The sequence below is a fragment of the Streptomyces sp. CB03238 genome (assembly GCF_002099185.1).
Lineage (GTDB): Bacteria > Actinomycetota > Actinomycetes > Streptomycetales > Streptomycetaceae > Streptomyces.
Window position 1 is genome coordinate 57672 of the sequence record NZ_NBCN01000006.1, and the last position, 57671, is coordinate 115342.

48 protein-coding genes (2 of these 48 cut by a window edge) are annotated in these 57671 nt (G+C 72.8%); 15 read left to right on the top strand and 33 right to left on the bottom strand.

What is annotated here, in order from left to right:
- The 7 genes from BKD26_RS11575 to BKD26_RS11605 form a co-directional block, all read right to left on the bottom strand.
- On the bottom strand, positions 1-782 hold the 5' portion of the coding sequence (locus BKD26_RS11575) for an ABC transporter substrate-binding protein (RefSeq protein ID WP_084897770.1). 178 nt of this gene lie to the left of the window's left edge; 782 of the gene's 960 nt are visible here — the first part of the coding sequence; it begins with the start codon at positions 780-782; the stop codon falls past the left edge of the window.
- Complete coding sequence (locus BKD26_RS11580) at positions 775-2679, bottom strand: ABC transporter permease subunit (protein ID WP_084897771.1); 1905 nt, start codon at positions 2677-2679, stop codon at positions 775-777. The genes BKD26_RS11575 and BKD26_RS11580 overlap by 8 nt, the downstream gene beginning before the upstream one ends.
- Entirely contained in the window at positions 2676-3836 is a 1161-nt protein-coding gene (locus BKD26_RS11585; RefSeq protein WP_107417839.1) for a glycine betaine/L-proline ABC transporter ATP-binding protein, read from the bottom strand. Before BKD26_RS11585 ends, BKD26_RS11580 begins: the two co-directional genes overlap by 4 nt.
- Positions 3837-3865: 29 nt before the next feature.
- Complete coding sequence (locus tag BKD26_RS11590; protein ID WP_084897773.1) at positions 3866-5389, bottom strand: GMC oxidoreductase; 1524 nt, start codon at positions 5387-5389, stop codon at positions 3866-3868.
- Positions 5390-5405: 16 nt separating this feature from the next.
- On the bottom strand, positions 5406-6902 hold the full coding sequence (locus BKD26_RS11595) for an aldehyde dehydrogenase family protein (protein ID WP_084897774.1): 1497 nt from the start codon (positions 6900-6902) through the stop codon (positions 5406-5408).
- A gap of 135 nt (positions 6903-7037) precedes the next feature.
- Positions 7038-7571 (bottom strand): hypothetical protein, encoded by a 534-nt coding sequence (locus BKD26_RS11600; RefSeq protein WP_241518608.1) that lies wholly within the window; start codon positions 7569-7571, stop codon positions 7038-7040.
- Positions 7568-7822, bottom strand: coding sequence for a helix-turn-helix transcriptional regulator (locus BKD26_RS11605; protein ID WP_073753688.1), 255 nt, complete (start codon positions 7820-7822; stop codon positions 7568-7570). Before BKD26_RS11605 ends, BKD26_RS11600 begins: the two co-directional genes overlap by 4 nt.
- Before the next feature lie 106 nt (positions 7823-7928).
- Between BKD26_RS11605 and BKD26_RS11610 the strand changes: the two genes are divergently transcribed.
- Positions 7929-9080, top strand: a complete 1152-nt coding sequence (locus BKD26_RS11610) for an acyltransferase (RefSeq protein ID WP_084897775.1) — start codon at positions 7929-7931, stop codon at positions 9078-9080.
- A 141-nt stretch (positions 9081-9221) separates the two neighbouring features.
- Here BKD26_RS11610 and BKD26_RS11615 read toward each other — a convergent pair whose 3' ends face one another.
- The 5 genes from BKD26_RS11615 to BKD26_RS11635 all read right to left on the bottom strand — a co-directional run bounded on the left by BKD26_RS11615 (position 9222) and on the right by BKD26_RS11635 (position 15150).
- Positions 9222-10211, bottom strand: coding sequence for a malate dehydrogenase (locus tag BKD26_RS11615; protein WP_084897776.1), 990 nt, complete (start codon positions 10209-10211; stop codon positions 9222-9224).
- Positions 10212-10371: 160 nt separating this feature from the next.
- On the bottom strand, positions 10372-11442 hold the full coding sequence (locus BKD26_RS11620; RefSeq protein WP_084897777.1) for an XRE family transcriptional regulator: 1071 nt from the start codon (positions 11440-11442) through the stop codon (positions 10372-10374).
- Between the two features lie 365 nt (positions 11443-11807).
- Entirely contained in the window at positions 11808-13028 is a 1221-nt protein-coding gene (locus BKD26_RS11625; RefSeq protein ID WP_084897778.1) for an NADP-dependent isocitrate dehydrogenase, read from the bottom strand.
- Positions 13029-13135: 107 nt separating this feature from the next.
- On the bottom strand, positions 13136-14260 hold the full coding sequence (locus BKD26_RS42255) for a DUF3017 domain-containing protein (protein WP_084897779.1): 1125 nt from the start codon (positions 14258-14260) through the stop codon (positions 13136-13138).
- A 23-nt stretch (positions 14261-14283) separates the two neighbouring features.
- Complete coding sequence (locus tag BKD26_RS11635) at positions 14284-15150, bottom strand: bifunctional methylenetetrahydrofolate dehydrogenase/methenyltetrahydrofolate cyclohydrolase (RefSeq protein WP_084897780.1); 867 nt, start codon at positions 15148-15150, stop codon at positions 14284-14286.
- Positions 15151-15374: 224 nt separating this feature from the next.
- Between BKD26_RS11635 and BKD26_RS11640 the strand changes: the two genes are divergently transcribed.
- Positions 15375-15962, top strand: coding sequence for a hypothetical protein (locus BKD26_RS11640; RefSeq protein ID WP_084897781.1), 588 nt, complete (start codon positions 15375-15377; stop codon positions 15960-15962).
- 154 nt (positions 15963-16116) lie between these two features.
- Here the strand turns inward: BKD26_RS11640 and purH are convergent, their stop codons facing one another.
- On the bottom strand, positions 16117-17670 hold the full coding sequence (gene purH / locus BKD26_RS11645; protein ID WP_084897782.1) for a bifunctional phosphoribosylaminoimidazolecarboxamide formyltransferase/IMP cyclohydrolase: 1554 nt from the start codon (positions 17668-17670) through the stop codon (positions 16117-16119).
- Entirely contained in the window at positions 17657-18274 is a 618-nt protein-coding gene (purN, locus tag BKD26_RS11650; protein ID WP_084897783.1) for a phosphoribosylglycinamide formyltransferase, read from the bottom strand. Before purN ends, purH begins: the two co-directional genes overlap by 14 nt.
- A 228-nt stretch (positions 18275-18502) precedes the next feature.
- On the opposite strand from purN, the gene BKD26_RS11655 reads away from it, so the two are divergent.
- Positions 18503-19336, top strand: a complete 834-nt coding sequence (locus BKD26_RS11655; RefSeq protein WP_084897784.1) for a hypothetical protein — start codon at positions 18503-18505, stop codon at positions 19334-19336.
- 10 nt (positions 19337-19346) lie between these two features.
- Here the strand turns inward: BKD26_RS11655 and BKD26_RS11660 are convergent, their stop codons facing one another.
- On the bottom strand, positions 19347-21011 hold the full coding sequence (locus BKD26_RS11660) for a DUF6350 family protein (protein WP_107417824.1): 1665 nt from the start codon (positions 21009-21011) through the stop codon (positions 19347-19349).
- A 116-nt stretch (positions 21012-21127) separates the two neighbouring features.
- Here BKD26_RS11660 and BKD26_RS11665 point away from each other — a divergent pair, with 116 nt between their 5' ends.
- On the top strand, positions 21128-22279 hold the full coding sequence (locus tag BKD26_RS11665; RefSeq protein ID WP_084897786.1) for a helix-turn-helix domain-containing protein: 1152 nt from the start codon (positions 21128-21130) through the stop codon (positions 22277-22279).
- A 188-nt stretch (positions 22280-22467) separates the two neighbouring features.
- On the opposite strand, the gene sucD is transcribed toward BKD26_RS11665, so the two are convergent.
- The 7 genes from sucD to BKD26_RS11700 all read right to left on the bottom strand — a co-directional run bounded on the left by sucD (position 22468) and on the right by BKD26_RS11700 (position 31449).
- The gene (gene sucD, locus BKD26_RS11670; protein WP_084897787.1) at positions 22468-23352 is read right to left on the bottom strand and encodes a succinate--CoA ligase subunit alpha; all 885 of its coding nucleotides are present in this window, start codon (positions 23350-23352) and stop codon (positions 22468-22470) included.
- A gap of 20 nt (positions 23353-23372) precedes the next feature.
- Positions 23373-24551 (bottom strand): ADP-forming succinate--CoA ligase subunit beta, encoded by a 1179-nt coding sequence (gene sucC / locus BKD26_RS11675; RefSeq protein ID WP_073753664.1) that lies wholly within the window; start codon positions 24549-24551, stop codon positions 23373-23375.
- A 262-nt stretch (positions 24552-24813) separates the two neighbouring features.
- Positions 24814-25734, bottom strand: a complete 921-nt coding sequence (locus BKD26_RS11680; protein WP_084897788.1) for a hypothetical protein — start codon at positions 25732-25734, stop codon at positions 24814-24816.
- Positions 25735-25825: 91 nt separating this feature from the next.
- Entirely contained in the window at positions 25826-26704 is an 879-nt protein-coding gene (locus BKD26_RS39070) for a hypothetical protein (RefSeq protein WP_143662640.1), read from the bottom strand.
- Between the two features lie 94 nt (positions 26705-26798).
- Positions 26799-27959 carry a VWA domain-containing protein gene (locus BKD26_RS11690; RefSeq protein WP_084897790.1) on the bottom strand — a complete coding sequence of 387 codons (1161 nt, stop codon included), beginning with the start codon at positions 27957-27959 and terminating at the stop codon, positions 26799-26801.
- Complete coding sequence (locus BKD26_RS11695) at positions 27956-30331, bottom strand: DUF5682 family protein (RefSeq protein ID WP_084898003.1); 2376 nt, start codon at positions 30329-30331, stop codon at positions 27956-27958. The genes BKD26_RS11690 and BKD26_RS11695 overlap by 4 nt, the downstream gene beginning before the upstream one ends.
- Entirely contained in the window at positions 30328-31449 is a 1122-nt protein-coding gene (locus tag BKD26_RS11700; protein ID WP_084897791.1) for an AAA family ATPase, read from the bottom strand. Before BKD26_RS11700 ends, BKD26_RS11695 begins: the two co-directional genes overlap by 4 nt.
- A 255-nt stretch (positions 31450-31704) precedes the next feature.
- Between BKD26_RS11700 and BKD26_RS11705 the strand changes: the two genes are divergently transcribed.
- Both BKD26_RS11705 and BKD26_RS11710 read left to right on the top strand, forming a co-directional pair.
- Positions 31705-33057: an SWIM zinc finger family protein gene (locus BKD26_RS11705; RefSeq protein ID WP_179166509.1), complete on the top strand. Its 1353-nt coding sequence runs from the start codon at positions 31705-31707 to the stop codon at positions 33055-33057.
- A gap of 16 nt (positions 33058-33073) precedes the next feature.
- On the top strand, positions 33074-34696 hold the full coding sequence (locus BKD26_RS11710; protein WP_084897793.1) for a DUF5691 domain-containing protein: 1623 nt from the start codon (positions 33074-33076) through the stop codon (positions 34694-34696).
- A 733-nt stretch (positions 34697-35429) separates the two neighbouring features.
- Here BKD26_RS11710 and BKD26_RS11715 read toward each other — a convergent pair.
- Positions 35430-35843 (bottom strand): cobalamin B12-binding domain-containing protein, encoded by a 414-nt coding sequence (locus tag BKD26_RS11715; protein WP_073753619.1) that lies wholly within the window; start codon positions 35841-35843, stop codon positions 35430-35432.
- 299 nt (positions 35844-36142) lie between these two features.
- Here BKD26_RS11715 and BKD26_RS11720 point away from each other — a divergent pair, with 299 nt between their 5' ends.
- Positions 36143-36958: an alpha/beta fold hydrolase gene (locus tag BKD26_RS11720; RefSeq protein ID WP_241518609.1), complete on the top strand. Its 816-nt coding sequence runs from the start codon at positions 36143-36145 to the stop codon at positions 36956-36958.
- Between the two features lie 229 nt (positions 36959-37187).
- Entirely contained in the window at positions 37188-38591 is a 1404-nt protein-coding gene (locus BKD26_RS11725; protein WP_084897794.1) for a M23 family metallopeptidase, read from the top strand.
- A 13-nt stretch (positions 38592-38604) separates the two neighbouring features.
- Here BKD26_RS11725 and pcrA read toward each other — a convergent pair whose 3' ends face one another.
- Entirely contained in the window at positions 38605-41082 is a 2478-nt protein-coding gene (gene pcrA, locus BKD26_RS11730; protein ID WP_084897795.1) for a DNA helicase PcrA, read from the bottom strand.
- A 339-nt stretch (positions 41083-41421) separates the two neighbouring features.
- On the opposite strand from pcrA, the gene BKD26_RS11735 reads away from it, so the two are divergent.
- A complete protein-coding gene (locus tag BKD26_RS11735; protein ID WP_084897796.1) occupies positions 41422-42612 on the top strand; it encodes a C40 family peptidase in 1191 nt (396 codons plus the stop codon).
- Positions 42613-42646: 34 nt separating this feature from the next.
- A complete protein-coding gene (locus tag BKD26_RS11740; RefSeq protein WP_084898005.1) occupies positions 42647-43930 on the top strand; it encodes a nucleotide disphospho-sugar-binding domain-containing protein in 1284 nt (427 codons plus the stop codon).
- Positions 43931-43937: 7 nt separating this feature from the next.
- Here BKD26_RS11740 and BKD26_RS11745 read toward each other — a convergent pair whose 3' ends face one another.
- A complete protein-coding gene (locus BKD26_RS11745) occupies positions 43938-44291 on the bottom strand; it encodes a hypothetical protein (RefSeq protein WP_084897797.1) in 354 nt (117 codons plus the stop codon).
- A gap of 243 nt (positions 44292-44534) precedes the next feature.
- Between BKD26_RS11745 and BKD26_RS11750 the strand changes: the two genes are divergently transcribed.
- Entirely contained in the window at positions 44535-45578 is a 1044-nt protein-coding gene (locus tag BKD26_RS11750; protein ID WP_084897798.1) for a C40 family peptidase, read from the top strand.
- A gap of 10 nt (positions 45579-45588) precedes the next feature.
- Here the strand turns inward: BKD26_RS11750 and BKD26_RS11755 are convergent, their stop codons facing one another.
- The 3 genes from BKD26_RS11755 to BKD26_RS11765 form a co-directional block, all read right to left on the bottom strand.
- Positions 45589-46932 (bottom strand): alpha/beta hydrolase-fold protein, encoded by a 1344-nt coding sequence (locus BKD26_RS11755; protein WP_084897799.1) that lies wholly within the window; start codon positions 46930-46932, stop codon positions 45589-45591.
- A gap of 92 nt (positions 46933-47024) precedes the next feature.
- Positions 47025-47720, bottom strand: a complete 696-nt coding sequence (locus BKD26_RS11760; RefSeq protein WP_084897800.1) for a response regulator transcription factor — start codon at positions 47718-47720, stop codon at positions 47025-47027.
- A complete protein-coding gene (locus BKD26_RS11765) occupies positions 47717-48991 on the bottom strand; it encodes an ATP-binding protein (protein WP_084897801.1) in 1275 nt (424 codons plus the stop codon). Before BKD26_RS11765 ends, BKD26_RS11760 begins: the two co-directional genes overlap by 4 nt.
- Before the next feature lie 184 nt (positions 48992-49175).
- Between BKD26_RS11765 and BKD26_RS11770 the strand changes: the two genes are divergently transcribed.
- Positions 49176-50483 (top strand): PspC domain-containing protein, encoded by a 1308-nt coding sequence (locus tag BKD26_RS11770; RefSeq protein WP_107417827.1) that lies wholly within the window; start codon positions 49176-49178, stop codon positions 50481-50483.
- The gene (locus BKD26_RS11775) at positions 50470-50775 is read left to right on the top strand and encodes a hypothetical protein (protein ID WP_084897802.1); all 306 of its coding nucleotides are present in this window, start codon (positions 50470-50472) and stop codon (positions 50773-50775) included. The genes BKD26_RS11770 and BKD26_RS11775 overlap by 14 nt, the downstream gene beginning before the upstream one ends.
- Here the strand turns inward: BKD26_RS11775 and BKD26_RS11780 are convergent.
- The 3 genes from BKD26_RS11780 to BKD26_RS11790 all read right to left on the bottom strand — a co-directional run bounded on the left by BKD26_RS11780 (position 50682) and on the right by BKD26_RS11790 (position 53536).
- Positions 50682-51203 carry a DoxX family membrane protein gene (locus tag BKD26_RS11780; protein WP_084897803.1) on the bottom strand — a complete coding sequence of 174 codons (522 nt, stop codon included), beginning with the start codon at positions 51201-51203 and terminating at the stop codon, positions 50682-50684. The genes BKD26_RS11775 and BKD26_RS11780 overlap by 94 nt on opposite strands.
- Positions 51204-51377: 174 nt before the next feature.
- The gene (locus BKD26_RS11785) at positions 51378-52595 is read right to left on the bottom strand and encodes a hypothetical protein (RefSeq protein WP_084897804.1); all 1218 of its coding nucleotides are present in this window, start codon (positions 52593-52595) and stop codon (positions 51378-51380) included.
- Positions 52596-52729: 134 nt separating this feature from the next.
- On the bottom strand, positions 52730-53536 hold the full coding sequence (locus tag BKD26_RS11790) for a class II aldolase/adducin family protein (protein ID WP_084897805.1): 807 nt from the start codon (positions 53534-53536) through the stop codon (positions 52730-52732).
- 53 nt (positions 53537-53589) lie between these two features.
- Between BKD26_RS11790 and BKD26_RS11795 the strand changes: the two genes are divergently transcribed.
- Positions 53590-54054 (top strand): cupin domain-containing protein, encoded by a 465-nt coding sequence (locus tag BKD26_RS11795; RefSeq protein WP_084898006.1) that lies wholly within the window; start codon positions 53590-53592, stop codon positions 54052-54054.
- Positions 54055-54084: 30 nt separating this feature from the next.
- On the opposite strand, the gene guaA is transcribed toward BKD26_RS11795, so the two are convergent.
- The gene (guaA, locus tag BKD26_RS11800) at positions 54085-55668 is read right to left on the bottom strand and encodes a glutamine-hydrolyzing GMP synthase (RefSeq protein ID WP_084897806.1); all 1584 of its coding nucleotides are present in this window, start codon (positions 55666-55668) and stop codon (positions 54085-54087) included.
- Positions 55669-55985: 317 nt separating this feature from the next.
- Here guaA and BKD26_RS11805 point away from each other — a divergent pair, with 317 nt between their 5' ends.
- A complete protein-coding gene (locus BKD26_RS11805; protein ID WP_084897807.1) occupies positions 55986-56273 on the top strand; it encodes a chorismate mutase in 288 nt (95 codons plus the stop codon).
- A 466-nt stretch (positions 56274-56739) separates the two neighbouring features.
- On the opposite strand, the gene BKD26_RS11810 is transcribed toward BKD26_RS11805, so the two are convergent.
- A protein-coding gene (locus tag BKD26_RS11810; protein ID WP_084897808.1) for a peptidase crosses the window boundary here: on the bottom strand, positions 56740-57671 show its 3' portion. 757 nt of this gene lie beyond the right edge of the window; 932 of the gene's 1689 nt are visible here — the last part of the coding sequence; the start codon falls outside the window, past its right edge — the gene reads right to left on this strand; its stop codon occupies positions 56740-56742.

Below are 57671 nucleotides of genomic sequence, written 5' to 3' on the forward strand. Positions count from 1 at the left end.
GCGTTGAGGAACTTCTGGAGCGGGGTGTGCGGGTAGGCGCAGGCGACCTTCTCCGGGTCGGCGTCGCAGCCCTCCTTGTACGCGGGCAGCTTCACCTCCGTCATCGGCACCTTCTCGAACAGCCACTGGGGCTTGTACCAGTACGTCAGGAAGGGCTTCTTCTCCTTGGCGAACTGCTTGATCTGGGTGATCTGCGCCGCCTCGGAGCCCGCGAAGACGACCTTGTAGTCCAGGCCCAGGTTCTTCACCAGGGCCTTGTCGTTGGTGACGTACGACGGGGAGCCGTCCAGCAGTTGGCCCTTGCCGCCGCTCTCCGCGGTCCGCAGCTGGTCGGCGTACTTGTTGAGGTTCTTCCAGTCGGTGACGTCCGGGTGGGCGTCCGCGAAGTACGTCGGTACGAACCAGCCGATGTGGCCGGTCACGCCCAGGTCGCCGCCGCGCGTGATGGTCTTCTTGTCGTTGACGTACCGCTGTTCCTGTTCCGGGTGGCCCCAGTCCTCCAGGAGGGCGTCCACCCGGCCCTGGCTGAGCGCGTCCCAGGCGGGGACCTCGTCGACCTGGACGGTGTCGACGCGGTAGCCCAGCTCGTGTTCGAGCAGGTACTTCGCCACGGCGACGTTGGCCTGGGCTCCCACCCAGGACTGGACGGACAGGGTGACCGTCTTGGTGCCCTGGGCGCCGGCGTACGGGGACGCCTGCTTGGTCATGTCGGCCGCGCCGCAGGCGGTGAGGGGCAGCAGGGTCACGGCGGCGACCAGGGGTGCGGTGATGCGCTTACGCATGTCGGGCCTCCTTTCCGGTCGGCTGGGTGACCCGGTCGAGCATCAGGCCCAGGCAGACGATCGCGGCGCCCGCGACCAGGCCGGTCGCGAGGTCGCCCTGTGCGAGGCCGTAGACGACGTCGTAACCGAGCGCGCCACCGCCGACCAGGCCGCCGATGATGACGACGGCGAGGACGAGGACGACCGCCTGGTTCACGGCCAGCAACAACGCCGGTCGCGCTAACGGCAGCTGCACCTGGCGCAGTTGCTGCCAGCCGGTGGCGCCGAGCGAGCGGGCGGATTCGAGCGCGACCGGGTCGACGCCGCGAAGGCCCTGGGTGGTGATGCGTACGACGGCGGGCAGGGCGTACACCACGGCGGCGGCGACCGCCGGGGCGCGGCCCACGCCGAAGAGGGCGACCACCGGGATCAGGTAGACGAACTGCGGCATGGTCTGGAAGACGTCCAGGACGGGGCGCAGAAGCCGTTCGAAACGAGCGCTGCGCGCCGCCGCGACGGCGACCGCGAAGCCCAGCACCAGTGTGACGGCGACGGCGGCCAGCACCTGCGACAGGGTGTCGAGCGACGCGTCCCACACGCCCAGGACGCCGATGGCGCCCATGGCGGCGACGGCCGTCAGCGCGGTACGCCAGGTGCCGACGAGCAGCGCCAGCGCGCCGACGAGCAGCAGCAGCGCCCACCAGGGCAGCGCCTGGAGGCCGTCCCGTACGGGGTCGAGGACCCACCCGGTGAAGTGCGCGGCCCAGTCGGCGGTGCCGCCGATGACGGGGACGCCCGAGTAGAGGTGGGCGGTCATCCAGTCGACGGCGCGGTTGACGGGCTCGGCGATGTCGACGTGCCACGCCACGGGCCAGGCGAGCCCGCCGCTGACGCGGCCCACGACGGCGGCGGCCAGGACGGCGACGCCGCAGGTGGCCCAGTCGCGGCGGCGTACCGCCCGGGCGCCCGTGGCCGTGCGGTCGAGCACGACCGCGAGGAGCACGATGGGGATGCCGGCGGCGAGTGCCGCGCCCACGTCCACCGATGCCAGCGCCTGGTAGACGCGGTCACCGAGGCCGCCGGCGCCGATGACGGAGGCGATGACCGCCATCGACAGGGCCATCATGATCGACTGGTTGACGCCGAGGAGCAGTTCCTTGCGCGCCAGCGGCAGCCGCGCGGTGAGCAGCCGCTGCCTGCCGGTCGCGCCGAGGGAGGCGGAGGCTTCGAGGACGCCGGGGTCGGCGCCGCGCAGGCCGAGGGCGGTGAGGCGGGCCATGGGCGGGGCGGCGTAGACGACGGTGGCGAGGACGGCGGCGGGGACGCCGATGCCGAAGACCAGCACGACGGGAAGCAGGTACGCGAAGGCGGGCAGCACCTGCATGGTGTCGAGGACGGGCCGCAGCGCCCGGTACGTACGGTCGGAGAGCCCGGCGGCGAGGCCGAGGAGCGCGCCGAGCGCGACGGACGCGGCGACGGCGACGACCATGAGGGCGAGGGTCTGCATGGTGGGCACCCACATGCCGAGCAGCCCGCACACGGCGAACGCGGCGACGGTGGTCAGGCCGAGGCGCAGGCCCGCGACGCGCCAGGCGACGATCCCGGCGACGGCGGTCACGCCGGCCCAGCCGGCGGCGAGGAGCACCAGGTAGACGCCGCGCACGGCGAGGACGACGGCGTTGCTGATGTGCCCGAAGAAGTAGAGGAACAGCGGGTGGCTGTCGCGGTTGTCGACGATCCAGTCGCTGGCGGTGCCGAGCGGTCCGGACAGGTCGACGGAGAGCGAGGTGGGCCAGGTGCCGCCGCCGGCGAGGAGGAGGCCGAGCGGCAGGAGGACGAGGGCGGCGGCCAGCGGCCAGTAGCGGCGGAGGGCGGCGGGCGGTCGTAGCCGTACGGGGGCGGTGAAGGTCGCGGTCATGCCGCCGCCTTCCCCGCGGCGGCGGCCTCCCCCGTGACGGCCGCCTCCCCGGCGGGCTGCGCGTCCCGGGCAGCCGACGCCGCCCCGGTGCCGGGCGCCGGGACGCCCGCGACGACCGAGAGCAGGCCCTCGTGGTCCACGACGCCCACCCATCGGCCGGCGTCGACGACGCGTACGGGGCCGCCGGTGCGGGCGACCGCCTCGATGGCCTCGGAGACGGTGGCGCCGGGCGCGACGGCCGGACCGGAGTCGGCGTCGTCGGCGCAGGGCGGGCGCATGGCGGTGCGTACCGTCATCACCTGCTCGCGCGGCACGTCGCGCACGAAGTCGCGTACGTAGTCGTCGGCGGGCGAGCCGACGATCTCCTCGGGCGTACCGAGCTGCACGATCCGGCCGTCGCGCATGAGGGCGATGCGGTCGCCGAGGCGCAGGGCCTCGTTGAGGTCATGGGTGATGAAGATCATCGTGCGGCCCTCCTCACGGTGGAGCCGGATGACCTCCTCCTGCATGTCGCGCCGGATCAGCGGGTCGAGGGCGCTGAACGGCTCGTCGAACAGGAGCACTTCGGGGTCGACGGCGAGGGCGCGGGCGAGGCCCACGCGCTGCTGCTGGCCGCCGGAGAGCTGGCCGGGCTTGCGGTCCTCCAGGCCTTCCAGGCCGACTTTGGTGACGACCTCGGCGGCCTTGGCGCGCCGTTCGGCGCGGCCCATGCCCTGGATTTCGAGGCCGTACGCCACGTTGTCGAGGACCGAGCGGTGCGGCAGCAGGCCGAAGTGCTGGAAGACCATGGCGGCGCGGTGGCGGCGCAGGTCACGCAGCCGGGACCGGTCCATGGAGAGAATGTCCTCGCCGTCGATGGCGACGGTGCCGGAGGTCGGCTCGATGAGCCGGGTCAGGCAGCGTACGAGGGTGGACTTGCCGGAGCCGGACAGGCCCATGACGACGAACACCTCGCCCTTGCGGACGTCGAAGGAGACGTCGCGGACGGCGGCGGTGCAGCCGGTGCGCTCGCGCAGTTCGGTGGCGGGGAGGTCCGCGAGCTCGGCGGAGCGGGGTACGCGGTCGGCCTTGGGGCCGAAGACCTTCCACAGGCCGTTGACGGAGAAGACGGGGGTGTCCGTGGCGGTGGCAGGGGTGTTCGTGAGGGGGGTGTTCATGGCGGGGGTCTTCGTGACAGGGGCCGTACTCATCGGGCGTCACCTCGCAGCAGGTCGGCGGCCTTCTCCCCGACCATCAGCACGCCGATCATCGGGTTGACGGCGGGCATGGTGGGGAATACGGACGCGTCGGCGATCCGGATGCCGTCGAGTCCACGGATCCTCAGGTCGGGCCCGACGACGGCCTGTTCGTCGTCGACGGCGCCCATGCGGCAGGTGCCGGCCGGGTGGTAGACGGTGTGGGCGACCTTGCGGGCGTACTCGCTGAGTTCCTCGTCGCCGGTGATCTCGGGGCCGGGGCAGACCTCGCGCTTGAGCCAGCCGGCGAGCGGCTCGGCCTTGGCGATCTCGCGGGCGATGCGGATGCCGTCGACGAGGGTGCGGCCGTCGTAGTCGTCCTCGTCGGTGAAGTACCGGAAGTCGAGGGCGGGCTTGACCTCGGGGTCGGCGCTGGTCAGGTAGAGGCGCCCGCGGCTGCGCGGCTTGGGGATGTTGGGCGTCATCGACACGCCGTGCGCGGGGCGCTGGTAGCCGAGCCGCTCGGGGTTGTCGGTGAACGGGATCTGGTAGAAGTGGAACATCAGGTCGGGCCCGCGCGACTCGGGGTCGCGGCGTACGAAGAGTCCCGCGTCGCTGTCCATGGCGGAGTTCTCGGGGATCGGCCCGTCCGTCTCCCAGACGATGACCGACTCGGGGTGGTCGAGGAGGTTCTCGCCGACGCCCGGCAGGTCGTGGACGACGGGGATGCCGAGCTTTTCGAGGTCCTGGCGGGGCCCGATGCCGGAGTGGAGCAGCAGCCGGGGCGTGTCGACGGCGCCCGCGCAGACGAGGACTTCGTGGCGCGCGGTGATGAGCTGCTCGGTGCCGTCCTTCGTACGGACGTGGACGCCGGTCGCCGTCGTGCCGTCGAGCTCCAGCTTGTACGCCCAGGTCTCCAGCATCAGGTGGAGGTTGGGGCGCGTGTCCATGATGGGGTGGAGGTAGGCGACCGAGGCGGACGAGCGCTTGTTGTTCTCCGGGTGGTAGGCGAGGTCGAAGAACCCGACGCCCTCGTGGAACGGCTTCTTGTTGAAGCCCTCCACGCGCGGGACGCCGAGCGCGGCCTGGGCGGCGTCGACGAAGTCGCGGGCGATGGCGTTCCGGTCGTTCTCGTCGACGGGGACGATGTTGTTGAGGAGCTTGTCGTAGTACGGGTCCATGGCGGCGGCGTTCCAGCCGTCGGCCCCGGCCTCCTGCCACTCGTCCCAGTCGGACGGCAGCGGCTTGAAGGAGATGAGCGTGTTGTGCGAGGAGCAGCCGCCGAGGACGCGGGCGCGGCTGTGCCGGATGTGGGAGTTGCCGCGTGGCTGCTCGGTGGTGGGGTAGTCGTAGTCGAGGTCGCCGCCGAGCAGGCCCATCCAGCGGCGCAGGGTGAGGACGTCGGGGCGGTCGACGTCGGACGGGCCGCCTTCGATGACGGCGACGGTGACGCCGGGGTCCGCGGTGAGGCGGTGGGCGATGACGGAGCCGGCGGTGCCGCCGCCGACGATGACGTAGTCGTACGTAGTGTTCACAGGGTTCTCCCGCTCGTCAGCCCGCGAACCAGCGCACGGGGCGCGGGGCGAGGTTCTGGTAGACGTGCTTGGTCTCGCGGTATTCGGCGAGCCCGGCCGGGCCCAGCTCGCGGCCGATGCCGCTCTTGCCGAAGCCGCCCCACTCCGCTTGCGGCAGGTAGGGGTGGAAGTCGTTGATCCAGACGGTGCCGTGGCGCAGCCGTCCGGCGACGCGCCGGGCGCGGCCGGGGTCGGCGGACCAGACGCCGCCGGCCAGGCCGTACTCGGTGTCGTTGGCGAGGGCGACGGCCTCGTCCTCGGTGCGGAAGGTCTCGACGGTGAGGACCGGGCCGAAGACCTCTTCGCGCACGACGCGCATCTCGCGGTGGCAGCGGTCGAGGACGGTGGGGCGGTAGAAGTAGCCGTCGCCGTACGCGGGGCCGGTGGGGCGTGTGCCGCCGGCGCGGAGGACGGCGCCTTCGGCGAGGGCGGAGGCGACGTACTCCTCGGTGCGGGCGAGCTGCTGCGCGGAGACGAGGGGGCCGCACTCGACGCCCTTGTCGGTGCCGCGGCCGATACGGATCTTGTCGGCGCGGTGGGCGAGTTCGGCGACGAACCGCTCGCGCAGCGACTCCTCGACGATGAGGCGGGAGCCGGCCGAGCAGACCTGGCCGCTGTGGATGAAGGCGGCGTTGAGGGCCTGGTCGACGGCGGTGTCGAAGCCCTCGTCGGTGGCGCAGGCGTCGGCGAAGACGACGTTGGGGTTCTTGCCGCCGAGTTCGAGGGCGACCTTCTTGACGCTGTCGGCGGCGGCGCGCATCACCTTCGTACCGCTGACGAGTCCGCCGGTGAAGGACACCAGGTCGACGTCGGGGTGTTCGGACATGCGGGCGCCGACGGGGTCGCCGGGGCCGGTGACGAGGTTGGCGACGCCGTCCGGGAGTCCGGCCTCGGTGAGGAGCCGGATGAGGGCGACGGTGGTGAGCGGGGTGATCTCGCTCGGCTTGATGACGAACGTGTTGCCCGCCGCCAACGCCGGGGCGATCTTCCAACTGGCCTGGAGGAGGGGGTAGTTCCACGGTGTGATCAGCGCGCACACACCGACGGGCTCGTGGACGACGACGCTGTGGATGTCGGGGGATCCGGCGTCGACGACCCGGCCGCCGCTCTCGTTCATGACGAGGTCGGCGAAGTAGCGGAAGGCGTCGGTGACGCAGTCGACGTCGACGCGCCCTTCCTCCAGGGTCTTTCCGGCGTCGCGGCTCTCCAGCAGGCCGATCGTCTCGCGGTCGCGCTGGAGCAGGTCGGCGACGCGGCGCAGCAGCGCGGCCCGTTCGGCGACGGGGGTGCGGGGCCAGGCGCCCTGGTCGAACGCGGTGCGTGCGGCGGCGATCGCGGCGTCGGTGTCCTCGGCCCCGCCTTCGGCGACGACCGCGAGGGTCGTGGCGTCGGCGGGGTCGAGGATCTCGCGCGTGGCGCCGGTGGCGGCTGCTCGCCACTCTCCGCCCACGTGGATGGTCTGTTGGTCCGACACGTCGCGTTTGCCTTCCGTTCCCGGTTCATTCGTCACCGACGGTGGTCGGCGACCGGGGTCCCTGCCCGGGGGAACGGAAAGCATGCGCGAAAGTGGGTTTGCTCACTCCCCGCCGGGGTAGCGGGGCGGTCGCACTCAGTCGCCGTGGACGGTTTCGAGGACCTGGTCGGGGGCGTCGTCCTGGACCCGCAGGCAGGCCACCCACGCGGGCAGCATCCAGTGCGTGACCAGCAGGGCGAACAGCACCGGGAACAGCACGCCACCGTCGTAGCGGACCCCGCCGAGCCAGGCGGCGAGCCCCGTCCCGGCCGCCCCGGCGAACAGCAGCCCGAGGGTGATCCGGTGGGCGATGGCCCGGACCCGGTCCCGCTCGTGAAGCTGGCGCTCGTCCAGCATGTGGCCGCGCAGCTCCAGCAGTCCGCGCGTGGCGCCGTTGATGGCCCCCATGGCGACGCACCAGGGCAGGACCAGCGCCAGCAGGGCGAACGGCATCCACAGCGGGCCGAGGTGGACGCTGCCGAGCCAGAGCGCCACTGAGGCGGCGGTGAGCCCGATGTGCGCCGCGACCCAGGCGCGGCGGCGTGCGGCCGTGCGGCCCAGGGCCTGCATGTCGCGCCGGTTCATGATCGCGTACATCCGCCGGTCGTGGCGCGTCGCGGTGATGGTCACTGCTTCCTCCCGTTGTCCCCGTAAAGCTCCGTGGTGAGCGGCTGGAACGGCTCCAGGGAGAACAGTGCCTCCACCGGCAGCCCGAAGTAGCGGGCCGCCTTCAACGCCAGGTCAAGGCTCGGGTTGTACTGCCCCCGTTCGATGTAGCCGATGGTCTGGTAGTGGACGCCCAGGGCGTCGGCGAGTGCCTGGCGCGACACCTTCCGCTCCGCCCTGACCACGGCCAGCCTGTTGTGTACCTGCTCGCTCATGTATAAGAAGTACTACATCTCATAGCGCTTTCGCAATGATCCGAATGGATGACCGGTTCGGGCGTCGCTCCCGGCCAGGCGGTCCCGGCCGACCTAGGGTGCGTCCATGCGCAGCAGCGACGACCGCGTCTACCTCGCCCCCGTCGACCATCTGCGGGCCGTCGCCGCCGTGCTCGTCGTCCTGTACCACGGCTGCCAGCTGCTGAGCGCGCGCATCGAGGGCCGCCGCTTCGTCCCGGCGACGGACTGGCTGTACTCGGACAACCCGGCCGCCACGCTCGTCTTCGAGGGCCACACGGGCGTCGCCCTGTTCATGGTCCTGTCCGGCTTCATCTTCACCGTCGGCGCGTACGGCAAGCCGGTCCGCTACGGACGCTTCCTCACCAACCGGCTGCTGCGCGTCTACCCGCTCTACCTGGTCGTCGCCGTCCTGGGCCTCGCCACCCAGGTCGCCATGCCCACGTTCCAGGACCTGCTGCGGATCCTGACGTTCGCGACGCCGACGCAGCCGTACGGGGGCGTCTTCTGGACGCTGTGCGTGGAGATGCAGTTCTACCTGGTCTTCCCGCTGCTCAACCGGCTCCTCGGCGAACGCGGGCCGGGCGCCCTGCTGCGGCTGCTGGCCGCCGTGTCGCTGCTGCGGGCGCTGGTGTGGCTGAGCAGCCCGGCGCCCGAACCGCACACGGCGTCGCTCTACCTGGGCCTGGCCGGGCGCATCGACCAGTTCCTGCTGGGGATGCTGGCCGCCTGGGTGTACGTGCACCACCGGGACCGGCTGCGGGCCGCGTGGCTGCCGCCGGTGGCGCTGGCCCTGGCGCTGGGGCTGCTCTGGTCGTTCAACCAGGTCCACGGGTTCGTGTCCGACAGCCCGCTGAAGCTCGTCTGGAGCGGGGCGGAGGGCGCGGTGTGGGCGCTGGTGGTGGCGGCGTACGTGGCGGGCCGCGAGACCAAGGCCGGCGGGTGGCTGTCGCGGGCCCTCGCCCGGCTCGGGGAGGTCAGCTTCTCCGTGTACCTGACGCACTTCATGGTGCTGACGGTGATCGGCGAGTGGGGGTGGTTCCCGGGCGGCCTGCCGCCGGTGTGGGCCGCGTTCCTGGTCACGGTGCTGGTGGCCCTGCCCCTGACGGTCGCGGTGTCGTTCGTGACGTACCACGCCATCGAACTGCCGTTCCTCCGGCTGCGACGGCCGTACGTCGGCGCCACCGTCCCGGTGGAAACACCGCGCCCCCGGCAGCGGGAGGGCTACCGGGGGCGGTGACGGGGTGAGGGGTCAGAGCAGGCCGAGCCCGCGGACCGCGTCGCGCGCCCATTCTCGACGGCTCCTCTCGCACTGCTCGGCCCGGGGGCCTCACAGGCTTCGAGGAGCCGCGCCCGACTCCGTGGGTCGACCGGCGTTGCCTCAGATCAGGCCCAGGCCACGAACCGCGTCGCGCTCCTCGGCGAGCTCCTGCACCGAGGCGTCGATGCGGGTGCGCGAGAACTCGTTGATGTCCAGTCCCTGGACGATCTCGTACGTGCCGTTCTCGCAGGTGACCGGGAAGGAGGAGATCAGGCCCTCCGGGACGCCGTAGGAGCCGTCCGACGGGATGCCCATGGAGGTCCAGTCGCCCTCGGCGGTGCCGTTCACCCAGGTGTGGACGTGGTCGATCGCGGCGTTGGCGGCGGAGGCGGCGGAGGACGCGCCACGGGCCTCGATGATCGCGGCGCCGCGCTTGGCGACGGTCGGGATGAAGGTGTCGGCCAGCCACTGCTGGTCGCCCACGACCTCGGCGGCGTTCTTGCCGGCGATCTCCGCGTGGAAGATGTCGGGGTACTGAGTGGCCGAGTGGTTGCCCCAGATGGTCAGGCGCTTAATGTCGGTGACCGGGGCGCCGGTCTTCTTCGCCAGCTGCGAGATCGCGCGGTTGTGGTCCAGGCGGGTCATCGCGGTGAAGCGCTCGGCCGGTACGTCCGGGGCGGCGGCCTGCGCGATGAGCGCGTTGGTGTTGGCCGGGTTGCCGACGACGAGGACCTTGATGTCGTCCGCGGCGTGGTCGTTGATGGCCTTGCCCTGCGGCTTGAAGATGCCGCCGTTGGCCTCCAGCAGGTCGCCGCGCTCCATGCCCTTCGTACGCGGGCGGGCGCCGACGAGGAGGGCGACGTTGGCGCCGTCGAAGGCGACGTTCGGGTCGTCGGTGATCTCGATGCCGCGCAGCAGCGGGAAGGCGCAGTCGTCGAGCTCCATCGCGGTGCCCTCGGCGGCCTTGAGGCCCTGCGGGATCTCCAGGAGGCGCAGCTTGACCGGCACGTCCGCGCCGAGCAGGTGGCCGGAGGCGATGCGGAAGAGGAGCGCGTAACCGATCTGGCCGGCCGCGCCGGTGACGGTGACATTCACGGGAGTGCGGGTCATGGCGATCTCCGTAAGACAGCTGGCGGTGGGGGTCCCTGCCCCTGGTGCTGGACATCCCTTCCGATCTTCTGATCGATCGATGTCTCGACGTGAAGAGATATCCAGCGGTCAGGCTATCGGACCCGGCCCCCCGCGCACCGCCGCCCCCTTGTGTCTCGGCTCACTGCTCGTCCGTACAGCCCTTCGTGCCGTTCGCCAGCGTGGCGCACGCCTTCGGCTCGGCGCCGTCGGCCGCCGCCACCATCGGCGTGTACGCGTCCTTGTCGATCTTCACCGAGCCGTTCTGCGTCTCGCCGCCCGCGCTGATGGTCACCTTGTCACCGGCCACCGCCTGGCTGATACGGGCCCAGGCGGCCCCGCACGTCTCGCTGTAGCGGACCTCGACCTTCGTGGTGCCGACGGTCGCGGAGGACGTGGTGGTGGCGTACTGGCCGCCGCAGCCCATGGCCTCGGGGTCCTGGCCCGTGCAGTCGTCGCCGGCGCACTTCACCCCGGCGGGCAGCGACTTGGAGGCGCTGGTGCTCGGGGTGGCCGTCGGCGACTGCGCGACGTTCTTGGCGGGGCCGTCGTCGCCGCCGAGGTCGGTGAGCAGGACGGCCGCGACTATCACCAGCAGGGCGCCCACGACGCCGGCCGCGAACATGGCCACCTTGCGCTTGCCCTGCGGCGCGGACCGGGACGGGGACGGGGACGGGGGCCGGGACGGCGTCGCAGAGGCCGCGGGGCCACGGCGGGCGGGACCGTTGGGACCGCCGTCGGGCGGTATGACGGACGACCGCTCGGCGGCCCGCCCGGCGGCGGCCCGGTCGGCGCCGCGGTCCGGGGCGGGGTCCGCCCCCGGTGTCGCCTTCACCCGCGACGAGCCGTCGGCGCCCGGTCCGGCGGTGCCCCCGAACTCACCCAGCGCGGCACGCGCCTGGGAGATCCGTATGGCCTCCATCGTCATGTCGTGGCGCATCTCGGCGCGGCTCCAGGCGCGCTCCGCGAGCTCCCACATGGTGGTGAGGTGCACCGGGTTCGTCCCGGTCACCTCGGCCAGCGCGACGATCGCCCCCTTGGGCGCGAGGAGCCGCCCATTGAGATAGCGCTCCCACGACGTCTTGCTGTACCCGGTGCGGTCCGAGACCGCGGCGATGCTCAGACCGCTGCGGTCCACCAGCCGGCGCAGCTGACTCGCGAACTCCTTGACCTGCGGGTCGAGTTCGTCCGGTAGCGCCTTCCAACGAGGCATAGCCTCCCCCTTGTCCCCCCGTACGTGCCTGATGTGCTCCCCGCGCTGCGTGCCCCCTGACGCCTCACGGTGCTCACCGAGGTGTCACCGAGAGGGATGCGCGGAGCCAGGATGACAGTTCCTGGAACGGGGGCGCACGGGCGCATTCGGAACATGGGCGTGCCCCCTTACGCGCCCTGTCCTGGTGCCGCCCCAGTTTCGCATCCGTTGCGGGTCGATCACACCATGCCGGAATGGTCACCTCCGTGCCACAGGCCCCGGACATGTCTTGAACGCGCTTGGCGAGTGCATGACGCTCATACGCAGGTCACGGCGCCCGTCCTGCTCGGGGGAGAGGACGGGCGCCGCGACCCGCCTGCCCGGGCTCACATCGACAGCATCCGCTTCTGCAGGCCTGTGTCGAGGACGTCCAGGAACTGTTCCGTGGTCAGCCACGGGTGCTCGGGGGAGATCAGCGCGGCCAGGTCCCTGGTCATCTGGCCGCCCTCGACCGTCTCGACGCAGACCTGCTCCAGCGTCTGCGCGAACCGGGTCACCTCCGGCGTACCGTCCAGTCTGCCGCGGTGGGCCAGGCCCCGGGCCCAGGCGAAGACCGAGGCGATCGGGTTCGTCGAGGTCGACCTGCCCTGCTGGTGGCGGCGGTAGTGGCGGGTGACCGTGCCGTGCGCGGCCTCCGCCTCGACGGTCCGTCCGTCGGGGGACATCAGGACGGAGGTCATCAGGCCGAGCGAGCCGAAGCCCTGGGCGACGAAGTCGGACTGGACGTCGCCGTCGTAGTTCTTGCACGCCCAGACGTATCCGCCCTCCCACTTCAGGGCCGAGGCGACCATGTCGTCGATCAGGCGGTGCTCGTAGGTGAGGCCCGCGCTGTCGAAGCCGGCCTTGAACTCGGCGTCGAAGACCTCCTGGAAGATGTCCTTGAAGCGCCCGTCGTACTTCTTCAGGATCGTGTTCTTCGTGGACATGTAGACGGGGTAGCCGCGGGCCAGGCCGTAGCGGAACGAGGCGCGCGCGAAGTCGCGGATCGAGTCGTCGTGGTTGTACGTGGCGAGTGCGACTCCCGAGCCCGGGAAGTCGTGGACCTCCAGCTCGACCGGATCGGAGCCGTCCTCCGGAGTGAAGGTGAGGGTGAGCGTGCCGGGGCCGGGGACCCTGAGGTCGGTGGCGCGGTACTGGTCGCCGAAGGCGTGACGGCCGACGACGATCGGCTTGGTCCAGCCCGGGACGAGCCGGGGCACGTTGCTCATGATGATCGGCTCGCGGAAGATCACGCCGCCGAGGATGTCGCGGACGGTGCCGTTGGGCGAGCGGTACATCGCCTTGAGGTTGAACTCCTCGACGCGCGCCTCGTCCGGCGTGATCGTGGCGCACTTGACGCCGACGCCGTACTGCTTGATGGCGTTGGCGGCGTCGACGGTCACCCGGTCGCGGGTGGCATCACGGTTCTGGATGCCCAGGTCGAAGTACTTCAGCTCGACGTCGAGGTACGGCAGGATCAGCCGGTCCCTGATGAACTGCCAGACGATGCGGGCCATCTCGTCGCCGTCGAGCTCGACGACGGGGCCGGCTGCCTTGATCTTGGACATGAGGCGGTACGTCCCTCTCGCGCGGCGACGACGTGTCTCGTTCGTCAAGGTACTCGCGAGGACGTACGCGCCCCCTGTCCTGCGCGGCCGTCCGGGGCGGCGGCCGTCTAGCGCACCGCGAACCGGACGGCGTCCTCCAGGAACGGGATCTCCAGCCAGGGATCCGGCTGGGTCATCAGCGACAGCAGCACGATGCCGGCACCGAGCACTCCGTACGCGGCCATGTCGGTGAAGCGTGACCGGACGGCCAGCATCCCGACGGAGGGCAGGACGCGCCGCATGGCGGCACCGGTCAGCAGGGCGACGCCGATGAGCATGGCCCCGATACGCGGCGCCTGCGGGAACGGGTCGAACCCGACGACCAGCAGCCCGAGCGCGGCCAGCCCCAGCACGGTGAGCAACGGCCACTGCCGCGCGGGCGCCGGCGCGTCCCCCGGCGCCGCCCGGCCGCCCCCCTCCGGCCGCGCGGTGTCCCGCGTGACGGTGGGCGGCCGACGGGACGCCCGCACCGGGCGCGACGCCTCGGACCCGGCGGCGCGGCCCTCGCCGGCACCGGAGCCTCCGGCCGCGTGCTGCCCGGTCGGCCGTGCGTCGGCGGGTTCGTCGGCGTCGGCGGGTTCGTCGGCGGGTTGCCCGGTCGGCCGTGCGTCGGCGGGTTCGTCGGCGTCGGCGGACGCGGCAGGTTCGGCAGCCGGGCCCTCGGCCGGGCGGGCGGCGGCGCGAGGCTCGGCGGCGTCGGCGGACGCGGCGGACGCGGCAGATTCGGCAGGTTCGGCAGGTTCGGCAGGTTCGGCAGTAGGGCCGTCGGCCGAGCGAGCGGCCCAGCCCCCGGCCGGGCGGGCGGTGGCGCGGGCGGCCGGGCCCTCGGCCGGGGGGGCGGCGGGGGTGCCGGTGGCGGGCCGGCGGACGCCGGCGCCGTCTGCGGTGGGCCGGCCCGGGCCGGTGGCCGGGTCGCCTGTGGCGCCGCGACCGGCGGCGGGTTCCGCGGCCGAACGGTCACGGGCGGGCTCGGCCGCGCCCGGACGGTCGCCGACCGGGCCGGTGGCAGTGGCGGTGGCGGGGGCGCCGGACGGGGCCGCGGCCTCGCGGGCGGGGCTCTCGTCCGCTCGGGTGGGCCCCGCCGCCGGGCCCGGGCTGCCGGCCGAGCGGCGGCCGCCGGAGCTCTCCGCGGCCGGAGGACCGCCACCGCTCACGCGTGGGGTGGCGGAGTCGTCGTTCGCCCGTACGCCCATGGGGTCGCCCTCTCCCGTCCGGCTCAGCTCGCGGTCGCGGCGGCGGCGCGCTCGGCCGCCTCGACGACGTTGACCAGCAGCTGCGCCCGCGTCATCGGGCCGACACCGCCAGGATTCGGGGCGCGCCACCCGGCGACCTCGTTGACGCCCGGGTGCACATCGCCGACGATCTTGCCGCTCTCGTCACGGCTGACGCCCACGTCCAGCACCGCCGCGCCCGGCTTGACGTCCTCGGGCTTGATCAGGTGCGGTACGCCCGCCGCGGCCACGATGATGTCGGCCCGCCGCAGGTGCGCGGCGAGGTCCCGCGTACCGGTGTGGCACTGCGTGACCGTCGCGTTCTCGGACTTGCGGGTGAGCAGCAGCGGCATCGGCCGCCCGATGGTCGTGCCGCGGCCGACCACGACGACCTCCGCGCCGTTGATCTCGACGCCGTGCGCGCGCAGCAGCGTGATGATGCCGTTCGGGGTGCAGGGCAGCGGGGCGGGCTCGTTGAGCACGAGGCGGCCCAGGTTCATCGGGTGGAGCCCGTCCGCGTCCTTGGCCGGGTCCATGAGCTCCAGGATGCGGTTCTCGTCGATGCCCTTGGGGAGCGGCAGCTGCACGATGTAGCCGGTGCAGGCGGGGTCCTCGTTCAGCTCGCGTACGACCGCCTCGATCTCGTCCTGCGTGGCGGTGGCGGGCAGTTCCCGCTGGATGGAGGCGATACCGACCTCCGCGCAGTCGCGGTGCTTGCCCGCGACGTACTTCTCGCTGCCCGGGTCGTCGCCGACCAGGATGGTGCCGAGGCCCGGGGTGATGCCCTTGGCCTTGAGGTCCGCCACGCGGGCGGTCAGTCCGGACTTGATCGCGGCGGCGGTGGCCTTGCCATCGAGAATCTGGGCGGTCATGTGCCCATCCTTGCGGATGACCCCGCCCCGGTTCCAATTCGCCTGCGCTCGAGGTTGCACTTGCACAACACCTCGTTATTCCGACTGGACAAAAAGTCGACGATAGGACAACGATGATCGGCGCAGTGCCGCGGGCAGTGCCGGGGGGCAAAACCGCTCAAAAGTATGTGAAGTTCCTCCGCGCGGGCCGCGCCGTCCCCGCACATCAACGGAGGAAACCCGCCATGAGCTTCGGCGACCCGAACAATCCTTACGGCCAGCCGCAGGGCCAGCCCCAGCAGCCCGGTTACGGCTACCCCCAGCAGGGCCAGCCGGCCCAGCCGCAGCAGCCGGGCTACGGCTACCCGGCCGCCCCGCCCCCGCCGGCGTACGGTGGCGGCTACCCGGGCGGTGCGCCGATGGCGATGCCGGGCATCACCAAGGCGGCCCGTATCTTCCTGTACGTGATCGTCGTCTGCCAGATCGTCGTGGCGGGCATGTACGGCTACACCCTGTCGGAGTTCGACAAGGCGGCGAGCGAGTCCCTCAGCGGCACCGACGCCGAGGCGTTCGCCGACCTCGGCAAGGGCGTCCTCGGATTCCTCCTCGTCCTGTCCCTGGTGTTCGCCGCCCTGGGCCTCGCCCTGGCGCTGAAGTACGCCAACGGCGGGAACGGCGTCCGCGTGTGCTCCATCGTCTACGGTTCGTTCGCCATCGTCAGCGGCATCTTCACCATCCCGGTGGGCCTCATCACGCTCATCGTGGCGATCCTGCTGATCGTGTTCGCGGCCAAGAAGGACTCCGCCGCCTGGTTCCAGCGCCCGAGGCACTGACACACCGCCGAGCGGAATCCACGAAAAGGCCGTAACTCCCTCCCTGTGAGGGCCGGTTACGGCCTTTGGCGTTGCCGGGTATCCGCCGCGGGCGACGCACAGAGGCCGTTGATTCGCCAGTGGCGAATCAACGGCCTCTGCTTATTCCTGCCGACTAGTGGAAGAAGTGGCGCGTGCCCGTGAAGTACATCGTCACGCCCGCCTTCTTCGCCGCCTCGACGACGAGCTCGTCGCGGACCGAACCGCCCGGCTGAGCGACGGCCTTCACGCCGGCCTCGGCGAGGACCTCGAAGGCGTCGGGGAAGGGGAAGAACGCGTCGGACGCGGCGTACGAGCCACGGGCGCGCTCCTCGCCGGCGCGCTCGACGGCGAGCTTGGCCGAGTCGACGCGGTTGACCTGGCCCATGCCGACGCCGACGCTGGCGCCGTCCTTGGCGAGCAGGATGGCGTTGGACTTGACCGCGCGGCACGCCTTCCAGGCGAAGGCCAGCTCGGCGAGCTCGTCGGCCGACAGGGCCTCGCCGCAGGCGAGGGTCCAGTTGGCCGGGTCGTCGCCGTCGGCCTGGAGGCGGTCGGTGACCTGGAGCAGCGCGCCGCCGTCGATGGGCTTGACCTCGACGGGGGCGGACGGGGCGTCCGGGCAGCGCAGCACCCGGATGTTCTTCTTGCGCGAGAGCACCTCGACCGCGCCGGCCTCGTAGTACGGCGCCACGATCACCTCGGTGAAGATCTCGGCGACCTGCTCGGCCATCTCCACGGTCACCGGCCGGTTGACGGCGATGACGCCGCCGAAGGCGGACAGCGGGTCGCAGGCGTGTGCCTTCCGGTGCGCCTCACCGACGTCCGCGCCGATCGCGATGCCGCACGGGTTGGCGTGCTTGATGATCGCGACGCACGGCTCGGCGTGGTCGTACGCGGCCCGGCGCGCGGCGTCGGTGTCCATGTAGTTGTTGTACGACATCTCCTTGCCGTGCAGTTGCTCCGCCTCGGCGAGGCCGCCCGTGCCGTCGACGTAGAGCGCGGCGCCCTGGTGCGGGTTCTCGCCGTAGCGCAGGACGTTGTTGCGGGCGTACGTCGTACCCAGGAAGTCCGGGAAGCCACTGTCGTCGGCAGCGGCGTAGTCGTCGGCGAACCAGGACGCCACGGCCACGTCGTACGCGGCGGTGTGCTGGAACGCCTCGGCGGCCAGGCGCTTGCGGGCGGTCAGGTCGAAGCCGCCCGCCTTGACGGCGTCGAGGACGTCGCCGTACCGGGCCGGGGAGGTGACGACCGCGACGGAGGGGTGGTTCTTGGCGGCGGCGCGGACCATGGAGGGGCCGCCGATGTCGATCTGCTCGACGCACTCGTCGGGCGTCGCGCCCGAGGCGACGGTCTCGCGGAACGGGTACAGGTTCACCACGACCAGCTCGAACGGCTCCACGCCCAGCTCGGCGAGCTGCTCGCGGTGCGCGTCCAGGCGCAGGTCGGCGAGGATTCCGGCGTGCACGCGCGGGTGCAGGGTCTTGACGCGGCCGTCCAGGCACTCGGGGAAGCCGGTCAGCTCCTCCACCTTGGTGACCGGGACTCCGGCCGCGGCGATCTTCGCGGCGGTGGAGCCGGTGGAGACCAGCTCGACGCCGCCCTCGTGCAGCCCGCGGGCGAGCTCCTCCAGCCCCGTCTTGTCGTAGACACTGATCAACGCGCGACGGATGGGCTTATTCACCGACATGAACCTTTCGTCCCTCAATGCGGTAGCCGTGCCGGGCCAGACGCCCCACGACCTCGACGAGCAGCGAACGCTCGACTTCCTTGATGCGCTCATGGAGAGCGGCTTCGTCGTCCTCGTCCCAGACCTCGACCACGCCCTGGGCGATGATCGGGCCGGTGTCGACGCCGTCGTCGACGAAGTGGACGGTGCATCCGGTGACCTTCACGCCGTGCGCGAGCGCGTCGCGCACTCCGTGGGCACCGGGAAAACTGGGCAGCAGGGCAGGGTGCGTATTGACGATCCGACCGCCGAACCGGGCCAGGAACTCCTTGCCGAGGATCTTCATGAACCCGGCCGAGACGACGAGGTCGGGCTCGTACGCGGCGGTCGCCTCGGTCAGCGCGTGGTCCCACGCGTCGCGGGTGGCGTGGTCCTTGACCCGGCAGACGAAGGTGGGCAGCCCGGCGCGCTCGGCGCGCTCCAGCCCGGCGATGTCGTCGCGGTCGGCGCCCACGGCGACGATCTCGGCCCCGAAGCCCTGCGGGTCCTCGGCGATGGCGTCGAGCAGAGCTTGCAGATTCGTTCCCGATCCGGAGACCAGGACGACGAGGCGGGCGGCAGCCACGGGGAGCACTCCTTGCTTGTGTGGTCCTACGAACGAATCGTGCCCCTCGATACGGGGAACTCTACGAAGGAGCCGACCGTCAGCAACGATACCGGCACACCGAGCCGCCCCCACGGGACGGGGGCGGAGCCGGGGGGTAGCGTCTGGGTACAGAGCCGTCCCCGAACGGACGGACACGACGACACAAGACCCCGTACGTACCGGGTCTGAGGGGAAGACGTTCACCACATGCCGGACCGCCGACGCCAGTCCACGGAGTCCCCGTCCACGTCCACGGACGAGAACAATCCGTTCGCGCCGCCGCCCGAGGGCAGGCCGGACCAGCCGTGGCAGCCGCGCCGCCCCGAGAACGGCGGCGACTCCGGGACCAGGACCGGGACCGGGTCCGACTCCGGGACCGGGTCCGACTCCGGGTCCGGGTCCGGGTCCGACTCCGGGTCCGGGTCCGGGTCCGGGTCCGGTTCGGGCTCCGACGAGCGCCCGGAGCGTCCGGCCTGGGGCAGCCAGTGGAGCCCGCGGCAGCCGGGGCGCTCCTCCGGCGGCTTCGGCAGCCGCCCGAGCGGTGACCAGCAGGGCGGCGGCCAGGGTCCGGGCGGACAGGGTCCGGGCGGCCCCGAGGCGCCCGCACCGCGCTGGGACCCGACCGACCCGGCGCAGCGCCGCGCCCGCTACGCACTGCTGTCGGGCATGTGGGCGTTCTTCTTCGCGATCTTCGACTTCCCGGAGATCGCGCTGCTGCTGGGCGCCCTGGCCCTGTACTGGGGCATCAGCTCGCTGCGCGGCGCGCCCCGCCCCGCCGCCGCCGGCCAGGTCGCCACCACCGGTTCCCCGGCCCCGGCCGGCCCGCCGCCCGGTTCCGGCCGCCCGCAGACGACGGCCGCGGTGAGCGGCCTGGTCACGGCGGCGCTGGCGCTGATGATCGTGGCGGCGACGTTCACGATCCAGCTCGTCTACCGCGACTACTACGCGTGCGTGGACGACGCCCTGACGAAGACGGGCCAGTTGTCCTGCAACGAGTTGCTCCCCGAGCCGCTGCGTGACGTCTTCGGCGTACAGGAGTGATCAGGAGTAGTCAGGACTCCTGAGGGGGCCTGGCTCCCTTGTCGTCGGCATCTTCGTCGGGTGGGGCGGGGGCGTCGTCGTCGGTGGCGGTGCCCTCCGGCACGGCCGGGCCCGCCCACGGGGCGCCCGCGGCGTGCGGGGGCGGGGGGAACGTGGCCATGAGGCCGCCCGAGGCTTCCTTGAGGGCCGTCCAGCGTGCTTCGCGGGCCGACGGCTCCTCCCAGGACGCCGGGAGGAAGTCGTACGGCTCGAAGGCCGGGTCGCCGGGGTCGTCCTCGGGAGCCCGGCCAGGAGCGGGCGCAACCGATGCGGGGGCGGCCGGCGCGGGGGTGGCCGCATCCGGTGACGGCACCGGTACCGGCACCGCCCCGGGCTCGCCTCCCGCACCGCCTCCCGCACCGCCCCCGGCACCGTCCTCGCCCCGTCGCCGCCACGCCCGCAGCGCCAGCGCGACCGGCACGCCGAGGCCCGCCGTCCACGCCATCGCCGCCCCGCCCACGCGCCACCACACCGGGCCGAACGCCCCCAGGCGGCCCGTCCCCAGCGGCCCGCCCGAGGCCGCCGCCAGTACCGCCGCTCCCGCCCCGACCAGCACGGCCGCCAGCAGCGCGGCCACCGCCGTGTCCCGTACGCCCGTGTCCCGTACGCCCGTGCCCCGTACGCCCGTGTCCCTCGCCCGCCACCCGCAGTACCAGCCGACCGCCGCGCCTGCCGCCACCGGCACCACCGCGGCCGTCCAGTTCACCCAGGTCCCGCGCCCGTCCGCCGGCAGGGCGGCCAGCAGCGGGAAGGGGGGCAGCCCCGCGGCCCCGGTCACCGCGAGGGGGGTGGCCGTCGCCCCCGTACCGAGCAGGAATCCCGGACCGAGCCCGTACGCCGCGCCCCACACCGCCGCGTTCGGGACGAGCGCGAGCGCCAGCAGCAGCAGCGCCATCCGCCCCGACCAGACGCCGGACAGGCCCAGCAGCGACTCGCGCGCCGCGCCCGCGTGCCACACCAGCGACACCGCGACCAGCACCGCTCCCCCGCCGGCCAGCGCGCCCAGCCCGACGCCCGCGGCGCGTACGGCGACGGCCGTGCGGGAGCGGGCGAGTTCGACCCGGATCCGCTCCGGTACCCATGCCGGGAGGGGCCCCGACGGGCGCCCGTGCGCCGTCCACACCCCGGCGGCCGCGGCGAGCGCGACGAGCGGCGGGAGGTGGAGCGCCGCACCGAGGGGCGCGGCGGGCAGCGGCCCGCCCGCCGCGTACCCCACGGCCCCGGCCGCCACCAGCAGGTAACCGACCGTCACGGCACCCACCGCGCCGCTCGCCGCGGGTTTCGGCCGCGCCTCACCGGGTTCGGCGGCGTCCCGCGCGGTCCGGTACACCAGCCACACCGGCAGCGCCACGAGCAGCAGCGGGACGACGCCGACGGGAGCGGGCGGCCCTTCGAGCGTGGCGGGGCGCACCAGTTCCACACCGTGGGCGAGGAGCCAGACGCCCGCGGCGACGTGCAGGGCGCCGCCGGGGCCGCTGTCGGGGTACGGGGAGCTGATCCAGATCACCATCACCAGGACGGTGACGGAGCCGAGCCCGAGCCCGGCGGCGAGCGCGCCGCGCACACAGGCTCCGGCCAGCGCGGCGGTCCGGCCGCCCTGGACGAGGGCCGGCGGGTGGTCGGTCGCTTCGGTCACGGCGCCATGCTGCCAACGACACGCGCTTGATCCACGTAACGGGCGAATAGCCGGTGTGGCGCGCAATATACGGTTATGTACTTTTCCGCTGAGTGCAGCCCTGCCGGGGGCCGGCCATGACCCAGACCACGACCACGACCACCCCCATCCCTTCCGCGCCCCCGCTGCCGTCCCCCAAGGAACGGCGCAGGCTGCGCGAGGCGATGTCCATGACGGAGGATCAGCTCGCCCAGCTGGTCGGGGTCACGCGCGCGACGGTCCGTTCCTGGGAGACGGGGCGCACAAACCCACGCGGGCGCAAACGGGAGGCGTACGCGAAGCTGCTGTGCGCCGCCCAGGAAGGCCGGTCCGCCCGCAGCCAGTCGCCGAGGCCGAAGCGCCGGTCACAACCCGAGCAGGGGCAGGGCTCGTCTCGACCGCCCCTCCTCGAGCCCGGCACCGCGACCGGGGCCGGGTCCGGGGCCGCCCCCCTCGGCCCCGCCGACGCGTTCGACGCGCTGTACGCGTACGCCGCCCCCGGCCTCGTACAGCAGGCCTACCTGCTCACCGGGCGGCGCCGGCTGTCCCGCGAGGCCGTCGAGTACGCCTTCCACCTGGCGTGGGAGCGCTGGCCCGAGGTCGCGGTGGACCGGGACCCGGCCGGGTGGGTGAGGGCGGCCATGCACGAGTACGCCCTGTCGCCCTGGCACCGGCTGCGCCGCTCGCACCGGCACCCCGACGCCCCCACCACCGACCGGGCCACCCGCGCGCTGCGCGGCGCGCTGCTGGAGCTGCCGCCCGCGTACCGCCGCACGCTGCTGCTGTACGACGGTCTCGGCCTGGACCTGCCGGAGACGGCCGCCGAGACGGAGGCGAGCACCCCGGCCGCCGGGAACCGTGTCCTGCACGCCCGCGAACTGCTCGCCGAGCGCATCCCGGAACTCGCCGATCCGGCGGTCCTGCACAAACGGCTGGCCTCGCTGCTCGCCAAGGGCCCCACCATGGTGCTGGCCACGCCCCGGACCGTACGCACCGGCAGCGAGCGCCGGGCCAGGTTCTGGACCAGGGCGGCCATCGGGCTGACGACGCTCATCGTCGGCGCGACCGCGTTCACGCTGGCCACCGCGCCGACCGGCTACCGGCCGCCGCTGGCTCCGGGCGAGGCGGTCGGCGGTGTCCCGGTCCTCAGCGGCCCGCAGCGGCTGACCCCGCAGGACGAGGCGCTGCGCGACCGACTGCGTGCGGAGCCAGTCACCGGGCCGCCCCGTCTGGTACCGGACACGCGCTGACGCCGTCGGACGCGAGGCGCCCCCCGCGGCGGCCGCGTTCACGCCGGCGCTCCTCGGGGCCGAAGCGGTGTGCGCCGTCCGCCACGGCGGAGAATGGCGATGGGCCCGCCCCCGGACGGATGTCCGGGGGCGGGCCCATCGCCTGTGCGGCAGTGCTCAGGCAGCCGTGGCTCAGCCTGCGGCTGTGCTTAGTTGCCGAGAATGGCGCGCGCCAGCTTGGCCGTCTCGGTCGGGGTCTTGCCGACCTTGACGCCCGCGGCCTCCAGGGCCTCCTTCTTCGCCTGCGCGGTGCCGGACGAACCGGACACGATCGCACCGGCGTGGCCCATCGTCTTGCCCTCGGGGGCCGTGAAGCCCGCGACGTAGCCGACGACCGGCTTGGTGACGTTCTTGGCGATGAAGTCGGCGGCCCGCTCCTCCGCGTCGCCACCGATCTCACCGATCATCACGATCAGCTCGGTCTCGGGGTCGGCCTCGAAGGCCGCGAGCGCGTCGATGTGCGTCGTACCGATGACCGGGTCGCCACCGATGCCGACGGCCGACGAGAAGCCGATGTCGCGCAGCTCGTACATCATCTGGTAGGTCAGCGTGCCCGACTTCGACACGAGACCGATGCGGCCCGGCTTGGTGATGTCGCCCGGGATGATGCCGGCGTTGGACTGGCCGGGGGTGATCAGGCCGGGGCAGTTCGGGCCGATGATCCGGGTCTTGTTGCCCTTCTCCACGGCGTACGCGTAGAACGCGGCGGAGTCGTGGACCGCGATGCCCTCGGTGATGACGACGGCCAGCGGGATCTCGGCGTCGATGGCCTCGACGACGGCGGCCTTGGCGAAGGCCGGCGGCACGAAGAGGACGGAGACGTCGGCGCCCGTCTTCTCCATCGCTTCCTTGACGGAGCCGAAGACCGGGACCTCGGTGCCGTCGAAGTCGACGGTGGTGCCCGCCTTGCGCGGGTTCACGCCACCGACGATGTTGGTGCCGTCACCCAGCATGAGCTTGGTGTGCTTCATGCCCGTGGCACCGGTCATGCCCTGGACGATGACCTTGCTTTCCTTGGTCAGGAAGATAGCCATGGTGTTTCTGACCTCGTCCCTTACTTCGCAGCCGCGAGCTCGGCGGCCTTGTCGGCCGCGCCGTCCATGGTGTCCACGCGCTGCACGAGCGGGTGGTTGGCGTCCGACAGGATCTTGCGACCCAGCTCCGCGTTGTTGCCGTCGAGGCGCACGACCAGCGGCTTGGTGACCTCTTCGCCACGCGAGGACAGCAGGTTCAGGGCCTGGACGATGCCGTTGGCGACCTCGTCGCAGGCGGTGATGCCGCCGAAGACGTTGACGAAGACCGACTTGACGTCCGGGTCCCCGAGGATGATCTCGAGGCCGTTCGCCATGACCTCGGCGGAGGCGCCGCCGCCGATGTCGAGGAAGTTGGCGGGCTTGACGCCACCGTGCGCCTCACCGGCGTACGCGACGACGTCCAGGGTCGACATGACCAGGCCGGCGCCGTTGCCGATGATGCCGACCTCGCCGTCGAGCTTGACGTAGTTGAGGTTCTTGGCCTTGGCGGCAGCCTCGAGCGGGTTGGCTGCGGCCTTGTCCTCGAGCTCGGCGTGGTCGGGGTGGCGGAAGTCGGCGTTGGCGTCCAGGGACACCTTGCCGTCGAGGGCGATGACGCGGCCGTCGGCGACCTTGGCCAGCGGGTTGACCTCGACGAGGAGGGCGTCCTCGGCGACGAAGGTCTTCCACAGGGTCACGAGGATCTCGGCGACCTGGTCCTTGACCTCGGCCGGGAACTTCGCGGCCTCGACGATCTCGCGGGCCTTGGCCTCGGTGACACCCTCGTTGGCGTCGACCGGGATCTTCGCCAGGGCCTCGGGCTTGGTGGCCGCGACTTCCTCGATGTCCATGCCGCCCTCGACGGAGGCCATGGCGAGGAAGGTGCGGTTGGTGCGGTCGAGGAGGTACGAGACGTAGTACTCCTCGGCGATCTCGGGTGCCGTCTCGGCGATCATCACCTTGTGGACCGTGTGGCCCTTGATGTCCATGCCGAGGATGTCCGTCGCGCGGGCGACGGCCTCGTCCGGCGTGGCGGCCAGCTTCACGCCGCCGGCCTTGCCGCGGCCGCCGACCTTCACCTGCGCCTTGACGACCGAACGGCCGCCCAGTCGCTCGGTCGCCTCGCGCGCCGCCTCAGGCGTGTCGATGACTTCACCGGCCAGCACCGGTACACCGTGCTTGGCGAAGAGGTCCCTCGCCTGGTACTCGAACAGGTCCACGCGCGTCCGTCCCTTTTCTGGTGATCGCGGTTCCGTTGTCTGCGTGGGCGTGCCGCGGAGGGCAACGTGACTGCGCTGTCACAAGGGAGGCGTACACGGTGTCCGTGGACGCGGCATGTCCGTCTCGCAGATTATCCCCGTGAGACCGAGGCACCTAAATCGCAGATCACACCGGAGCGGTGATACCTGTCACAAGCACGAACCTCAAACGGGCGGCCCCACCGACTGTGAGACCGCCCGTTGCTACGGATTTCGTACCGGATCAGACGCCGTAGGGGAGGTAGTCCGGGGTGACGGTGCCGACCGTGCCCTGGACGCCGGAGACGGCGTTGCCGGCGAGCGGCTGGACGTCACCGGTCACGCCCTCGACCAGGCCGGTCGCGAAGGGCTGGGCGTCGCCCGTCACGTCGTACGCGAACGGCGCCACCTCACCGGTCACGCCGCCCACCAGGCCGGTCGCGCTGCCGCTCACGCCCTGCGCGACCGGCTGGACCTGGTCGGCGACGGCCTGGACGAGCGGCTGCACGGAGCCCGTGACACCGTCCGCGAACGGCTGCACCTGGCCGGCCACACCGCCGGCGAGCGGCTGGACGCCGGAGACGACGTCGGCGGCGAACGGGTAGGCGTCGGAGACCACGTCCTCGACGAGGACGCCCGCGTCCCCGGCCGCCTGGCCGGCGACCGGCGCGGCGGAGTGGACGGCGCGGTACGCGATGGGCGGCAGCGCGTCCTGGGCGGCGGCGTCCGCGACGGGGGTGGCGGTGGCGACGGGGTCGCTCTGCACCTCGTGGGCGAAGGCGGAGAGGGGGCCGAAGAGGTAGTCGATCTCGCCCTCGGCCTCGGTCCGGACCTCGGCACCGACGCCCTGGACCTGAGAGGTGGTGCCCTGGACCTGGGCGGTGGTGCCCTGGACCTGGGCGGTGGTGCCCTGGACCTGGGCGGTCGCGTACCGGGCGTCGGTGGTGACGTCCTGGGTGGCCTGCTGCTGGGTGTCCTGGACGTGGGTGGTGACGGCGGCCGTGGTGTGGTCCGTGACCGTGTCGGCCGCGTCGACCACCTTGTCGGGGGTGGAGAGCGGCACGGAGACGGACACCTCGGCCGCACTGGCGGCGGCGGTGCCGATCGCCCACATGCCGGTGGCGGTGGCGGCGACGGCTATGGAGCGGCGGATGTTCTTGTGCATGGGTGCGTCGGTTCCTTCGAATTCGGTTGGAGACGGCGGGCAGACCTGTCCCGCCCCCGCGCGGCAGGTCTTGAGCGGGGGGAGGCCTGCCCTAGCCGGGGAATTCGAGGATGTTGTGCGGTCGGTCCTGGATGGGCGCGGCGGTCGCCGGCAGCGCGGTGCCCCGCACGGGTGCGGTGTGCGCGTCCGCCCGGTACGCCATGGCATGCGGGTCGCCCGGGCGCGGCGGGCCGCTGTCGCCGGCGGCGGACGGCCGGACGACGCCGCCGCACGGGCCGGGCGCGAACGGCAGCGGCGCGGCGACGACGACCGCGTCCACGTCTGCGGGGCCGTGTTGGGTGGCGGTGCCGGCGCCCGTCGCCTCGGCGGCCGTGGCGTGCGGGGCCGTGGCGTGGGGAGCCGCGGCGTGCGGGGCCGCGGCGTGCGGGGCCGCGGTCTGCGTACGGGGCGGGGCGGCGCCCTGGTGAGCGGCGTTCGGGCCGGGGGCCTGTGCCGCGTCGTGGGGCCGGGGGTCGCCGGCCGGCGGTGCGAGCAGCGAACCCGGGTGGTCCGCCGGGAAGGGTGCCGCAGGAGTTGCGGGGAGGACGGGGCCGGAGGGCGCCTCGACCGGGGCCTGCGGGAGCGCCCCGGTGACCTCGCGGACGGCGCCCGTGACGGGCTCGGTGACGGCCTGGGCGACGGCCTGGGCGACCGGCTCGACAGCCTCCGTGGCCTCGCGCACGGCGGCCGGCGCGATGGCGGGGTCGGCGTCGGGCGCGTCCGGGAGCCGCTCCGTGGCGGCTGACCGCTCCACCTGGGTGGCGGCGTTCGCCGTCGACGGCTGGTCCGCCGCGTGCGCCGGGCCGCCGCACAGCATGCCGAGGGCCAGCAGGCCTCCGAGGAACAGCACGACCGCCAGCGCACGCCGCGCCACCGCCCCGCGCTCGGTGCGCGGGGCGGCAGCGTGCGCGAGAGCTGCTGCGGCAGTCACGGTGTCCGGAATCCTCCCCATGCGCGGAACATCGTCTTCCGCGTACGTCGCGCTGATGCTTGCACGAACATCCCGGGTTGACGCAAGTCCCGTGTTACTGATGGGTCACCATGTCCGGTATGGGCAGGGGCCGCTTCTCGATCGCCGCGGCCATCACCTCCGGGAAGAGGTCCGGGGTGCACGCGAACGCCGGTACTCCCAGCGCGGCGAGCGCGGCCGCGTGTTCGCGGTCGTACGCCGGTGCTCCCTCGTCGGAGAGCGCGAGCAGCGCCACGAACTGCACGCCCGACGCCTTCATCGCCGCCACTCGCTTCAGCATCTCGTCGCGTATACCGCCCTCGTAGAGGTCGCTGATGAGGACGACCACGGTGTCGGCCGGGCGCGTGAGCTGCGACTGGCAGTACGCCAGCGCCCGGTTGATGTCGGTTCCGCCGCCGAGCTGGGTGCCGAACAGGACGTCGACGGGGTCGTCGAGCTGGTCGGTGAGGTCGACGACGGCCGTGTCGAAGACGACGAGCCGGGTCGCGAGGGAGCGCATGGAGGCCAGCACGGCTCCGAACACCGAGGCGTACACGATGGACGCCGCCATCGAACCCGACTGGTCGATGCAGAGCACCACGTCCTTCTTCACGGACTGCGCGGCCCGCCCGTACCCGATGAGCCGCTCGGGCACGATCGTGCGGTGCTCCGGGAGGTAGTTCTTCAGGTTCGCCCGGATGGTGCGGTCCCAGTCGATGTCCCGGTGGCGCGGCCGGCTGACGCGGGCGCTGCGGTCGAGTGCGCCGGTGAGCGTGGCGCGGGTGCGGGTCGCGAGCCGCTTCTCCAGGTCGTCGACGACCTTGCGTACGACGGCCCGTGCCGTTTCCTTCGTCGTCTCGGGCATCGCCTTGTTGAGCGAGAGCAACGTACCGACGAGGTGGACGTCGGCCTCGACGGCCTCGAGCATCTCCGGCTCCAGCAGCAGCGTCGACAGACCGAGCCGGTCGATCGCGTCACGCTGCATCACCTGCACGACGGAGCTGGGGAAGTGGGCGCGGATGTCGCCGAGCCAGCGGGCGACGGACGGCGCCGACGCCCCGAGCCCCGCGGACCGATCGCGCCCGCTGCGGCCCTGGCTGTTGTCCTTCTCCCCGTACAGCGCGGCCAGGGTGCCGTCCATGGCGGCGTCGGTCCCGGCGAGCGTGCGGCCCGTGCCGTCGGCCGCGCCTCCACCCAGCACCAGGCGCCAGCGCCGCAGCCGCTCGTCCTCACTCACTGCCCCACCCCCAGAAGGTTGTTGTCGTCCCTGCCGGCCGTGCCCAGCAGCAGGCGCAGCAGCGGCAGCACCGCGTCCGCCCGGGTCTGGTCCAGCTCCGCCGCGAAGCCGGGGACCCCGGCCTCCGCGCGGGCCGGGCCCCCGCTTTCCGGGCCGCGCCGCACCAGCTCGCCCAGCGTGCGCCGGACGCCGGGTTCGTACGCGGAGAACGTACGCCGCAGCAGCGGCAGGACATCGGTGAACGCCTCCGCCGGAACGCCGGTGAGCCAGGCGTCGACGAGCCCGAGGAGCCGTTCGTCGTGGACGAGCAGCATGCCGCCGCCGGGGTTGGCCGCGCCCCCGCCGACGAACCCCTCGATCCAGGCGGCCGCTTCGGCGGGCGGCGTTCCCGGCGAGAGGGCGAGCCCCATCAGCCGCGCGGCTTCGTCCTCGGCGAGCCGCCCGTCGTCCAGCAGCAGCCGGGCGGCCCGCCCCCGTATGACGCCGGGCACGCTGTCGCGGTCGGCGAGCGTGCCGAGGACGCCGGCCCAGCGGCCGGTGAGGTCTTCCGTGCCGTCCTCCGTGTCCGGCAGGAGCCGGATCGCGGTGTGGACGGCGTCCAGGTGGGCGCGCATCTCGGCGGCGCCGTCCGCGTCGAGGCCCGCGCACGCGGGCGGCAGGCCGACGCAGACGCGCAGCGCGAGTCCGATGGCGACCTCGCCGAGCGCGGCCGTGTCCGTGGCGCGGACGTCGCCGTACCGCAGGGAGCGGGCCAGCGCCGGCAGGGCCTGGGCGAGGTGCCCGACGTCCGCGTCGAGCGCGGCCCGGTCGGCGAGGGCCTTCATCACCACGGGCAGCGCGTCGGAGAGCCCCGCCAGGAGGCACCGTTCGGCGAGGGCGGTGACGTCGGCGAGCGCGGTCGCCGAGGTGGCTTCCGATTCCGCCCTGGCGGTGGCGGCGGCGAGGACGGTGGTGCCCCACATGCCGGCTTCGGCGACCCGTACGTGCAGCTCCGGCTCCCAGCGCAGCCGCCAGGTCTCCCGGAACGTGCCGGTGCTGCCGCGTCCGGCGGCCGGTTCGCCCCAGCCGACGCCCAGGAGCCGCAGCCGGTGCAGTAGTCGGCTGCGCGCGGCGTCGGTCTCCTTGCGCAGGTCCAGGTCGAGCTCGCGCTCCAGGGCCTCGGGCTTGAGGCGCAGGCTGCGCTGGAGCCTGGTGAGGTCGCGTTGCAGGGGCACGGCGGGGGCGCTCTCGGGCACTTCGCCGAGTGCGTCGCCGATGACGAGCCGGTCCTTGATGAGCCCGAGCGGTACGTCGGAGCCGTCGCACATCACCGCCCGTACGGCGTCGATGGTCTCGGTCAGGCCCGCGAGCGGACGCCCCCGCATGGCGGCGAGTGTCCCGGCGAGCCGTACGGCCTCGATGACGTGGGCGGAGGAGACGATCCGGTCCTCGTCGCGCAGCAGTCCGGCGACCTTGGTCATCCAGCGCTCGACCGGCCGGTCCGGGGCGCCGAACAGATGCCCGTACCAGCCGGGTGAGTCGATGCCGGCGCCGTAGCCGCTGTGCCGGGCGAGCCTGCGGTGCGTCCAGGGCACCCAGGTGATCTCCGTCTTGACCTTGGGCAGGCCCTTGAGGAGGGCCCGGTCGGCGGTGACGGTGGTCTTCGCGGCGAGCGCGGGCACGTGCCAGGCTCCGCAGACGACGGCCACACCGTCTCCGTGCGTCTTGCGCGCGGCGCGGAGCTGGAGGCGCATGTATGCCTCGCGGATCAGATCGCGGTCGTGTCCACCGTGTCCGTACATCTCGCGCAGGGCGGCCATGGCGTCGGCGAGGCCGGTGAACACCGCGATCGGGTCGTGGTCGCCGGTGCCCGGCGGCCCGTTGGGTGCGGCGCCGGTGCCGCGGTGCTCGATCACGTCCTCCCACCAGCGCTCGGGGTCGTCGTACCCGGCGGTCTCGGCGAGGACGGCGATGGGGTCGATCCGCAGTCCGTACCGCTGGCCGTCGCCTTCGCCGCCGTCCGTCTCCTCCCCTTCGCCGTCCGTCCAGGTGGGGTCCTTCGCCATGGCGAGCGTGTGGGTGGCGGGCAGGTCGATGAAGTGCACGGCGGCGCCGTGGTCGAGCGCCCAGCGGATGGCGACCCACTCGGGGGAGAACTCGGCCATCGGCCAGAAGGACGCCCGCCCGGGGTCGTCCACGGCGTGCGCGAGCAGCGCGACCGGGGGGCTCATCCGCTCGTCGGCGGCGAGCGGCAGGAGCGCGTCCCCTTCGGGCGGCCCTTCGATCAGCACGGCCGGGGGCTTGGCGGCGTCGAGCGCGGCCCGCACGGCGCGTGCCGATCCGGGGCCGTGGTGGCGGACGCCGAGCAGCAGGGGGCCAGTGGCCGCCGTCATGCCGACACCTCCCGGCACGCCCGGTAGAAGTCCTTCCAGCCGTCCCGTTCGCGGACGACGGTCTCCAGGTACTCCTGCCAGACGACCCGGTCGGCCGCCGGGTCGCGGACGACGGCGCCGAGGATGCCGGCGGCGACGTCACCGGGGCGCAGTACGCCGTCGCCGAAGTGGGCGGCGAGGGCGAGGCCCCCCGTGACGACGGAGATCGCCTCTGCGGTGGAGAGTGTCCCGGAGGGGGACTTGATCTTGGTGCGGCCGTCGGTGGTCACGCCGTCGCGCAGTTCGCGGAAGACGGTGACGACCCTGCGGATCTCGTCGATGCCCTCGGGTGCGGCGGGCAGGTCGAGGGAGCGCCCTATCTGGTCGACGCGCCGGGAGACGATGTCCACCTCGGCCTCCGGTGTCGCGGGCAGCGGGAGGACGACGGTGTTGAAGCGGCGGCGCAGCGCGCTGGACAGCTCGTTGACGCCGCGGTCGCGGTCGTTGGCGGTGGCGATGAGGTTGAATCCCCGTACTGCCTGGACTTCTTGGCCGAGCTCGGGGATGGGCAGGGTCTTCTCGGACAGGATCGTGATCAGGGTGTCCTGCACGTCGGCGGGGATACGGGTGAGCTCCTCGACGCGGGCGGTCATGCCGTCGGACATGGCCCGCATGACCGGGCTGGGCACCAGGGCGTCGCGGCTGGGCCCATGGGCGAGCAGCTGCGCGTAGTTCCACCCGTAGCGGATGGCTTCCTCGGGGGTGCCGGCCGTGCCCTGCACCAGGAGGGTGGAGTCGCCGCTGACGGCGGCGGCGAGGTGTTCGGAGACCCAGGTCTTGGCGGTGCCGGGGACGCCCAGCAGGAGCAGGGCGCGGTCGGTGGCGAGGGTGGTGACGGCGACTTCGACGATCCGGCGCGGTCCCACGTACTTCGGTGTGATCACGGTGCCGTCGGTCAGCGTGCCGCCGAGCAGGTAGGTGGCGACGGCCCACGGCGACATCCGCCAGCGGGCCGGGCGGGGCCGGTCGTCGACCGCGGCGAGTGCCGTCAGTTCGTGCGCGAACGCGTCCTCGGCGTGCGGGCGCAGGGCCTCGCCGCGGGATGTCTCGGTGGCTTCGGTGGTTTCGGGCACGGTCATGGATCCCCCTCCAGATCGTGTTCGACCGGGTGTGGAATCAACCGTGCACCATGGCACTGACAATCGGTCGTTTCCGCAGCTCAGGGCGGAACCGACCGATGTTCGAGCGGAGTTGCCGACGGGTCAGCCGGCGACGGGCGACACGGCGATGCAGCCGGTGGTCCTTCTCGACTGCTTGGCGGCCTCGTCCCCACTCGCCCGGGCGAATTCGCTGGTCAGGGCCGATTGTCAGTGGGACCGCCTACCGTCGTTCCCATGAATCAGCAGGGGGTGCGCTGGACGGCGGAACAGGTGCTGGCTCTGGCTCCTGACGACGCCTCACGCAGAGCGGGCAGCAAGCTCGGCACGGCCGGGCCGTGGTCGGGCGGGGGAAGCGACGGCTCGGGGGCCGTCTGGGGGCTGTGCAAGGGCAGCGGAAGCACGCCGTACCAGACGGTCGTCGACACCACGGGCCCGGCGTACGCGTGCAGTTGTCCGAGCCGGAAGTTCCCGTGCAAACACGCGTTGGGGCTCTTGCTGCTCTGGGCGGCGGACGGGGAGACCGTGCGCGGCTCCGACCCGCCGGACTGGGCCGAGCGGTGGCTGGCGGGCCGGCGGGCACGCGCGGCCGGCAACAAGGAAGCGGACCCGGGCGCCGGCCGCCCGGCGAAGAGCGCCGACCCCGAGGCGGCCCGGCGCCGGGCGGATCAACGGGCCGCCCGGATCACCGCGGGCGCCGAGGAGTTGGAGCAGCGGCTGGCCGACCTGCTGCGCGGCGGGCTCGCCTCCGCCGACCGGTCGGGGTACGAGCTGTGGGACGAGACCGCGGCGCGGATGGTCGACGCGCAGGCGCCCGGCCTCGCCGGCCGGGTCAGGGAGCTGGGGGCGATACCGGGCACGGGGCCCGGCTGGCCGGTGCGGCTGCTGGAGGAGTGCGCGCTGACGCATCTGCTCGACCGGGCGTGGCTGGACATCGAGCGGCTGCCGGAGCCGCTGGCCGCGACGGTCCGCACCCGGGTAGGGCTGACGGCGCCCGCCGACGGCCCCGCCGTGCGCGACCACTGGTCGGTCCTCGCCCGGTACGACACCTCGGACGGCAAGCTGACCACGCGCCGCGTCTGGCTGTACGGCAGGGACAGCGGGCGAACGGCGCTGCTGCTGTCGTTCGGCGCGGCCGGGCGCGCCCCCGGAATCGCCCTGCCGGTGGGTGTGGTGATCGACGCCGAGGTCACGCCGTACGCGGGGGCGGCCCAGCTACGGGCCGAGCTGGGCGAGCAGTTCTCGGTGCCGGTGCCCGACGCCGGGCCCCCGCCGGGCGGGCCGGTGGCCGACGCTGTCGCGGCCTACGGGACGGCCCTGCGGGACGACCCGTGGCTGGACTCCTGGCCGGTGACGCTGGCCGGCGTCATACCCGTGCCGTTGCCGGACGGCGGCTGGCAGCTGGCCGACGCCGACGGCAGGTGTGCCCTGCCGGTCGCCCCGGCCGCGCTCGCCCGGCCCGGCCTGTGGCGGCTGGCCGCGCTGTCGGGCGGCAGGCCGGTCACGGTGTTCGGCGAGTGCGGGCACCGAGGCTTCACCCCGCTGACCGCCTGGTCGGCGGACACGCCCGAGACGGTCGCGCTGACCTGAGCGTACGGAGGACACGATGACCACCACGACCTGGGAAGACCTCGTCACCTCGGCGCTGCTGGGCACCGACCGCCGCGCGCCGGCTCCCGACGTCCTGACGCCCGGCAAGGACGCGCCGGTCGCACTGCTGGACGCCGCCGCGCTGCACACCGTCCGGCGGCGGGCGGGCCTGCTCCCGGGGCCCGCCGCCGCCCTGCCCGAGCCGGCGCCGCGCGACGAGCGGCCACCGCTTCCCGACGCGGCCCGGCGCCGGCTCGCCCAACTGCTCGCCGACCGTTCCGGCGCGTCCTCGGGCGGCGGCCGCCGGGGCACGGCACCCGACCTCACGGAGCTGCTCCCGCAGTGGCTGGCGGCGGCAAACGAGCACGGCTACCAGGCGCCGGCGTCCGTCCTGCCCGCGCTGCTCGACGCGGCCCGCGCCCGCACCGATCTGCGCCCCGCCGCATTGACGTTCGCCGGGCCGCGCGGGCTGTGGCTGGCCCGGCTCAACCCGGAGTGGCGGTTCGCGCTGCGCGGCGGATCGGGCGGGACCACGCTGCCCGACCCCACCGACGAGGACGCCGTGCGGTGCCTGTGGCAGGAAGGCCTGTTCGCCGAACGGGTCGCCCTGCTCGGAGCCGTACGGGCACACGACCCGGCCGCCGCGGCCGCCCTGCTGGGCTCGACCTGGTCGGGCGAACGGGCCGAGGACCGGCTGATGTTCCTCGACTCACTGCGTACGGGGCTGTCCGACGCCGACGAGCCGTTCCTTGAGCAGGCGCTCTCCGACCGCAGCCGCAATGTCCGCTCCACCGCCGCCGAGCTGCTCTCCGCGCTGCCCCGGTCGGCGCTCGCCGGCCGCATGGCCGACCGGGCGTCCACATGCGTGGGCCTGGACCGTACGGGCGACCAGGCGGCCATCACCGTCGAGGCCCCGCACGAGTGCGACGCGAGCATGCAGCGCGACGGCGTCCTGCCCGACCCGCCGACCGGGCGGGGCGAACGCTCATGGTGGCTGGGCCAGTTGGTCGAGTCCGCCCCGCTCGCCGTCTGGCCCTCCCGGCTCGGCGGCCGCACCCCCGAGCAGATCGTCGCCCTGCCGGTCGTGGACGACTGGCGCGACGAGTTGCACGCCGCGTGGTGCCGCGCGGCGGTCCGGCAACGGGACCCCGCCTGGGCGCGCGCACTGCTCGGCCCGCCCACCACGCCCCCGGCGACCGGCCCGGGCACGTCCTCGCTCGCCGAGCGGTCGAAACTCCTGTCCATCCTGCCCGGCGACGAACGGGCCCTCTGGGTCGCCGACTTCATCGCGGCGCACGGGCTGTCGGAGGCGTTCCAGCTGCTGGGCGTCTGCGCGGTGCCATGGGCCGAGCCGCTCGGCCGCGCGGTGGTCGACGCGCTGGACATCGCCCGCGACGCGGGCAGCTACCCCTGGAGCTTCAGCGGCGTCATGGGCCTGGCGGAACGCTGCCTCGACCCCGCCCAGGCGGACCGCCTCGAGGTCCTGACGGCCCTCCCGGACGAACCGGAAGGCGCGTCCCCGGGGGCGGGCGGCTACTGGTCGGAGGCGTTCCAACGCCTCGTCGCCACGCTACGGCTCCGCGCGGCGATGCGTACCGAACTCCTGGGCCCTCGCCCCGGGGCCCCGGACGGGGAGTGAGCCGTACGTGCGTTTCCCCCACTCCGGACCCCCTGGCGGGGGAGGTGGGTCGTACGTGGGGGCTGACGCCCCCACACACACCCGGCGGCAGCTTCGCGCCGCTCGGGCGACCCCGCACCCGGTCGGCGGCTCCCCGCTGCCGCGAGGGCAGCGACCTGACCGTGCACACGGGGCGACTGCGTAACGCGGGGCAGTGACGTGCCCGGGTGCCTTGGCCCGCCCCGAGGGGGACGCGCAGTGGGGCGTGTTCTGGGCGTAGAACGACTGAGCTTGCGAAGGAGAGCCCAGGACACGACCCACGGAGCGGACCTCAACGGCACACCCCCGCGCCGGGCCACCCCAAGGGCCTGACCCGCCGGAACGGCGACCGGTCGCGGGCGGTGCCCCGGGCGGCCTCCACGGCACCCGTACGTGCGCGGGCGACCCCGGCAGGCCCCACGCCCAGGCGCGGGCCCCGAACAGAGCCGCACCCGCCCGGACACCCGATCAGCAGTTGGCCACCCGACCAAAGGGGCACCGACCGACACGGGCACCCCGCCGGGACAGGCACCCGGCACGGGGCACGCGACCGGAGGGGCACCGACCGCACGGGCACCCGGCCGGGGAGCACCCGGCACGGCACCGACCGGCACGGGCACCCCGCCCGGGCAGGCACCCGGCACGGGCACCCGACCGGCGCGTGCACCGACCAGCAGGTCACCCGGCCGGGGGCACCCAGCTGGGAAGCAGCAGGTTACGCCTCGGCGGAGACGCGGACGTTGGCGTTGACCCAGTCCACGATCGACGCCGTCGTCGCGCCGGGCGTGAAGATCTCCGCCACGCCCTTCTCCTTCAGCGGCGCGATGTCCGCGTCCGGGATGATCCCGCCGCCGAACACCTTGATGTCCTCCGCGTCGCGCTCCTTCAACAGCTCGAGCACCTTCGCGAACAACGTGTTGTGGGCGCCCGACAGGATCGACAGACCGATCGCGTCCGCGTCCTCCTGGATCGCCGTGTCGACGATCTGTTCCGGCGTCTGGTGCAGGCCGGTGTAGATGACCTCCATACCGGCGTCACGCAGCGCCCGCGCGATCACCTTCGCGCCGCGATCGTGGCCGTCGAGACCCGGCTTGGCCACCACCACGCGGATCGGACCGGTCACACCCATCACTGCCTCCACATGCGTCCCCCGTACCTATATGCCCGGGGAGGTGAACGAACGTTATCGACAGCATCCCGCAACCGGCCGTTTCGCGGTGGATAGCGAGGGGGAAATCACACGTGGGACATGTTCGCTACGCGTCGTACCCGCACCGGGCGGCCCATCGGCCACAGGAGAAGCCGGGACGATCGCTACGGGAGCCGCAACGAGGTCGTCGTATCACCGTGCCGCCAGCCGCGCGGCGCGGCGGTACGGCCCCATCGCCACCACCCCTCCGAGCCGGCACCCCAGTTCGGAGGTCGGCCGTGAAGGTCCTGTTGCCCTGGAAGGTGCTGCCCTTCTTTCCGTTACGGCTGTCCGCCGCGCTGATCAAGGCCACCGCCCTGGAGGTGGCGATCCTCGCCGGTCACCTCCTCCTCTACCCCACCGGCATCGCACCGGAACGCCGGCCGCCCACTGCCACCACAACCACCGGCGGCCGCGGCGCCCTCCCGCCGACCGTGCTGCTGCACGGCTTCGTCGACAACCGCTCCGTCTTCGTCCTGCTGCGCCGCTCCCTCGCCCGGCACGGCCGACGCCATGTGGAGTCGCTCAACTACTCACTGTTGACGTGCGACATCCGGGCCGCCGCCGAGCTGCTCGGCCGCCATGTCGAGGAGATCTGCGACCGCACCGGGCACGGCGAGGTCGACATCGTCGGGCACAGCCTGGGCGGGCTGATCGCCCGCTACTACGTGCAGCGGCTCGGCGGTGACCGGCGCGTGCGCACACTCGTCACGCTCGGTACGCCGCACTCCGGCACGACCGCCGCGCCGCTCGCGGGCGCGCACCCGCTGGTGCGCCAGATGCGTCCTGGCTCGTCCGTAGTGCGGGAGTTGAGCGAGCCGGCCCCTCACTGCCGTACGCGCTTCGTCAGCTTCTGGAGCGATCTGGACCAGTGGATGGTGCCCGTCGAGACGGCGCGCATCGACCATCCGGACCTGATCGCGCGGAATGTCCGCGTCATCGGGATCGGCCACCTCGCGCTGCCCGTTCACCCCGCGGTCGCGGCCGGCATCCGTGAGGTCCTGGAGTCCGACGGAGCGACCGCCGGAACCTCCGATTCCATGTCGGTGGCCTGACACCACACGACCAGAGTTCGAACATTTCTCGAACGTAGGGCCAAAGCTCTGCCCACACTCCGCCGAAAGGCGGCCGAATGCCCGTTTCCCCCGGGCCTAAAACCCACGGAAGATTGTCGGTTGCGCGTACCGCCGGGTACAGTCGCGCCCACTGCTTTCCCCTCTGGGTCGCCCCTTCGCCGGGGTCGATCCCAGACCTGGTCCTGCTGCCGAGGCGAGAGAGAAGTTGGTGAACGACCAGCACCCCCACGCCGGGTACGTCGGAAACGACGCGTATTCCACGGGCAGCTTCGAGACCGGCAGCTTCGAGACGGATCCCCTCTTCGGCGCCCTTCCCGGCACGTACGAGAACGCCTACGAAAGCAGCAGTAGCAGCAGCGGCTACTACGCCGACCACAGCGGCCAGTACGACACCACCCAGTGGGCCGCCGCCACCGCCACCCAGCAGTGGGCCACCACGGACACCACCGGGTACGTCGAATACTCCGAGCACACCGGGCAGTGGGACGCCGGCGCCTGGAGCGAGGCCGGCTCGTACGACACCACCGGCCAATGGAACGTGGCCGCCGCGGCCACCGCCTCCTTCGACACCGGCGCCTACGACGCCACCGCCTGGAACTACGCCGCCGCGCCGGCCGAGACGTTCACCGTCCCCGAGCAGTACGACTACGCGGCCGCGGACCAGCTGCCCACGCCGGAACCCCATACGGAACCCCATACGGAACCCGAGCCCGAGGCCGCGGCCGAACCGGAGCCCGTGTACGAGTACGAGCCCGCCTACGAGCCGGAGCCCGAGCCGCAGCCCGAGCCCGCGGCCGTGCACGAAAGCCCCACCCGGACCGCGCTCGCCCCCGTCGTCCCCCGCCCCGCCCGAGGCAGCCGCGGCCGTCGCCGCACCCCCGCCAAACGTTCCGCGCTCCTCACCGTCGCCGTGCCCTCCGCCTGCGTGATGGGCGTCGCCGGTATCGCCGCCGCATCGGTCAGCGGCCTCACCGGCAGCGCGACCGGCGAGACCAAGAGCGACGAGAAGGCGGTGACCGCCGCCGACCCGGCCTCGGTCCAGCCGGTCGTCGCCAACAGCGAGCTCGACACCCAGCTGGCCGCACTCAGCGCCGACGCGCGCGACTTCGGCGACCGCGCCAGCCGCACCCAGGAGCGCATCGACCTCAAGGCGCGCCAGGAGGCGGAGCGCAAGAAGCGCGAGGAGGAGGCCGCGCGCAAGGAGGCGATGCGCCCCAAGTTCGCCCTCCCGGTCGCGCTGCACCAGCTCAGCGCGCGCTACGGGCAGGCGGGCGTCAACTGGATGTCCCTGCACACCGGTATCGACTTCCCGGTGCAGTACGGGACGCCCGTGATGGCCGCGACCGACGGCACCGTACGCACCCAGTGGAACAGCGCGTACGGGAACATGGCGATCGTGACCGCCAAGGACGGCACCGAGACCTGGTACTGCCACCTCAGCAGCACCAAGATCCGGTCCGGCGAGGTCAAGGCGGGCGACGTCATCGCGTACTCGGGCAATTCCGGCAACTCCACCGGACCGCACCTGCACTTCGAGGTACGGCCCGGCGGCGGCGCCGCGATCGACCCGCTGCCGTGGCTGCGCAGCCACGGCCTCGACCCGACCGGCTGATCAGAACACCGGGCTACAGCTTCTCGACCGGCGCGTACCGTAGCAACAGCCGCTTCGGCTTCTCGTCACCGAAGTCGATCGTCGCCTGCGCGTCCGCGCCCGCTCCTGTCACCGCCATCACGGTCCCGAGCCCGAACTGGTCGTGCGTCACCCGGTCCCCGACCGCCAGCGAGATCACCGGCTTGTCCGTCGTACGCCGCGTGGCGAAGCCCGACGGGCCAGAGCGGGAACGGGCCGAGAGGGACGAGGACAGCGACGACGCGATCCCGGACGTGGGCCCGGCGGGCTTGCCCATCGCGCCCGTACGCTTCCACTCCAGGTGCTGGCCCGGGATCTCCTCCAGGAACCGCGACGGCGGGTTGTACGAGGGCTGCCCCCACGCGCTGCGCATCGTCGACCGCGTCAGGTAGAGCCGCTCGCGGGCACGCGTGATGCCGACGTACGCCAGCCGCCGCTCCTCCTCCAGCTCCTTGGTCTGGCCGAGGGCGCGCATGTGCGGGAAGACGCCGTCCTCCATGCCCGTCAGGAACACCACGGGGAACTCCAGGCCCTTGGCGGTGTGCAGCGTCATCAGGGTGATGACACCGGACCCCTCCTCGTCCTCGTCGGGGATCTGGTCGGAGTCGGCGACGAGGGCCACCTGCTCCAGGAACTCGGCCAGGGTGCCCGTGCCCTCGCCCTCGCCGCGCTCCTGCTCGAATTCGAGGGCGACGGCGGCGAGCTCCTGGAGGTTCTCGATCCGGGTCTCGTCCTGCGGGTCGGTGGAGGCCTGGAGTTCGGCCAGGTATCCCGTCCGCTCCAGTACGGCCTCCAGGACCACCGCCGGGCCGGCGCCCGAGTCCACGATGGTGCGCAGCTCCTCCATGAGCGTGTTGAACCGCTTCACGGCGTTCGCCGACCGGGCCGCCATGCCGTACGCCTCGTCGACGCGGCGCAGCGCCTGCGGGAAGGTGATCTTCTCGCGCAGCGCCAGCGCGTCGATCATCGCCTCGGCGCGCTCGCCGATGCCGCGCTTGGGGACGTTGAGGATGCGGCGCAGCGGGACGTTGTCCTCGGGGTTGGCCAGGACGCGCAGGTAGGCCAGCACATCGCGGACCTCCTTGCGCTCGTAGAAGCGGACGCCGCCGACGACCTTGTACGGCAGGCCGACGCGGATGAAGATCTCCTCGAAGACACGGGACTGGGCGTTCGTCCGGTAGAAGACGGCGACGTCGCCGGCCTTCGCCTCGCCCGCGTCCGTCAGCCGGTCGATCTCGTCGGCGACGAACTGTGCCTCGTCGTGCTCGGTGTCCGCGACGTACCCGATGATGCGGGCGCCCTCGCCGGCGTTGGTCCACAGGTTCTTGGGGCGGCGGCTCTCGTTGCGCTCGATCACCGCGTTGGCGGCGGACAGGATGGTCTGCGTGGAGCGGTAGTTCTGCTCCAGCAGGATCGTCGTCGCGTCCGGGTAGTCCTCCTCGAACTGGAGGATGTTGCGGATGGTCGCGCCGCGGAAGGCGTAGATCGACTGGTCGGCGTCGCCGACGACGCACAGCTCGGCCGGGTCCAGGTCCTCGTAACCCGTGCCCACCAGTTCGCGTACGAGGGTGTACTGGGCGTGGTTGGTGTCCTGGTACTCGTCGACGAGGACGTGGCGGAAGCGGCGGCGGTAGTGCTCGGCGACGTCCGGGAACGCCTGGAGCAGGTGGACCGTCGTCATGATGATGTCGTCGAAGTCCAGCGCGTTGGCCTCGCGCAGCCGCGCCTGGTACATCCGGTACGCCTCGGCGAGCGTCTTCTCGAAGCCGTCGGCGGCCTGGTCGGCGAAGGTCTCCTCGTCGATCAGCTCGTTCTTCAGGTTCGAGATCTTGGCGCTGAACGACTTCGGCGGGAACTTCTTGGGGTCGAGGTCCAGGTCGCGGCAGACCAGCGCCATCAGCCGCTTGGAGTCGGCGGCGTCGTAGATCGAGAAGGACGACGTGAAGCCGAGCCTCTTCGACTCGCGGCGCAGGATGCGGACGCACGCGCTGTGGAAGGTCATCACCCACATGGCGTTGGCGCGCGGGCCGACGAGCTGCTCGACGCGCTCCTTCATCTCGCCGGCGGCCTTGTTGGTGAAGGTGATCGCCAGTATCTGGCCCGGGTGGACGTGCCGGGTGGCCAGCAGGTGGGCGATGCGGTGGGTCAGCACCCGGGTCTTGCCGGAGCCGGCGCCGGCGACGATGAGCAGCGGCGAGCCGGTGTGCACGACGGCGGCGCGCTGCTGTTCGTTCAGCCCCTCCAGCAGCGCGGCGGGGTCGACGACGGGGCGCGGGGCGCCGTCGCGGTAGTACGCGTCCCGGGCGTCCCTGGCCGGGGGCACGTCGAAGCGGTCCCCGAAGAGGTCGTGCGGGATCTCCTCCGCGGCCGGGGCGTCCCCGGGGCCCGCGGAGTCCTCGGGCGGCGGCGGGGGCTCCTCGGAGGTGTGGTTCCGGAGGTCCGCCAGGAAGCTGTCGTCAAAGAGGCTGCTCATCGCCTATCGAGTCTAGGCCGCCCCACTGACAGCCGTGGACGAACGGCGGATGCGCCGACAACAGACCTGATTCGTCACCCTCCGTATCGATTCGGCGACATCACGCCAAGGTCACGAAAACGTATCGGGCATATCGAACATCATCCTTCACAGCACCACCACAGGTTGGCTAGCGTGCTCGCCCAAGCGGTCCGTTTTCCCTTCGGCGAACCACGCCAATCGGATCGCCCACGCCGAATTCGTGCTGCGCTCACGGCAGTTCGGAACCGGGGACCCAAAGGGCACCTTCCGTTCCGCCCGAACCTGACAGCTGACCCGGTAGGCGGTCCACGGAAGGAGATGCCGGCCTTGGCGTCGCATCGCAAGCCGCGCACGCGCACCTTGCAGACCCTGCATGCACACTCCCCCGCCGTCGGGGTCACGACGGCCGCCGCCCTGGCCTCGGTCACGCTCCTGTCGTCACAGAGCGCGACCGCCGCTCCCGGCGCGCCGGGCGACCCGGACCGGGGGCCGACGGTCGAGGAGGTCCAGAGGAAGGTCGACGACCTCTACCGGCAGGCGGGCACGGCGACGCAGCGGTACAACAAGGCCAAGGAGGCCACGGACCAGCAGCGGCGCGAGGTCGACGGGATGCTCGACGACGCAGCCCGGCGTACGGAAGCGCTGAACGAGTCCCGCCGCACCCTCGGCAGCTACGCGGCCGCCCAGTACCGCTCGGGCGGGCTGGGCCCTACCGCGTCGCTGATCTTCTCGGACAGCCCGCAGTCCTTCGTGGACCAGGCGCAGCTGATGGACCGGCTCACCGACCGGGAGCACGAGACGCTCACCGAGTACGAGGCGCAGCAGGCTGAGAGCGCGAAGCGGCGGGCGGAGGCGACGCGCGAGCTGGAGTCGCTCACCGCGTCGCAGGCGTCCCTCCGGGCCACCAAGCAGACCGTGCAGCGGAAACTGAGCGACGCGCGGGCGCTGCTGTCGCGGCTGACGGCCCAGGAGCGGGCGCGGCTCGCGGAGCTGGAGCGCGAGCGGGAGGAGGAAGCCCGCCGCCGGGCCGAGGAGAAGGCGCGGGCGGAGACGGAGGCGCAGGCGGAGACGGAGGCGCAGGCGGAGGCTGAGGGGGCCCGCGAGCACCACACACAGCCGCGGCAGCACGAGCGGCAGCCGGCCGGGGACGGCGGCTACACCGCCAAGGCCGGCAAGGTCCTGGCCTTCGCCGAGGCGCAGATGGGCAAGCCGTACGTCTGGGGCGCGACCGGCCCGAGCTCGTACGACTGCTCCGGGCTCACCCAGGCCGCGTGGCGGGCGGCGGGCGTCGACCTGCCCCGTACGACCTGGGACCAGGTGAAGGCCGGGACGCGGGTCGCCGTGGAGGATCTGCGCCCCGGGGACCTGGTGTTCTTCTACGACGACATCAGCCACGTCGGCATCTACAAGGGCGAGGGGAAGATGATCCACGCCCCCAGGCCCGGTGCGAACGTCCGCGAGGAGTCCATCTACTCCCTGCCCGTCCACAGCAGCGTGCGTCCGGCCTGACATGACCTGACACGAACGTGACATGGGGGGAACCATGACCGACCGCCGGCTCACCGTCCTGTTCGTACCGGAGAGCGCCTACGGGCCGACGAACAACTGCGTCGGTATCGGGGACGTACTGCGCCGCCGGGGCCATCGGGTGGTGTTCGCCGCCGAGGCGTCCTGGCGCGGGAGGCTGAGCGAGCTCGGCTTCGAGGAGGACCTGGTCGACCTGGCGCCCCCGGCCGAGGGCGCGCAGGATCCCGGACAGTTCTGGAAGGACTTCGTCCGGGACACCGCCCCGGAGTTCCGCAAGCCGACCTTCGAGCAGCTCGGCACCTGGATCGAACCGGTGTGGGAGGAGCTGGTCTCGGGCGCCCGCCACTGCGAGCCGCAGCTGAAGCGGATCATCGAACGGGTACGCCCGGATGTGATCGTCGAGGACAACGTGGTGGCGTTCCCCGCCCTGCTGACGGCCGGCGTGCCGTTCGTACGGATCACCTCCTGCAACCCGCTGGAGATCAAGAGCCCCGGCGTCCCGCCCGCCTTCTCCGGCTACCCGGCCGACGACGACTCCGGCTGGGCGGCCTTCCGGGCCGAGTACGACCGCACGCACCGGGCGCTGTGGGCGGACTTCAGCGGCTGGGTGGCCGAGCAGGGGGCGCCGCCGCTGCCGGAGCTGGAGTTCATCCACGAGGGCGGCACGAACCTGTACGTGTATCCCGAGGCGGCCGACTACGCGCGCGTGCTGCCGCCCCACTGGCACCGCCTGGACTCGTGCGTACGGGAGACGGACGAGACCTTCGCCCTGCCGCCGTCCCTCGCCGGGGGCGGCGGGGCACTGATCTACTTCTCGCTCGGATCGCTGGGGTCGGCGGACGTGGAGCTGATGCGCCGCGTCATCGGGGTCCTGGCGAGGACGCCGTACCGCTACATCGTCTCCAAGGGCCCGCTGCACGACGAGATCGAGCTGGCGCCGAACATGTGGGGCGCGGAGTTCCTGCCGCAGACGTCCGTCCTGCCGCTCGTCGACCTGGTGATCACGCACGGCGGCAACAACACGACGACGGAGGCGCTGCACTTCGGCAAGCCGATGATCGTACTGCCGCTGTTCTGGGACCAGTACGACAACGCGCAGCGCATGCAGGAGCTGGGTTTCGGTGTCCGGCTGGACACCTACCGGTGCACGGACGAGGAGCTGACCGGGGCCCTGGAGCGGCTCCTGGGCGACATGGCGCTGCGCGAGCGGCTGGCCGCGACGGGTGCGGTGATCCGGGACCGGGACGGGCTGCGGCGGGCGGCCGGCCTGATCGAGGAGGCGGCCGCCCGGGGCGTCTGAGGGGCGGTCACGTCCAGAGCGTGGCGATGAAGATGTTCGCCATGGTCAGGCCGCCCACAGCGCCGAAGACGGCCTTGTCGACCCGCTCCTCGTCGCGCTTGACGTACACCAGGCCGAGGATGACGACCAGGATCGCCAGCTTCACACCGATCTTGATGTTGTTCACGGTCTGGTCGTCGGCCTGGTTGAGGCCGACCAGGACCACTCCCGTGACCAGCATCGTCAGCGCTCCGTGCAGCATCGCGGGGCCGAGGCGCGCCGTACCCTCGCCCATCGCCTTCATCTGGGTCAGGAAGCCACCCAGGAGAGCGGCGATACCGATGATGTGCAGCGCGACGAAGACATTGATGAGTACGTCCATGTGGCGGAGCCTAGCCGGGGCAATACCACCGCCCGTCGGTCAGGGTTGCCTCATTCGTCGCATCGGTCACGGCTGATAACGGAATGCGGGATTCCGGCAGCGTGGCCCCCTCCGAATCCGCTCCCGAAACCTCACCTGCGGCCAATTGCGGTCATGCCCGCGCTCGCCCGTGACTCCCAGGTTTAGCGTCCTTCCCCAGGCCCCGTCCCGCCGGGGACGACCGAAGGGAAGTGACCCGCCACCGTGGCAGCGCACCGAAAACCCAAGCAGCGGACGCTGAGCAGCCGCACGGCCCTCACCCTGGCGCTCGCCGGGGCGGCCGGCGCCACCGCCTTCGAAGGTTCCGGGCACGCCGAGCCCCGCCTCACACCAGCCCAGGTCAAGGCGCGGGCCGACCGGCTGTACCAGGAGGCCGAGGAGGCGACCGACAAGTACAACGGCGCCAAGGAGGAGGTGCGTCGGGCCGAGGCGTCGCTGGAGGCGCTGCGCGACGAGGCCGCCCGCCGGACCGCCCGCCTCAACGCCGCCCGCGACGCGCTCGGCTCCATGGCCACGGCCCAGTACCGGAACGGCGGCCTCGACCCCGCCGTCCAGCTCGCCCTCTCCACCGACCCCGATACGTACCTGCGAGGCGCCGCACTCGCGGAACGGGTCGGCGACCGGCAGTCCACGGCCGTCGCCGCCGCCCGGAGCCAGGTCACCGAACTCGCCCGGCTGCGCGCCGAGGCCGCCGGCCGGCTACGCGACCTGAAGGCCCGGCAGGCCGAGCTGGGCCGCCACAAGGCGACCGTCCAGGGCAGGATCGCCGCCGCCGAGCGGCTCCTGGCCCGGCTCACCACCGCCCAGCGCGCCGCGTACGACGGCGCCTCGGGTACGGGGCGGGCGCCCGCGCCTACGGAGCAGGCGGCCGCTCCACAGGGCCCGGTCCGGGCGCCCAACCCGCGCGCCGCGCAGGCCGTCTCGTACGCGTACGGAGCCGTGGGCAAGCCGTACGTGTGGGGCGCCACCGGGCCCTCCGCCTTCGACTGCTCGGGGCTCACCCAGGCCGCCTGGCGCTCCGCCGGGGTGTCGCTGCCCCGCACCACGTACAGCCAGATCGACGCCGGACAGCGCGTGTCCCGTTCCGCGCTGACCCCCGGCGACCTGGTGTTCTTCTACTCGGGCGTCAGCCATGTCGGCCTCTACATCGGCGGCGGCAAGATGATCCACGCCCCTCGCCCCGGCGCCCCCGTACGGATCGCGCCGATCGACGAGATGCCGTGGGCGGGCGCGACACGCGTGGCGTGACGTCCGTGCGCTACGGGCGGCCCCCGGCGGACATGGTCCCCCGGCCCGTCCCGGACCCGGCCCCTTGGCCCACGCCCGCGGCCATCCCCGCGCCGGACCCCTGACCCTGACCCTGACCCGCGCCGGACCCCTGACCCGCGTCCGACCCCTGGCCATGGCCCTGCCCCGCGCCCGGCACCTGGTCCTGCCCCGCAGCACCGGCTCCCGCGTCGGGCCCCGCGCCGGGCTCCGTGCCGGCTCCCGCGCCCTCGGTGCGGAACTGCTGCGTGAGCCACTGGAAGACCGACGGGACCTCGCGTACCCAGGTGCTCATGCGGTGGCCGCCGTAGACCTGCTGGACGTCGATGCGTGTCGGCGCCCTGGACGCCTCCCGCAGCGCGACGCCCTGCTGGTAGCCGTCGCCCCCGTCGCCGGTGAGCAGCAGCGTGACCCGGGGCGGGACCGGGGCGGTCTTGAGCATGGTGAGCGGGTTGTGGGCATGCCGCAGCTCGGGGTCCTTGCCGGTGAGCGAGGACGGCTCGGCGGCCGGGTCGTTGTAGCCGGACATGCTGACGCCGAACCGGTAGCGGTCGGGGTGGGCGATGGTCAGCTTCGTGGCGCAGTGGGCGCCCGACGAGAACCCGGCGACCGCCCAGCCGTCGGCCCTGTCGGAGGCCCGGAAGTTGTCGATGACCATCTTCCGTACGTCGACGCTGAGCCACGTGTCGGCGTTGATCTTGCCGGGCACGTTGGCGCAGCCGGTGTCGGTGTGGCCGAGGAGGTGGCTGCGCGGCGCGACGAGGATGAACGGCTCGACGGTGCCGTTCCGCATCAGCGGCTCCAGCTGCTGGTTGGCGTGCATGCCGACGAACCAGGACTTGGGCGAGCCGGGGAAGCCGGAGAGCAGCTCCACGACGGGGAACTTCCTGTCCTTGTGGGCCGGGTCGTCGTACTGCGGCGGAAGCCAGACGTACACCTCGGCCTTCACCCCGGATATCCCGCCCTTCAGGATGGTCTTCCGGACGCCGGGGCCCATGGTCGGGTCGTCGACGGGCGTGAAGGTCTGCCTGACCTTCGGCAGGTCGGAGATGCGCTTGCCGCCCAGCCCGTCCGGGCCGAGGTCGATGGCGGAGTCGACGTGGTCGCTGGTGCCCAGCAGGTCGTCCCAGCTGTCGTACAGCCCGTTGACGTTGTTCACCGCGACGAAGACCACGACGATCGCCGTGAGTTGCGCGAAGGCCACCATGCCCAACCGCGCCGCGCCCCGGACGAGGGCGGGGCCGCGCACACGGCTCCACAGCGCCAGGGGCAGCAGGACGGCGATCACGGCCAGCACGACCGCGGTCACGAGGAAGGGGGTACCTGTCAGGCTCATCACGGGGAGTAGGAGGGGACCTGAGCCGTGCTGGTTGCCGCGCCTATGTACCGGTTACCTCACAAATACGCCCGGAGGGGATCCGACAGGCGTCACACCAGGCGGCGGGCGGTCGCCCAGCGGGTCAGCTCGTGACGGTTGGACAGCTGCAGCTTGCGCAGCACCGCCGAGACGTGCGACTCGACCGTCTTCACCGAGATGAACAGCTGCTTGGCGATCTCCTTGTACGCGTATCCGCGCGCGATCAGCCGCAGTACCTCCCGCTCGCGCTGGGTGAGCCGGTCCAGGTCCTCGTCGACCGGCGGGGCGTCCGTCGAGGCGAACGCGTCCAGCACGAACCCGGCCAGCCGGGGCGAGAACACGGCGTCGCCGTCCTGGACACGGAAGATCGAGTCGACGAGGTCGGCTCCCGTGATCGTCTTGGTGACGTACCCGCGCGCGCCGCCCCGGATGACGCCGATGACGTCCTCGGCGGCGTCCGAGACGGACAGGGCCAGGAACCGGACCGGGTTCTCGGGGGCCGTCATCAGGCTCGCGCAGCGGCGCAGCACCTCGACGCCGCCGCCGCCCGGCAGGTGGACGTCGAGGAGGACCACCTCGGGGCGCGTCGCGGTGATCACGGTCACCGCCTGGTCGACGTCGGCGGCCTCGCCGACCACCTCCACGCCGGTCGTCTCGGTCCGGCCGATCTCCGCCTGCACGCCGGTGCGGAACATCCGGTGGTCGTCCACCAGGACGACCCGTACCCGCCGCCCCGCGTCGGCAGCAGTCGTCGTGTCCTCGGTCATCCGTCCGCCCTCTCCATCTCCAGCTCCACTTCGGTGCCGTCTCCCGGCACCGACCGCAGCCGCGCGGTGCCTCCGTTGCGCTGCATCCGGCCGATGATCGATTCTCGTACGCCCATCCGGTCGGCGGGTACGGCGTCGAGGTCGAAGCCCGGCCCCCGGTCCCGTACGGACACGAAGACCGTCCGGCCCTCGACCTCCGCGTACACCTGCACCGCCCCTCCCCGGCCACCGTACTTGGCGGCGTTGACCATGGCTTCCCGCGCGGCCTGCATCTGGGCGGCCAGTTTCTCGTCGAGCGGGCAGTCGCCGACGACCACGACCTCCAGGGGCACGCCGTGCTTGTCCTCGACCTCTGCGGCGGTCTTCCTGACCGCCTCGGCGAGCGTGTCCGGCTCCTGGTCCTCGTCCTTGCCGGTGCCCTCCGGCCGGTACAACCAGTTGCGCAGCTCGCGCTCCTGCGCGCGGGCGAGCCGCCGGACCTCGCCCGGGTCGTCGGCGTTGCGCTGGATCAGGGTGAGGGTGTGCAGGACGGAGTCGTGTACGTGTGCGGCGACCTCGGCCCGCTCCTGGGCGCGGATGCGCATGGTGCGCTCCTCGGACAGGTCCTGCGACATCCGTACCAGCCACGGTCCGGCGAGCAGGGCCATCCCGGCGAGGACGGCTATCGCGGCGGTGAGGGCGGTGCCGAGCTGGGCGGCCGAGCCGCGCACCACCATGAAGACGGTCAGGCCCATGCCGACGAGCGCGACCCCCGCGAGGCCCCGCACCAGCTGGAAGAGCCGTTTGCGGCGGCCCGGCTCGGTCCAGCTGGCGCGGCGCGCGTTGTCCACCTGCCGCCACACCAGGACGACGCCGACGCCGACGAGCAGGGTGGGCCATACGTACCGGTTGGCGTCGCTGCCGAGGTCGACGCTGCTGACGAAGCCGATCGCGCCGACGGTGAGCGCGATGAGCGCCACGATCTGGCCCTTGTCGGGCTTGCGGAGCCTGCGCCGCCCGTCGGGGGTGGTGGCGAAGACGGAACGCGGCTCGGCGGACCGGCCGCCGACGCCCAGCGGGACGACGATCCAGAAGACGGCGTAGACCAGCACGCCGAGGCCGTCGGCCAGGAAGAGGGCGAGGAAGACCAGGCGTACCCAGACCACGGGCAGTCCGAGGTGGCCGGCCAGGCCGCGCGCCACGCCGCCGAGCATCCGCCCGTCGGCGCTGCGGTAGAGCTTGCGCACGGGTGGTTCGTCGGTCGTCTCGGGTGGGCGGGCGGCGACTGGCATGCCCCGATCGTCACACGCCGGCCGCCGCCGGACATCAGGGCCGTCCCTCATCCGACCCTGAGAAACGCCCTGGTCTCCAGGGGCGATCCGGGGGCGGTACGGGGTCGAGGCGGGGTCGAATATCAGGGACGGGCCAGGGTCGCGGAAGGTGCCGGAGCGGCTCACGGGCCGTCACCATGGACGTATGACGCGTACGACCGCCGCCCCCGCCGAGGCCGAGGCCGATGGAGCACCGGCTCACCCGCCGCTGCGGCGCGCGCCGCGGCGGAAGGTCGTGGCCGGGGTGTGCGGCGGGCTCGGGCGGTACTACGACCTCGACCCTGTGATCTTCCGGGTCGCGACCGGTGTGCTCGCCGTGACGGGGGGCCTCGGGTTGGTCTTCTACGGCTTCGCCTGGCTGCTGATCACGGCCGAGGACGAGGAGGAGAACGAGGCGCGGCGGCTGCTGTCGGGCCGGGTCGACAGCGCCTCGCTGGTCGCGCTGCTGATGGCGCTGGTCGGCTGCGGCCTGTTCCTGTCGATGCTCGGCAACAGCAGCACGATCTCCTTCTCACTGCTGCTGATCATCGCCGTCAGCGGGGCGGCCGTCTGGTCGCAGCGGCGCCGGCTGGCCGAGGGACACGAGGCGGCGGCGCACCCGGCGCCGCACACGGTGGCGGAGGCGCCGCCGGAGACGAAGGCCCCGCCGCCGCCGGAGTCCCCGTCGTGGTGGCGCGAGCCGATCGTCAAGGACGGTACGTCGGGGCCGGTTCCGCTCGGCTATCTGTGGGGGCCGGAGGACGGCGCGGGGGTGGAGGAGGCGATTCTCCGGCGCCCCTCGAAGAGCCCCGGGGCGGGCGCCGTGCCCGCCGCCGCCCGTGGCCCGCGTTCCCTGGGCGGCCCGGTCTTCCTGCTGGCCCTGGTGGCGGGCGGGCTGGGCACGGGACTGTCCTGGGGGTCGCAGCCGCTCGGGGTATGCCTGCAGATCGGGCTGGTGTGCGCGCTGGTGGTGTTCGGGCTCGGGCTGGTGACCGGTTCGTTCCTGGGCCGGACAGGGTTCGGCACGGTCTTCATGACGGTGGTCACCGCGGTGCTGCTGGCGGGCGCGGCGCTGATACCCCGGCAGATCGACACGGAGTGGATACGCACGGACTGGCGACCGGCGACCGCGGCGGACCTGCGCCCCCGGTACGAGCTGGGCACCGGCGTCGGCACCCTGGACCTGTCCCGGCTGGCCGTTCCGGCGAAGCAGACGGCGCGCACGGCCGCGGAGGTCGGCGCGGGCCGCCTCCATGTCGTCGTACCGAGGAACGTGACCGTGAAGGTGCACGCCGAGGTGGGGCTCGGCGATCTGCGCCTGCCGGCCGACCCGGCCAATGACATCGACGTCGCCCCGGACCGCGAGGCGACCCGCACGATCGCCCCACCCAAGGGCGTGGCCCCGGCAGGCACGCTCGACCTCACCCTGGAGGTCGCGCTCGGACAGGTGGAGGTCACCCGTGCCGCGTCATGACACGGCCGTACCGCAGAAGCAGCACGGCGAATGGCGCCATGAGTTCCGCCCCGGCCGGCTGGTCGTGGGGGCCACGGCCCTGGGCATCGCGGCGCTGTACGCGGGCGACGCGGCGCGCGCCTGGGACACGCCCTGGTACGCGGTGCTGCCGTTGCTGGTCGCGGGGCTGGTCCTGGCGGGCGTCGCCGGCTGGATCGGCTACCGCGCCCGGCGCCGCCGCGCCGCCAGGGCCGCGTCGAGCGACAGCAGCGGAGCACCGGCCAGCACGAGCGGCAGCCACGCCATCAGGTAGGCGAGGTCGTTGCCGTAGTAGTACGGGTCGGACTGCCAGCTCACGGTCAGCCACAGGCTGAGCGAGATGAGCGCCCCGCCGGCCGCGGCGAGCCGCGCCAGCAGCCCGAGGAGCGTGCCGATGCCGACGGCCAGCTCGCCGAAGGCGATGCCGTACCCGAACCCTTCCGGGTTCTTCAGCGCCAGGTCGACGAGCCACGGCACGGCGGAGGAGTCCCGGACGGACCGCATCATCTCGCCGATCGAGCCGGTCCCGGAGGCGGCCATGAACCGGTCGTCGGTGATCTTGTCGAGTCCGGCGTAGATGAACGTGACGCCGAGGAAGACCCGCAGCGGCAACAGCGCGTACCGGGAGGCGGTCGCCTTCCAGCCGCGCGGCCCGTCGGCGCCGCCCCCGTAGGTCGCTGTCGTCCGGTAGGTGTGCGTCATTGCCGGCCTGCCTCTCCACACGGCGGTCCCCGGAGCCGATTCTCCTCGGCATCCCCGTGCAGGGATACGCGGCGGACGGCACGTCGGTTCAGGGGCGGCGGCCGGTGGCGCCGGCACGTCGGTTCGGGGGGCGGCCTGTCATGCGGACACGTCGTTCCAGGGGGCGGCGGCCCGTCACGCGGACACGTCGATGACGACGCGGTTCGTCACCGCGCCGGAGGCGGTGACGACCTGGACGTCCGTCCAGCCGGGAGGGACGTCCGCCGGGACCGGGACGGTGAGGGTGGTGTCGGTGGGGCTGGTGAAGCCGCCCGGGGCGGGGACGAGCGGGACGTGGACATGGACCGGGCCGATACGGACGACCGTGCGGGTGAGGTGGGCGGGCGTCGCCGCTCCGGGCGGTACGAAGCCGGCGCCCCGGATCTCGATGTCGTCGCCGGTCCGGATGGGGGCGTCCGGGGCGCCGGGCCGCGGGGCGCGCACCACGGAGAGGATGACGGGCCGGACGCCCTCGGCGCACTTGGCGGCCAGGTAGGTGGCGGCCGAGAGGGCGACCAGGGCGACCAGCGCCCACGGCAGGTACGGCAGCTCGCCGGGGCGCCGGACCAGCCGGGCGGCGGCGAACAGCACCGCGAACGCCGACACCAGTACGTACTGGGCGTCCGCGAAGCCGGCGCGCCCGGCGTCGTCGCACAGCAGGTCGGCGGCGCGCGGCCGTTCGGCACGCACCTTCTGCACCCGCTGCCCCAGGATCCGCACGGTCACCACCTTGCGTACGGCGACGGCCACGGCGCACACCAGGGCGAGGGCCGTCAGCAGCCGGGCACCGCCCGCGAGCCCGACCCGGCCCCCGGCGGCGCCCTGGAGGGTGAGGTGGAGCGCGGCGAACACCGCGAGGAGCGCCCACGCGGCGGCGACCGCCCGGGACGTCGACAGCCGGTTGTCCTCGCCGATCAGGGGCGCCAGGAGCCCGCCGTACGCCCGGTGCACATGTGCCGCGCCGGTCAGCACGGCGCCCATGCACATCGCGGCAACCAGCCCCGCCGTGCGCGGTCCGGTCCATCCACCGTCACCGCCACCGTCCGGCGCAGCGGTCACCACATACCCCACCAGCAGGACCGCGACGGCACCCCACACCGCGTACAGCGTGCCGCGCCACACCGCGTGCGGCCATGCCTCGCCGAGCGCCCGGCCCCGCTCGGCGACCGTCCGCGCCTGCCGGCCGAGCTCGTCGGACACCCACCGCCGTGACGCCCCGTCGGGGAGGTCCGGCACGCCCTCCCCCGCCGCCAGCCGGTCCCGCCGGGCCCGGAACGCGGCCACCGCCCGCCGGTGCTCCTCGCGCGCCCCGTGCGTACATCCGCCGCACCGCCTCGCCCCGTACACCGCCATGGCGCCCCCTTCCGTGTCTCAACCGGCGTCTCAACCACCCGACAGGGAAAAGGAATTCTTTCCTATGAACGCCACGGCCCGCGCCCCGCTCACACCTCTCACGGGAGTGAAACAGGCACCCCGAAGTTGACCGTCTACGACAGGAGTTCGGGCTCCGAGCGACTGATCTGCCGCCACAGCGGCTGGTAGTTGATCCAGGCGACCAGATCGCTGCCGAGCCGCTCACGCGTCGCGACCGCCTCCCGGTGCCCGATCGGCACCGGCTTCCCGGCCGCCCGCGCGGCGAGCTGCACCCGGCTGCACCGCTCCATGGTGATGAACCACCAGGCCGCCGCGTCGACCGAGTCGCCGACCGTCAGCAGCCCGTGGTTGCGCAGGATCATGGCCTTCCGGCCGGCGAGCGCGGCCGCGATCCGCCGCCCCTCGGCGGCGTCCACGACGACGCCCGTGTACGCGTCGTACAGGCAATGGTCCTCGTAGAACGCGCACGCCTCCTGCGTGATCGGCTCGATCAGCTCCCCCAGCGCGGCCAGCGCCCGGCCGTACGTGGAGTGGGTGTGCGCGACGGCCACGACATCGGGCCGCGCCCGGTGCACCTCGGCGTGCACGGTGAACGCGGCCTGGTTGACGTGCTCGGTTCCCTCGACGACCTGTCCGTCCCCATTGACCAGGATCAGGTCGCAGGCGGTCAGACCGGCGAGCGGCTCTCCGAAAGGGTTGACCCAGAAGCAGTCGGGGAACTCGGGGTCCCGCGCGGTGATGTGCCCGGAGACGCCCTCCTCGTACCCGAACCGCGCGAACAGGCGCAGCGCGCCCGCCAGCCGCCGCTTGCGGTACGCCCGCTCGTCGGCGACGGACGCGTGGGTGGGCGGCATCGCGAAGTGCAGCCGCTCGACGGGTATGGGCACCGGCTTCGGCGTAGGTGCTTCGGCTTCGCTCATGGCCGGAAGTTACCGCCGGCCACGTCAACTGACCAGAGATGGAGGTGCACCCCATGAAGGGCGCTGACCGTACCTCGCTCTCCCCCTTGGTCGGCCTCCTCGACCTCGAACCGCACGTCGAGGGCGGCTGGTTCCGGGAGACCTGGCGCACGACGGGCTCGACCACACCGCACGGCTACCCCGGCCCCCGTACATACGCGACCGGCATCTACTTCCTGCTGCACCCCGGGGAAAGCTCCCCCTGGCACCGCGTCCGCTCCGACGAGCTGTGGCTCTGGCACCGCGGCGGCCCGCTGCGCCTCTCCCTCGGCGGCGAGGGCGACGCCCCGTGCGAGCCCTGGGACCTCGTGCTCGGCCCGTCCGTCGAGACCGGCGAACAGCCGCAGCTCCTCGTCCCGGCCGGCACCTGGCAGTCCGCCGACCCGGCCGGCGACGAGCCGGTCCTCGTCACGTGCGTGGTCGCGCCGGGCTTCCAGTACGACGACTTCACGCTCGAAGCCGCCGCCCACAGGAAGTAGGCGACGGCTCCGGTCAGGCGCGGGGCGGGATCACTCCCACTCGATGGTGCCCGGCGGCTTCGACGTCACGTCCAGCACGACCCGGTTGACGTCCTTCACCTCGTTGGTGATCCGCGTCGAGATCTTCGCCAGCACGTCGTACGGCATACGCGTCCAGTCCGCCGTCATCGCGTCCTCGGACGAGACGGGCCGCAGCACGATCGGGTGCCCGTACGTACGCCCGTCACCCTGCACGCCCACCGACCGCACGTCGGCGAGCAGCACGACCGGGCACTGCCAGATGTCACCGTCGAGACCTGCGGCCGTGAGCTCCTCACGGGCGATCGCGTCCGCCTCGCGCAGCAGGTCCAGGCGCTCCTTGGTGACCTCGCCGACGATACGGATACCGAGGCCCGGGCCCGGGAAGGGCTGGCGCTGGACGATCTCGTCCGGCAGGCCGAGCTCCTGGCCGACCATCCGGACCTCGTCCTTGAACAGCTGGCGCAGCGGCTCGATCAGCTTGAACTCGAGGTCCTCGGGGAGCCCGCCCACGTTGTGGTGCGACTTGATGTTCGCCGTACCCGTACCGCCGCCCGACTCGACCACGTCCGGGTAGAGCGTGCCCTGGACGAGGAACTCGACCGGGTGGTCGTCCGGCGCCTCGGCGACGATCTCGGCCTGGGCCTGCTCGAAGACCCGGATGAACTCACGGCCGATGATCTTCCGCTTCTCCTCGGGGTCGGAGACCCCGGCGAGCGCCTCCAGGAACCGCTCCTGCGCGTCGACGACCTTCAGCTGCACGCCGGTCGCCGCCACGAAGTCCTTCTCGACCTGCTCGGTCTCGCCCTTGCGCATCAGGCCGTGGTCGACGTACACGCAGGTCAGCTGCGGGCCGATGGCCTTCTGTACGAGGGCGGCCGCCACCGCCGAGTCCACACCGCCGGACAGGCCGCAGATGGCGCGCTTCTCGCCCACCTGCGCGCGGATCGCCTCGATCTGCTCCTCGATGACGTTGCCGGTGGTCCAGTCGGGACGGAGACCGGCGCCGCGGTAGAGGAAGTGCTCCAGGATCTGCTGGCCGTGCGTGGAGTGCATCACCTCGGGGTGGTACTGCACGCCGTACAGCTTCTTCTCGTCGTTCTCGAAGGCCGCGACCGGCACGACGTCCGTGGACGCGGTGACGGTGAACCCGTCCGGGGCCGCGGAGCAGGCGTCGCCGTGCGACATCCACACCGGCTGCTCGGCCGGGGTGCCCTCGAAGAGCGTGGAGCTGGTCCTGCTGACGTGCAGCGGCGTACGCCCGTACTCGCGCGCGCCGGTGTTGTCGACGGTGCCGCCGAGGGTCGTGGCCATCAGCTGGAAGCCGTAGCACATGCCGAAGACGGGGACGCCGGCCTCGAAGATCTCACGGTCGAGCTGGGGGGCGCCCTCCTCGTACACGGAGGACGGGCCGCCGGAGAGGATGATCGCCTTCGGGTTCTTGGCCAGCATCTCGGCCACCGGCATGGTGGACGGGACGATCTCGCTGTAGACCCGGGCCTCACGGACGCGGCGGGCGATGAGCTGGGCGTACTGCGCGCCGAAGTCGACGACGAGTACGGCGTCGGGCGCGGCAGCGGGATTCGCTGATGACACTACGGCGGCCTTCCGGCGGGAGGAGCAGGAGGAGTCTGTATGTCGATTCTACCGGCGCGGCCGGGGGAGCCTTTGTCTCACCATCCGAACCCGCCCTTGTCCGGCTCGGGCGATGGTCCATACTTGCCGCATGCGCAAGCTCTCGACCTTCGTCTTTACCTATGGCACCGGGCCCGTCCGGCTGCCATGGTCGTGCTGCTTGAGCCACTGACAAGCGACTTCCCAGGCGCCCCGGGCCGACAAGGTCCGGGGCGCCTGTTGCTTTTCCCGGACCTGGTCGCCGGCCCGGGGCCCCGCCCACCAAAGGAGCCCCCGCCATGACCGCAGTGCACACCGACCGGACCGGCGCCCGCACCGACGAGGCCGCCGATGTGATCGCGGGCGCACGGGAGCGCATCGACGCGCTCGACGACCGGATCATCGGCCTCATCCAGGAACGGATGGCCGTCTCGGCCGTCATCCAGGAAGCACGGATCTCGTCCGGCGGCCGGCGCGTGAACCTGGCGCGCGAGATGGACGTGCTGGCCCACTACAGGGACGCGCTGGGCAAGCCGGGTACGTCGCTGGCGATGACGATGCTGGAGCTGTGCCGGGGCCGCATCTGAGTTCGGGCCCGCTCTCACCCGTACGGCGCGTGACCGCTCCGGTACGGCTTCGTTGGATCGGTTGTCCGTGTCAGCCAGGGGCGGAACGAAGAAACCACGCGTGGCTCCGCCGGGGCGTGTGGCGTACCTCATGAGGTACGTCGTGGGACCTCGCCCCGGCGTGCGTGACCGGACGGCAGGGGACAGCAGCCCGGTCACCCGAAAAGGCGGTCGGCTCCGGGGACGCCCGGAGCCGACCGCATCCGGTCCCCACCGTTGCGTCGGCCGCGGCCGTCCAGCACGATGCGAACGAGCCCGGTCCCGCCACACCCCCGTGTCCCTGGACCGCCGATACGACCCACGACCACTGCCACCGAGCGGCGCTACCCCCCGGCGCCGCCTCCCTCGGCACCGGCGCTGCCCTGACGCCGGTGCTGACGGCCAAGGGCCCCGCGGAAGCGTTTCCGCGGGGCCCTTGTTCTGCGCGTTACGAGGCGTTGGCGCGACGGCGGGCGACGATGAAGGTCGCGGCGCCCGCGGCGACCAGGGCGGCGGCGCCGGCCGCGACCGGGAGGGCGAGCGAGCCGGTGCTGGCGAGGCCGCCGCCGGTCTGGGTGGTCGGGGTCGACCCGCCGGTGGTGCCGGTCGTGCCGACCGTGCCGGTGGTGGTCGTACCGCCCGTCGTCGTGCCGCCCGTCGTCGTGCCGCCCGTGGTGGTCGTGCCGCCGGTGGTCGTGGAGCCGCCGGTCGACGAGCCGGTCGTGGTCGAGCCGCCCGTGGGGTCCGTGCTCGTGCCCTTGGGGTTCAGGACCAGCTGGGCGGTGTTGTTGGGGGCCTTCGGGTCGAAGGCGAGCTCCGGGTGGCTGAGGAAGGTGTTGCGTACGGTCACGGCGCCCTTGGCGTCCGGGACGACCTTGTCGATCTTCAGCTCGAAGGGCAGCGCGAAGTCCTCGTCCTCGAACACCCGGATCGGCGTGTCACAGAAGTAGCGCGGCGCGCCCAGCGGCTCCTCGCGGTACTCCCCCTTGGCGGTACGCGGCTCGCAGCGGGCCGGCTTCTCGGTGACCGTGGCGCCGGCGGGGATGGTCACGTCCACGGTGGCGACGGGCTCGCCGGAGCGGAGGTACGCGATCCAGGCGGGGCCGCTGTTGCGGAAACCGACCGTCGCCTCGACCGTCTCGCCCGCCGTGGCGGTGAGCTGGTCACCGTACGCGGCGAAGTCGGCGGTGTTCGTGGCGCGGAGGTCGACCTCCTGGTGGTTGTCCGCCGGGTCGAGGTCCGCCGCGCGGGGGGCGGCCGGCGCCCTCTTCAGGGTGAGCTCGGGGCCGGCGCCCTTGGCGGCCTTGCGGCGCGGGCCGCTCTGCTCCTCGACGCGGTGGGTGAAGATCTCGATGTACGCGTGGTCCGTGGCCTTCAGGC

Coding starts and splice junctions, on each gene's coding strand:
- BKD26_RS11580 (WP_084897771.1), bottom strand. CDS start 2,679: ATGACCGCGACCTTCACCGCCCCCGTACGGCTACGACCGCCCGCCGCC.
- BKD26_RS11585 (WP_107417839.1), bottom strand. CDS start 3,836: ATGAACACCCCCCTCACGAACACCCCTGCCACCGCCACGGACACCCCC.
- BKD26_RS11605 (WP_073753688.1), bottom strand. CDS start 7,822: ATGAGCGAGCAGGTACACAACAGGCTGGCCGTGGTCAGGGCGGAGCGG.
- BKD26_RS11610 (WP_084897775.1), top strand. CDS start 7,929: ATGCGCAGCAGCGACGACCGCGTCTACCTCGCCCCCGTCGACCATCTG.
- BKD26_RS11615 (WP_084897776.1), bottom strand. CDS start 10,211: ATGACCCGCACTCCCGTGAATGTCACCGTCACCGGCGCGGCCGGCCAG.
- BKD26_RS11620 (WP_084897777.1), bottom strand. CDS start 11,442: ATGCCTCGTTGGAAGGCGCTACCGGACGAACTCGACCCGCAGGTCAAG.
- BKD26_RS11625 (WP_084897778.1), bottom strand. CDS start 13,028: ATGTCCAAGATCAAGGCAGCCGGCCCCGTCGTCGAGCTCGACGGCGAC.
- BKD26_RS42255 (WP_084897779.1), bottom strand. CDS start 14,260: ATGGGCGTACGGGCGAACGACGACTCCGCCACCCCACGCGTGAGCGGT.
- BKD26_RS11635 (WP_084897780.1), bottom strand. CDS start 15,150: ATGACCGCCCAGATTCTCGATGGCAAGGCCACCGCCGCCGCGATCAAG.
- BKD26_RS11640 (WP_084897781.1), top strand. CDS start 15,375: ATGAGCTTCGGCGACCCGAACAATCCTTACGGCCAGCCGCAGGGCCAG.
- purH (WP_084897782.1), bottom strand. CDS start 17,670: ATGTCGGTGAATAAGCCCATCCGTCGCGCGTTGATCAGTGTCTACGAC.
- BKD26_RS11655 (WP_084897784.1), top strand. CDS start 18,503: ATGCCGGACCGCCGACGCCAGTCCACGGAGTCCCCGTCCACGTCCACG.
- BKD26_RS11665 (WP_084897786.1), top strand. CDS start 21,128: ATGACCCAGACCACGACCACGACCACCCCCATCCCTTCCGCGCCCCCG.
- sucD (WP_084897787.1), bottom strand. CDS start 23,352: ATGGCTATCTTCCTGACCAAGGAAAGCAAGGTCATCGTCCAGGGCATG.
- BKD26_RS11680 (WP_084897788.1), bottom strand. CDS start 25,734: ATGCACAAGAACATCCGCCGCTCCATAGCCGTCGCCGCCACCGCCACC.
- BKD26_RS11695 (WP_084898003.1), bottom strand. CDS start 30,331: ATGACGGCGGCCACTGGCCCCCTGCTGCTCGGCGTCCGCCACCACGGC.
- BKD26_RS11700 (WP_084897791.1), bottom strand. CDS start 31,449: ATGACCGTGCCCGAAACCACCGAAGCCACCGAGACATCCCGCGGCGAG.
- BKD26_RS11705 (WP_179166509.1), top strand. CDS start 31,705: ATGAATCAGCAGGGGGTGCGCTGGACGGCGGAACAGGTGCTGGCTCTG.
- BKD26_RS11710 (WP_084897793.1), top strand. CDS start 33,074: ATGACCACCACGACCTGGGAAGACCTCGTCACCTCGGCGCTGCTGGGC.
- BKD26_RS11715 (WP_073753619.1), bottom strand. CDS start 35,843: ATGGGTGTGACCGGTCCGATCCGCGTGGTGGTGGCCAAGCCGGGTCTC.
- pcrA (WP_084897795.1), bottom strand. CDS start 41,082: ATGAGCAGCCTCTTTGACGACAGCTTCCTGGCGGACCTCCGGAACCAC.
- BKD26_RS11735 (WP_084897796.1), top strand. CDS start 41,422: ATGCCGGCCTTGGCGTCGCATCGCAAGCCGCGCACGCGCACCTTGCAG.
- BKD26_RS11740 (WP_084898005.1), top strand. CDS start 42,647: ATGACCGACCGCCGGCTCACCGTCCTGTTCGTACCGGAGAGCGCCTAC.
- BKD26_RS11745 (WP_084897797.1), bottom strand. CDS start 44,291: ATGGACGTACTCATCAATGTCTTCGTCGCGCTGCACATCATCGGTATC.
- BKD26_RS11755 (WP_084897799.1), bottom strand. CDS start 46,932: ATGAGCCTGACAGGTACCCCCTTCCTCGTGACCGCGGTCGTGCTGGCC.
- BKD26_RS11760 (WP_084897800.1), bottom strand. CDS start 47,720: ATGACCGAGGACACGACGACTGCTGCCGACGCGGGGCGGCGGGTACGG.
- BKD26_RS11765 (WP_084897801.1), bottom strand. CDS start 48,991: ATGCCAGTCGCCGCCCGCCCACCCGAGACGACCGACGAACCACCCGTG.
- BKD26_RS11770 (WP_107417827.1), top strand. CDS start 49,176: ATGACGCGTACGACCGCCGCCCCCGCCGAGGCCGAGGCCGATGGAGCA.
- BKD26_RS11780 (WP_084897803.1), bottom strand. CDS start 51,203: ATGACGCACACCTACCGGACGACAGCGACCTACGGGGGCGGCGCCGAC.
- BKD26_RS11785 (WP_084897804.1), bottom strand. CDS start 52,595: ATGGCGGTGTACGGGGCGAGGCGGTGCGGCGGATGTACGCACGGGGCG.
- BKD26_RS11790 (WP_084897805.1), bottom strand. CDS start 53,536: ATGAGCGAAGCCGAAGCACCTACGCCGAAGCCGGTGCCCATACCCGTC.
- BKD26_RS11795 (WP_084898006.1), top strand. CDS start 53,590: ATGAAGGGCGCTGACCGTACCTCGCTCTCCCCCTTGGTCGGCCTCCTC.
- BKD26_RS11805 (WP_084897807.1), top strand. CDS start 55,986: ATGACCGCAGTGCACACCGACCGGACCGGCGCCCGCACCGACGAGGCC.